Consider the following 57,671-nt stretch of genomic DNA (forward strand, 5'->3'; position numbering starts at 1 on the left):
ACATCGGCTACTTGAACCAGACCTACGGCGCGATGCAGACCCGCAGCGAAGACAACTTCGTCTACAACGTCGACGAGGAGATCTATTCCACCTACCTGCAACTCAACTTCCACACCGAGCGGCTGCGTGGCAACGTCGGCGTGCGGGTGGCGCGCACCGGCCAGCGTGCCGATTCCACCGACAAGGTGACCGCTTACAACGACTACTTCTTCGATGGCGCCGACGGCAATCCGCTGGCCTGCCAGCAGGGCGCCGCCATGCCCGGCGGCGCCCCGGCCGACACCTATTGCGGGACCGAAGGCTACTGGCGTTTGTCCGACAGCGTGCAACGCACCGAGTCGTTCGTGGTCAGCGGGCTGGACCGCAACTACACCGACGTGCTGCCGAGTTTCAACCTGGCCTACGACCTGACCGAGAACCTGCTGCTGCGTGCGGCAGCCGCGAAGGTGATCGCACGTCCCAGCTACAACGACATCGCCGCGCCTGGCAGCCTGGAGTTTTACAGTCCCGAGTACGTGGCCGACCGGCGCCTGACCGGCGGTGCCAGCGAGCAGGGCTGGTACGGCTCGGGCAGCAACAAGAACCTGGAGCCGTACAAGGCCAACCAGTTCGACCTGGGGCTGGAATGGTATTTCCAGCCGGGCTCGGTGGCAGGTGTGGGACTGTTCCGCAAGAACGTGGAGAACTTTGCGGTCGACGTCATCAGCGACGTGAACATGATGGTGGACGGGCAACCGGTCACCGTGCAGAACTACAGCACCCAGGCCGGCGGCCAGGACGCGGTCTCGCAGGGTGTGGAGCTCTACGCGCAGCACACGCTGCCATTCGGTCTTGGTGTGCAGTTCAACTACACCTACAACGACGCCAGCAAGGCGGCGGTGCGGCTGGAGGATGGCACCGAGGTCGGCAAGACCTCCATGCCGGGCAGCGCCAGAAACCAGACCAACCTCACCGTGTTCTACGAGACCGACAGCCTGCTGCTGCGCGCCTCGTACAACCGTCGCGGCGAGCTGGTGCAAGGCCTGGTCAACGGGTTGAACGTCTTTGAGGAGCCGTACTACCAGATCGATCTGAACGCGGCGTACAACATCACCCCGGCGCTCAGCCTCACCGCCTCGGTGCTGAACCTGACCAAGCAGGAGTCCCGCTCGCACCTGGGCGACGACACCCGCGCCCGCTTCTATACCGGCGGATACGCAGGCCGGCTGGCGTACCTGGGGCTGACCTACAAGTTCTAGATGCCAACCTGTCGCGCCCATGCCTGCCGCGCGGCAGACGGTATGGGCGCGACGGTAAAGAAGTGAACTTGGAACCATTATTGAGCCATCGTGGGCAGCGTGGGCGACAGCTATGACAACGCGCTGGCCGAGACGATCAACGGGTTGTACAAGGCCGAGGTGATCTGCCGGCGCTCGTGGCGCAACCGTCAGGACGTGGAACTGGCCACGCTGGATTGGGTTCATTGGTACAACCACAAACGCTTGCTGGGGTCGATCGGGAACATTCCGCCAGCAGAAACCGAAGAGGCTTACTATCGACAACAAGCTGGTTACGCCGAAGTTGCGTGACTCAAATCAAACAGCCTTCCACATTCCCGGGGCGGTTCAAGCTTGTTGTGCAAGAAAATTTTTATATTGAATTGAATGGGCTAAATAATGCATAAGTGTGAAATTTTTTTGGCTGCTGGATCTGACTACATTGATTTCTCACAACATTTCACTACTCGCCACCTGTCACTTGGCTATGAGCATGATGAGCACACCGGACACGTGTTTACAGCCTACAGTCATCACCTAGACCACATTTCGGATCATTACGAATTATCTAACAGAATTTATTCTTTAGAAGTTTTATTAAATGGAGCGCGCAGGATTTCTTTGCGCAGCATAGCAACAATGAGGATAGAGTTTCTAGTTTACAACATGAATGATGTGCGCGGGCAATACGCCATTAGGTCTATTGATGAAAATCCTTTCGCATCTCCCACAATGCCATTAGCTACCACTTCAAATTCAAATCCTACAAGGCACAGTGCGGGTCACTATTTTGACTTGGCCGCCAAAGACGACGCGGTAAGAACGTTACTATTCCTTGCTGGGTTAATATATAAAAGAAGCATCCAGGAGATTATACTTACATGGGGTACTCTTTATAAAATATATGATACCTACAAATGGATGGCTGGAGAATTAGGTGTCGATTTTGAAAGCTACGAAAAAACGCCTGGGGAAATAAGTCGTTTCAGAATTGCGTGCAACAAAATGAGCATTATTGGCCTGAGCGCGCGCCATGGGCTGGAGAAAGCTAGTAAGCCTCCTAAAGACATTCCGATAACAGATCTAGATGAAGCCATATCAATTACCCTGCAGGTCGCTGGCCGTATTTGCAAGGAATATGTAGATGTAAAACACCAGCGGTGAGCAGTATTGAGCGCGCCAGGGACTTTCGTGGGCTACTATATCTTTTTTATGCACATATCGAATGATTCGTTAGATAAATTAATAATCGCTTCTTTTTCGGCACTTTTTGCATTGGTGATTGCCCAAATATCAATTGCATTAAGAAACTACCTCTATACGAACAAGATCATGAAATTGCTTCGGGAGGAATTGAAGGATTTGGAAGTAGAGACAACACGCGTTCTCTACAGTTATGCTCGCGCCCTCCAGCTTTACGCATTAAATGGCATTGAGCCGTCAGCGGTTGTTGGGTTGTCAAATCCTATTTACACAAGTTATTACAAGGATGCCCTTTTAGCATTGAGGCAAAAGCAGAGAATATCACTTCAACTTATTCATGGGCTTGTCGCGGTGCACAACAAAAACCTTGAGCGCTACCAAGATAGAAATGAGGAGGTCATAAAAGATTTTCGTGATAATGGATTGACAGAAAAAACCTCAAAGGCAGCCGAGGAATTGATAACAATGGTGAAGCATGGATATGCTAATTGTGCGATTATAAAGTGGCATATAAGACATCACCTTAATTATAGGAATCCTGACTTATCTGTAGGCACGAATCATCATAAGGAATATTTGAAATTCATGGAATCAGTAAGTGATGAGATTGAAAGAACTATCAATTCGGGCGTCACGATACCGAGGGAAAAATTTGAAAAAGTCTATTCAGAAGAGTGGTTTAAAGGAGGAGGTGGCTGAGATAATTATTCGGGACACTATGCGGATGCGCCTTCTATTTTTGAAATAGCGCTGCCGTAATAGGGTCAGGTGCACTTATCAGGCGACGGCGCTCGGCTCGCGTGGCCTGTATGGAGCTGCGCCAGCGGCGCACACATCCGCGCGAGACCCGCCAGCGTGTATTGACACGCCAGACCGTGTACTTGCAATCTAGGCCCAAGGAGCGTCGAAACTCCTCTAAGAGCGGTACCCACCTCCGTCAAACCGGTGGGTTTTTTGTGCCTGCATCCTGCAGGTACAAGCCGATGCGATGCCTGCGTCGGGAGGGCGGCTAATACAACACCCGCAAGGGGAATACGCCCGCCGGCTCTTAGCGGTTTCGAACCTCCCGACATCCCGTCGCCGTTGGCGGCGGTTCTTGGGTTGTTCCAGGAGGGCGTTGCCATGTCTACCGCACCATCCATGCCGGCATCTGTGCCGGTTGATCTGTTGCCAGCTTCCGCTCACCGCCTGCGGTGGGATATGGGCGATGTGCTGCGCAGGCTCGACGCAAGCACAGGTATTGAGCAGGCGAGTGACCATACTGCGCATCCGCTGAGTCGCCAGCTCGGTGTATTGCCGTACACCTCGCGCCGCCTGTCGGCACGCAGGGCTGTGCCATTGCAGCAGTACGTCGCTGCAACCATCACCCGCCATCACCCGGAGGCGCCATGACACGCCGCCGCCCACCCACGGCATCTGCCAGCGCACGGCCCACCCGCACACGTGCGCGTTCCACACCGCCCAAGCGAGTGCAGTGGGTCGTTGTGGAACCCGACCGCACCAAGCTGCCGCCGATGCTGCCGCCCGACCCGGACGCCTCCCCGCAAGGGCCCGGCACGCTACGCGCACCCCGCCGCGCCCGCCGCCCGCGCCAATGCACCGTCAGCTACACCCATTACCCCGGCGCCCACGACCATGCCGGCGACCAGCACGTGCCCCATGTCCGCCTCAGCGGCCTATGGCTGGAACAACTGGGCTTTGCCATCGGCACCAAGCTGCGCATCACCGCCAGTGAAGGGCAGCTGCTGATGGAGGTGTTACCGCCGGTGGAGGTGCCGGCCAAGGCGCGCAGCGTGCGACGATGATGGTGCGGGTGACAGAGACCTGCGATTGACCTCAGTGCCGCATGCCACTAGCGTCGCAGCCACACCAGCGCACTACGGACGCTTCATGATCGCGCGCCCCCTCTACGCCTTGCTCGCCACCCTGGCTCTGGGAGCTTGCGCCCACGCGGCGGGCGGCGCAGCTCCGGCAACCGTCACGGAGACATCTGCCATGCGTTCCTCATCCGAATCCGCAGCCACTCCCGCTGGCAGTGAACCCAGTAGGCCAATACGAACGGCAGAGGATGCGCTCACCCGCATGCTTGCATTGATTCAAGCAATTCACCGACTGGACGATCTGACACCTGGCTACCTGCAGTCCAAAATGGGGGTTCCGGTGACGCGTGCGGCAGCTGATCCCAAGCGTTATGGCGCCAGTGCTCCGCTTACCAGTGAGTGGGGTTACAGCTTTGGCATGGACCAGACGCCTACTGCGGGGCGTTGGTTCGAGTTCACTTTTATTCCAGCGCAAGCGGGTGCTTCCCCGTCCATGACGGAGATCTGCGGGATCGATTTCGATACGTTTACCAAGAAGCTGGAAAACAACGGGTTTGTACGTCAACGCAACATGGTGGAAGACGGGCGATGGATGAGTGACTTCTTCAGCCGGCCAGGCATGCGCGTGGAGGTGTTTCCACGAGGCGAGGCCGATGCGCCGCAAGAGCGGGTGGAGCACCACTGCGTTGAATGGATCTACATTCGTTAAGCCAAGGCAGATAACGGTTCCAGGTTCACTTCCACGGCAGCCTGGCCGTCGCCCACTTCAAAAGAACGGGGTCAGATTCACTTAAGGAAGTCAACCTGACCCCGAGGTTTGGACCCGTTATTCGACAAATAGCTGCCATTGTTGAATGGCCGGGACTGGTGAAATGCGGAAAGGCTGGTTTCGAAGCAGCTAAAGCGATTCCCGCCGCTTAGCCGTATCACCAAACCGGCGAGAGATTTCTGTATTGCGAGGTGGCGACACCATACAACGTCGCGTATGCGGACAGGAAGCATCCGTCCGAATAGGGTGATAACCTCTGCATGGCTCAAACGCTGATGTTGGAGTAAGGAGTAAAAATGGTCGCCTCAATTAAACGCCGCACTGTTTTGGCTGCGGCATTATCCATGGCGCTGCCGATGCGTAGCTTTGCCAAACCCGGAATTGAAGCTGATAGCGTGTCCTCGGCCCTTCGCCGTCGCGTAGCCGAGGAAAAGCAGGGCACCGGGGCCGTATTGGGGGTGGTACGTGCAGGCGAATTGAAGACCTTCCACTACGGAACGGTTGGCCTAGGTAAACTCCAACAGCCGAATGATCGGTCAGTATTTCAGATCGCCTCGCTAACCAAGATATTCACGGCACTACTACTTGCTGATTGCGTTCAGCGGGGTGAAGTGAATCTCGCCGATCCGCTATCAATGTACATTGCAGTTCCTCCCGCCACCTTCGACGGGAATGAGATCACGCTTCTCGATTTAGCCACTCATACGAGTGGGCTACCACTTCGGCCATTCAGTCGCACCGGCCTCAGTCAAGACAACCCCTACGCCGGCTACACCGAGAGCGATCTTTGTGCTGATTTAGGTCGTGTTCGTCTCACGCGCTTACCGGGGTCGAGTTTTGAATACTCGAATTTTGACTACGCATTATTGGGTTACGCGTTGTCACAGCGCCTTGGCAAAACCTATGCTGACCTCTTGCGGGCTCGCATTCTTGAGCCGCTTCGTATGGACGAGACTACGCTTGCTCCGTCAACGGAGATGCAGCGCCGGGAAATTGGGGGTTACGATGCGGACTTCCACTCGGCTCAACCCTGGGAATTTGGTGCGTTAGCGCCGGCAGGCGGCCTTTTTTCGACGGTAAAGGACCTGTCGAAATTCATGACACTTTGGACAAACAAAGAAAGCGGTCCCCTCTCGCGGGCGGCTTCAATGATGCTGACCGTAGATAGGCCCGGCGATAATACCGATACCAGAATGGGTATCGGCTGGCGGAAGGTCCACCCGGATGGCCAGAGCATAGCTTGGAGCAATGGAAATGGCGGCGGCGTTCGTAGCTTCATGGGCTTCAACGCCGACACGCGCGTCGCCGCAATCGCGTTTATCAACAAAACATCGAGTTTTGGAGTTGACGATATCGCGCTTGGGATGCTTGCGCCAGCTGGCTCGCATGTTCCCCCGTTTTTCTAAAACCCGGGCTGGTTTAAGATGCTTAAATATTAGCTGGATGGGAAATAACGGTTCCAGGTTCACTTCCACGGCAGCCTGACCGTCGCCAAACCGTCGCGCCCATGCCTGCGCGCGCAGCGACATAGATCAACAGCGATGCTGGTAGTGAAACGACAACGGCCGCAGTACGCGGCCGTTGTCATTAGATCAGGCAACCAGGATCGTCTTGACGATTCCCGATTCCCGATTCCCGATTCCCGATTCCCGAATCCCGAATCCCGAATCCCCAACCTCAATGATCGCTGGAACGCAGCCCATCCACATCCAGGATCAGCGCCATGCGGCCGTCGCCGATCAGGGTGGCGCCGGCGTAGCCGGGCAGGCCGCGCAGGGCGCGGGGCAGGGGCTTGATCACCACTTCCTCGCGGCCGCGCACCTGGTCCACCACCAGGCCGAAGCGGGTTTCGCCGGCCTGCAGCAGCACCACGGTCAGTAGCGGCGGTTGTTCGGCAGGCACGCCCAGCCAGCGGCGCAGGTCGATCAGCGGCAGGGTGTGCGAGCGGCGGTCCAGCACGGCGCGGCCGTCGAACCAGCCCAGCGAGGTCTGCGGTGCGTGCAGCACCTCGACCACGCGCGCCAGTGGCAAGGCATAGACCGCTTCGCCGGCCTGCACCAGCAGGGTCGGCAGGATGGCCAGGGTCAGCGGCACGCGGATCATGAAGCGGCTGCCGCGGCCCAGTTCGGACTGGATCTGGATCTGTCCGCTGAGTTCGCGGATGCGCGATTGCACCACGTCCATGCCCACGCCGCGGCCGGAGATGTCGGTGACTTCGGCCTTGGTCGAAAAGCCCGGCATGAAGATCAGGTGCAGGCACTCGTCGGTGCTCAGGCGGGCGGCGGCTTCGGCATCGATCAGGCCCTTGTTGCGGGCGATCTCGCGCAGGCGTTCGGGGTCGATGCCGGCGCCGTCGTCCTGGATCTCGATGCTGACGTAGTCGCCTTCCTGCTGCGCGGACAGGCGCACATGGCCACTGCGCGGCTTGCCGGTGGCTTCGCGCAGGGCCGGCGATTCGATGCCGTGGTCGATCGCGTTGCGCACCAGGTGCACCAGCGGGTCGGCCAGGGCCTCGACCAGGTTGCGGTCCAGTTCCGTCTCGGCGCCGATCAGTTCCAGTTCCACTTCCTTGGACAGCGTGCGCGCGACATCGCGGGCCACCTTGGGGAAGCGTGCGAATACCTTGCTCACCGGTTGCATGCGGGTGCGCATGACCGCGGTCTGCAGGCGCGCGGTGGCGATGTCCAGGGTGCTGACCGCGCGGTCGAGCTCTTCGTCGCGCAGCCGGGTACGCAGGGTCTTGAGACGGTTGCGCGACAGCACCAGTTCGCCGATCAGGTTGACGATGGCGTCCAGGCGCTTGGTGTCCACGCGCACGGTCTGCTCGGCGTCGGCCGCCTTGGCCGCCGCCTTGGGCGCGGCCTTGGCGCCAGGCGCAGCAGCGCCGTGTGCGTCATCGTGTGCGGGTGCTGCGGCAGCGGCCTTGGGCGCGGCCTTGACCGCCGGCGGGCCGCTCTTGGCATCGAACTGCGCAATCAGCGAGGCCGGCGCGTGCGGCACGGTTTCGCCCGAGCCCATCGCATCCAGCATGGCCTGCAGATAATCCAGCGACTGCTGCGCGGCATCGAAGTGATGCGCCTGCAACACCGCCTGGCCGGAGCGCGCCATGCCCAGGGTTTCCTCGGCGGCGTGGCAGAGCTCGACCATCGGCTTGATCGCCAGGAAGCCGGCGCCGCCCTTGAGCGTGTGGAAGCCGCGGAACACCGCGTTGAGCTGGTCGGCTTCGTCCGGTGCCTGTTCCAGCGACACCAGCTGTTCGCCGAGGCGATCCAGGATCTCCTGGGCCTCGACAATGAAATCGGCAGCAATATCGTCTGGAACAGCACTCATGGTTACAGCCCCAATCCGGACAGCAGGTCGTCGGCGTCGTCCTGCGACACCGCGTGACGGTCCAGGCCCTTGACTGCAGGACCGGCAAGACCGCCGTCGTCTTTCTTCGGCTCGGGATTCTTCGGCGGCAGGCCGAGTGCACCGAAGCCCTCGTGCACGCGCCGCACGATCCCGGCCACGCGACGGATGATCTGGCCGCTCAGGTCCTGGTAGCTCTGCGCCAGCGACAGCTCGGTCAGGTTATGGCGCATCTTGTCCATCAGCGCGCCCTGGTCCTGGTTCAGGCCACCGTCGCGCAGCTGGTTGGCCAGCTCGCGGCATTCCTCGACCAGGTCCAGCGTGCGATGGCTGGCCTTCTCGGTCATTTCCACCACGTGGTCCAGGCGCGAGCAGGCATCGTCCAGTTCGCCGGCTTCCTCGGGCACGGTGGGCAACTCGCCCAGCGCCTGCCCGAGTTCGCGCGCGAGCCGGCTCAGGCTCTGCATCATCGGGCGCGTGCGCAGCGCGGCGAGGTGGTCCACCTCGCGCCGCCAGGCGACCTGGTCACCGCTTTCCAGTGCATCGAGCGCGTGCTGCAGGCGCTCGATCAGGGCGGCACGTTCGGCATCGGCTTCCACGGTGGCGTTCATCAGGCGGTCGCCGCCAGACGTTCGAACACCTTGCCCAGCTTCTCTTCCAGCGTCTGTGCGGTGAACGGCTTGATGATGTAGCCGTTCACGCCGCACTGGGCCGCTTCGATGATCTGCTCGCGCTTGGCTTCGGCGGTCACCATCATCACCGGCAGGTGCTTGAGCTTGGCGTCGGCGCGGATGTTGCGCAGCAGGTCGATGCCGGTCATGCCGGGCATGTTCCAGTCGGTGACCACGAAATCGAACGGGCCGGCCCGCAACGCCGCCAATGCGCTGTTGCCGTCTTCGGCCTCTGCGGTATTGGTGAAGCCCAGATCGCCCAACAGATTCTTGACGATACGTCGCATCGTCGAGAAGTCGTCCACGATCAAAATCCGCATGTTCTTGTTCACATCAAGCTCCTAACACTAAAAAATGCGCGAAAAAATCATTCGTCAATTTCGACACCGGCATCGGCCAGTTCGAAGACCTTGAGGCGGCCGCGCAGACGCACCACCGCCTGGCCATGGATCTGGCAGACGCGCGATTCGCTGACACCGAGCACGGCGCCGATTTCTTTCAGGTTCAATTCCTGTTCGTAGTACAGCGATAGCACCAGCTGCTCGCGCTCGGGCAACTGGCCGATGGCCTTGCCCAGCTCGCGGCCGAACTCGCCACGCTCCATCATCTGCTGCGGATTGGGGCCGCCCTTGGCGGTGGTGTCCAGCTCGCCGTGATCCTCGATCCGCGACTCCAGGCTCAGCACCTGACCGCGGGCGGCATCTTCCATCAGACGCAGGTAGTCGGGCAGCGGCATCTCCATCGCGGCGGCCACTTCGGTGGCGGCGGCGGCGCGGCCGGTGTGCTGTTCGATCTTGCGCACGGCGGCGGCGGCGTCGCGTGCGCGGCGGTGCACCGAGCGCGGCACCCAGTCGCCCCGCCGGATCTCGTCGATCATCGAGCCGCGGATGCGGATCGAGGCATAGGTTTCGAACGAGGCGCCCTGTTCGGAGTCGTAACTGCGCGAGGCTTCGATCAGGCCGATCATGCCGGCCTGGATCAGATCGTCCACTTCCACGCTCGCCGGCAGGCGCGCGGCCAGATGGTGGGCGATGCGGCGCACCAGGTCGGCGTGCTGGGTGACGATGTCGTTGGCGTTGTTGCGCTGCACGGCGCGGTACTGCGCGCTGGCCGTGGTTGCGGTAGCGGTGCTCATGCGGCCACTCCCCGTTGGATGATGCGTTCGACGAAGAACTCGACATTGCCGCGCGGCACGGTGGGGGCCTGCCAGCGCGAGGTACGGCGAGCGATTTCTGCAATGGCCTGCGCCGACGGACTGGCGGGGTAGGCCTTGATGACCGGCTGCTGGCGCTGCACCGACAGGCGCAACCAGTCGTCCTGCGGCACGTGGCCGAGGTAGTTCAGCGACACGTCGCCGAGGAATTTTTCGCAGACCCGCGACAGCTTGTCGTACAGCAGGCGGCCCTCGTTGGGGTCGCGCACCATGTTGGCGATGATCTGCAGGCGGTCCACGCCGCGTTCGCGCGAGAGCACCTTGATCAGCGCGTAGGCGTCGGTGATCGAGGCCGGCTCGTCGCAGACCACCACCACGGTGTCCTGGGCGGCCTGGCAGAAGGTCAGCACGCTGTCGGTGATGCCGGCGGCGGTGTCGATGACCATCACGTCCAGGTCGCGCTCCAGTTCGGAGAACACGTTGACCAGGCCGATGTGCTGGGCCGGGGCCAGTTCGGCCATGTGGCGGCGGCCGGACGCGGCCGGGACCACCAGCACGCCGCCGGGGCCTTCGATGATCACTTCGTCCAGCGTGCAGCGGCCGGCGATCAGGTCGGCCAGGGTGTACTTGGGCGACAGGCCCAGCACCACGTCCAGATTGGCCAGGCCCAGGTCGGCGTCCAGCAGCAGGGTGCGCTTGCCCATGTCGGCCAGCGCCACGGCCAGGTTGGCGGAGATGTTGGTTTTACCCACGCCGCCCTTGCCACCGGTCACGGCAATGGTGCGCACCGGGCCCAGGGGCTCGGGACGGGTCGCCGACAGGGGGAAGGCGTTGGTCAGCTTGGCGTATTCACGCGACTGCATGGTTGTGCTCCGGAGTACAGGGCTTATCGGCAGCGCGCCGCAAATCTTCAAGGCGAAGAACGAGACTGGCGGCATTGGCGCGGTGCAGGTCGTCGGGGACCCGCTGTCCGTCAGTCACCCAGGTGATGGGCATTTGGTGATCGACGACGACCGACAGCGCACTACCGAAGCGGCCGGTCTCGTCAAGTTTGGTCAGCACCACGCCCTGGGGCTTGGCGTGGGCGAAGCGGCGCACGACTTCGTCGAGGTCGGAAAAGTGCGCGTTGGCAGGCAGCACCAGCAGCGAAGTGACCTGGTGCGCGGCGCGCAGCCAGTTCAGCTGGGCGGCCAGGGCGCGGTCGCGCTGGCCCATGCCGGCGGTGTCGATCAGCACCAGCTTGTAGTCGCGCAGGCGCTCGAGCAGTTCCAGCAGGCTTTCGGCGCTGTCGGCCTCGTGCACGGCGATGCCGAGCTGACGGCCGTAGCTGTGCAGCTGTTCGCGGCCGCCGACGCGCTGGGTGTCGGTGGTGACCAGGGCCACGTCGCGCGGGGCGTGCTGGGCAGCAAAGCGCTGGGCGAGCTTGGCGATGGTGGTGGTCTTGCCGGCGCCGGTCGGGCCGACCAGGGCGATCACGCCGCCGCGTTCCAGCGGGTCGACCGGGGCCACCGGCAGGCGCTTGGAGAGCAGGCCCAGCATCAGCCCGCGGCCGCGGTGCAATTCGGTATCGGCCGGGATCTGCAGTGCCACGTCGCGGATCAGGCCGGCGTCGAAGCCGTAGTCGTCCATCAGTTCCAGGGCCTGCGCGCGCACCGGCGAACCACGCAGGCGCTCGTCGGTGAGGCGGTTCATTTCGCGCTCGATCATCTGCCGCATCAGCGCCAGCTCGCCACGCAACTGCTTGAGTTCTTCATCGTTCTGCGGCGCCGGGGCGGCGGCAACCGGCACCGCGGCCAGCGCCGGCGGGGCAACCACCAGCGGCGGCAATGCGGCCGGCGGCAGGATCTGCGGCAGCGCGTCCAGGTCGAAGTCGGCGTCGTCGTCCAGCGCGTCCTCGTCCTGGTCGTAGCCGGCCTGCACGGGGGCAGCGGCGGCGGCCATGATCGGGGTCGGGGCCTGCACCGGTGCAGCCTGCACGGCGGCGCGCTGCACCGGCGCGGTGGTCAGGAAATCGGCGAACAGCTGTTCCGGCACGGCCGACAGCGCGTGTTCCTGGCGCGGCGCGGTGGTCACCGCAACGGCGTGGGCCAGGGCCTGGGCGGCGGGCGAGGGGACGGCGGCGCTACGCACCGGTGCGGGCACCTGCGGCTGGCGCGGCACGTTGACCGGCTGGCGCAGCGCCATCGCGGCGATCATGTCTTCGGCGGCGCTGGCAACGCGCTGGCGCTGGCTCGTGCCGGCATCGGCGGCCGGCTTCAGCGGTGCGTGGACCTGTGCGGCTGCTGCTTGCGGGGCCGGGGCCTGCTGTGCCGGGATCGGCGCGGCGGCAACGGCCGGCGTCTCGGAGCGTGCGGTTTCCAGGGCGCGCTGCACGAGTTCTTCGTCGTAGTTGCTGGCAGCGACGATCTCGATGCCTTCAGCGGTGCGGCGATTGGACAGGATCACTGCGTCCGGGCCGTGTTCTTCACGCACCATGCGGAACGCGGTGCGCATGTCCGGGGCAACGAAGCGTTTGATTTTCATGCGAAGTGCCTCCAGGAACGGGACCCGCCGGACGCCGGACGGGTGCGCGATGAATGTCGGTGTGTTGCCAGCGTCATGAGTTGCCTGTCCCGTTCGGTTGTTCCAAGTGCTGCTCTCGCCCCGCAGCGGTGGCGCTGGCTGCGGTCTCGGCAGAGCTAATGCACGCGGCGTGCCAAAACGGGGTGCCGGGGTTCCGGCGCGGGGAGTTGGTGCGTTAGGACGGGGCGGGAGCTGTGTGTCCGGCTGGGTCCGACGGCTTCAAGTCGATGGATTGATTGACTTTTTTCTGGGCCGGCGATGCAGTGGCGTCGTCGTGCGGGCGGATGCGCTGGCGGGCCGAAGGTCGTGCCTGGGCCGCTTGGAATGCCTGGAAACGGCCAGCGCCGTGCAATCGATTGGAGATCCGGACCAGTGGCGGCTTTCCGACGCAGGGTGTGCTGGTCGGTTGCCGGCCTGCTGCCATCGCTGGTCGACGTGGTGGTTAGGTTCGTAGGAGCGCACCTGGGCGCGACGGGCGGTGCCGGTAAAACCTGTCGCGCCCAGGTGCGCTCCTACCTTGGTGGGTGCGCTCCTACGGTGGTGTCGGCGTCCGCGGCGTGTTGTCGGATTGCCTGGCCTATCGTAGGAGCGCACCCGGGCGCGACGGGCTGTGCCGGTAAAGCCTGTCGCGCCCAGGTGCGCTCCTACGGTGGTGTCGGCGTCCGCGGCGTGTTCTCGGGTTGCCTGGCCTGTCGTAGGAGCGCACCCGGGCGCGACGGGATGTGCCGGTAAAGCCAATCGCGCCCAGGTGCGCTCCTACAGTGGTGTCAGCGTCTGTGGTGTGTTGTCGGATTGCCTGGCCTGTCGTAGGAGCGCACCCGGGCGCGACGGGGTGTGCCGGTAACGCCTGTCGCGCCCGGGTGCGCCCCCACGGGGGGCGTTGGTCGGCGGGGCGGTTTCAGCTGATCGTGCCGACCAGCTTCAGGCGCTTGTCTTCGGGCACTTCGCTGTAGGCCAGTACCGACAGGGACGGGACGCTGTGGCGGACCAGGCGGGCCAGGGCGGCGCGGACCTGGCCGGGCACCAGCACCACTGCCGGCTCGTTGCGGGCTTCCTGCTTGCCGACGCAGTCGGCCAGGCTCTGGTGCAGGCGCTCGGCTAGGCCGGGCTCCAGCGCCACGCCGTTGCCGTGGGTGGACTCCTGCAGCACGCGCTCCAGCTGCGGGGCCAGCGTGTAGACCGGCAGCTCGGCCGACATGCCGGCGATTTCCTGCACGATGAAGCGGCCCAGCGAGGTGCGTACCGCGGCGGTGAGGGTGGTCGGGTCCTGGCTGTGCGGGGCGTGCTCGACCAGCGCTTCGACGATCTTGCGCAGCTGGCGCACCGGGATGCGCTCGATCAGCAGGTTCTGCAGCACGCGCACCACCACCGACAGCGGCAGCGCCTTCGGGGTGAGGTCTTCGACCATCTTCGGCGCGGTCTTGGCCAGGGTCGCCAGCAGCTGCTGCACTTCCTCGTGGCCGAGCAGTTCCGGGGCGTGTTCGCGGATCAGGTGCGACAGATGGGTGGCGACCACGGTGGCCGGGTCGACCACGGTGTAGCCCATCGATTCGGCATAGGCGCGTTGGTGCGGCTGGATCCAGGTGGCGTCCAGGCCGAACGCCGGGTCCTTGCCGGGGATGCCGTCGAGCTGGCCGAGCGCGCCGCCCGGGTCCAGCGCCAGTTCGCGATCGGGATAGATTTCCGCAGTGGCCACCGGCACTCCGTGCACCAGCAACCGGTAGGCGTTGGCCGACAGTTCCAGGTTGTCGCGGATATGCACCGGCGGCACCAGGAAGCCGATGTCCTGGGTGAGCTTGCGGCGCACGCCCTTGATGCGCGCCATCAGTTCGCCACCCTGATTCTTGTCAACCAGCGGAATCAGCCGGTAGCCCACTTCCAGGCCCAGCGGGTCGATCGGGCGCAGCTCGTCCCAGCTCAGCTCCGAACTGGCCTGGGCGGCAGTGGCCGCGGCGGCGGCCTTGGGATCGGTGGCGGGGTCGCCGGTCGGCGGGATGACCAGGCTGCGCTTGTACATTTTCCAGGCGATCACGCCCAGGATCAGGCCCAGCGTCAAAAACGCGACGTTGGGCATGCCCGGCACCAGGCCGACCAGGCCCAGGATCGCTGCGGCCACCGCGAGGGCGCGGTGCTGGCCGAACACCTGGCTGATCATGGCGCCGCGCATGTCCTGCGCGCGCGAGGCGCGGGTCACCAGCAAGGCGACCGAGGACGACACCAGCAGGGCCGGCAGCTGCGCCACCAAACCGTCGCCGATCGACAGCAGGGTGTAGGTGGAGGCGGCATCCACAAAGCTCATGCCGTGCTGGAACATGCCCACCGCCATGCCGCCGACCAGGTTGATGAACAGGATCAGGATGGCGGCGATGGCGTCGCCGCGGATGAACTTGTTGGCACCGTCCATCGCACCGTAGAAGTCGGCTTCCTCGCGGACTTCCTCGCGGCGGGCCTTGGCTTCCTCGCGCGTCAGCAAACCGGCGTTGAGGTCGGCGTCGATGGCCATCTGCTTGCCGGGCATGGCGTCCAGGATGAAGCGCGCGGTCACTTCCGACACGCGCCCGGCACCCTTGGTGATGACCACGAAGTTGATGATGGTCAGGATCGCGAACACCACGATACCCACGGCATAGTTGCCGCCGATCACGAACTGGCCGAACGCCTCGATCACCTTGCCGGCTGCGGCATGGCCGTCCTGGCCGTTGATCAGGATCACGCGGCTGGAGGCGACGTTCAGCGCCAGCCGCAGCATCGTGGTCATCAGCAGCACGATCGGGAAAATGGTGAATTCCAGCGGGCGCTGCACGTAGACGACCGCCAGCAGCACCATCAGCGAGATGGCGATGTTGAAGGTGAACAGCGCATCCAGCACCGGCGCGGCCAGCGGCACCATCAGCATGGCCAGCATGGCCATCAGCGCCAGCGGCGCGCCCAGGCCGTTGCGCAGCAACTCCATGATGCGCCGGGCATTCATCGGGGCGGGTTGGGCGCTCATGCGCTGGCTCCCTTGCCGAACTCATCCACGTCCAGCGACGGCAATTCCGGCATCGGGCCGCCGTTCCAGCCACGCAGCTGGTAGACGTAGGACAGCACCTGGGCCACGACCGAATAGAGTCTCACGGGAATTTCCTTGCCGATTTGCGCTTCTCTATACAAGGCGCGTGCCAAAGGCGGGGCGGTGACGATCGCCACGCGGTGCTGTTCGCAGGCTTCGCGGATGCGGAAGGCCATTTCGTCCACGCCCTTGGCCACCACGATCGGGGCGCGCATCTTGCCGCCCTCGTACTTGAGCGCCACCGCGTAGTGGGTCGGATTCATCAGCACCACGTCGGCCTTGGGCACCGCTTCCATCATCTGGCGCTGCGACATCTGCATCTGCATCTGGCGGATGCGGCCCTTGACCTCCGGGCTGCCCTCGCTTTCCTTCATCTCGCGCTTGATCTCTTCGCGGGTCATCTTGAGCTTCCGCAGCCAGTTCCACTTCTGGTACGGCGCGTCGATGGCGGCCAGTAGCACCAGCGCGCCGGCGGTGTAGAACAGCAGGCTCTTGGTGAAGTCCAGGCCGTTGCCCACCGCCTGTTCCAGCGGCTGGTTGACCAGCGAGCGCAGGCCGTGCAGGCCCTTGGAGATGCACAGGCTGGCGGCCAGGCCGACGAACAGCAGCCGCAGCACCGACTTGACCAGCTCGGCCAGGCTGTTGCTGCCCCACATGCGCTTGATCCCGTTCATCGGGTTGAGCTTGTTGAGGTCGGGCATGATCGCCTTGCCGGAAAAGCGCAGCCCGCTCATCAACAGCGGGCCGGCCAGGCCGGCGGCCAGGCAGATGCCGATCAGCGGCAGCATCACCCACAGCAGCTGCAGCAGCAGGTCGCCGAAATGGCCGAACAGCGCCATCGGGTTTTCACGCATCTTCGGGTCCGGGCTGAGCGCGGTCTTCATCCAGACGCTGGCGCCATCGCCGATGCCGCGGGCCAGGGCCATCAGCGCGAACACGCCGGCACCGAACACCGCGGCGGTGGACAACTCGCGCGATTGCGGGATGTTGCCCTGCTCGCGGGCTTCGCGCAGGCGTTTTTCGGTGGGAAGCTCTGTGCGTTCGCCGCCGTCTTCGGACTCGGACATGGAGGTGCCGGTGACTGGTCAGCCCTGTGTCATGCAAGTGGCGTTCCAGTTTGAGAGGCCGGGAATCGGGAATCGGGATTGGGGATTGGGTAGTCGGGACGCAGCGGCTTTGCGGGGGGCTGCTGGCGGGTCGTTGCGTGTGGATGCCGGGGCGCCGGTCGCTTTGACGCCTGCGCTCAGCCGGTCGGGCGAGTTGGGCCGTCGCGTTGGGCGACCACCACCGCGATGAAGTGCTCGGCGTCCATCGGCCGGCCCAGCAGATAGCCTTGCAGCTGGTCGCAGCCCAGCCGCTCCAGCGTGTTGCGTTGGGCGGTGGTCTCCACGCCCTCGGCCACCACCTGCAGGCGCATGGTGTGCGCCAGTGCCACCACCGCGGCGACGATGGCGATGTCTTCCGGGCCGTTGTCCAGGGCCTGCACGAAGCTGCGGTCGATCTTGAGTTCGTGCGCAGGCAGCTTGCGCAGGTACATCAGGTTGGAATAACCGGTGCCGAAGTCGTCGATGGCGATGCGCACGCCCAGCGTATTGAGCTGGCCGAGCGTGCGCAGGCAGGCCTCGGCATCGCGCATGGCCATGCTCTCGGTGATTTCCAGGGTGAGCTGGGCCGGTGGGATCGCGTAGTCGGCTAGGGTGGTGGCCACCTCGTCCAGCAGGCTGGGCGAGGCCAGCTGCGTGGCCGACAGGTTGACCGCCACCCGCCAGTGCCCATGTCCGGCCTCGCGCCAGTCGCGCATCTGCCGGCAGGCCTGCTGCAGCACCCAGCTGCCGAGCGGGCCGATCATGCCGCTGCGTTCGGCCAGCGGGATGAAGCTGTCCGGCGGTACCAGGCCGCGCTCGGGGTGCTGCCAGCGGAGCAGCGCCTCGGCGCCGACCGGGCGGCCATCGTCAGCGCAATACTTGGGCTGGTAATGCAGGACGAACTGGCCCAGTTCCAGCGCACGCGGCAGATCCTGCAGCAGCTGCAGGCGCTCGCGGGTGGTGCCGGTCATCGAGCGCTCGAAAAAGCTGTAACGGTTGCGGCCGGCCTGTTTGGCGTGACTCATCGCCGCATCGGCATGGATCATCAACTGATGCTCGCTGCCGGCATCCTCCGGATACAGCGCAATGCCGACGCTGCTGCTGAGGCGCAATTCCTGGTCGGCGACCAGGAACGGCACCGCCAGCGCCTGCAGCAGATGCGCGGCGATGGCGGCGGCATCCTCGGGGTCGGCGATGGCCGACACCAGCACGAACTCGTCGGCACCCAGCCGCGCCAGGCTGCCGTGGGCGCGCCGGTGCCCACTCATGCGCCCGGCCACCGCCACCAGCAACTGGTCGCCGAACTGGTGGCCGTAGCCGTCGTTGATGGCCTTGAATCCATCCAAGTTGATCAGCATCACCGCAAAGCGTTGCCCGTCACGCTGGGCGCGGTCGATGCTTTGCAGCACGTGCTCGTGCAGCAGCACGCGGTTGGGCAGGCGGGTGAGCGGGTCGTGCAGGGCGGCCAGCACCAGCTCGGCATTGGCCTGCGCCAACGACCGCGCGAGCACGTCGGTGCGTTGCTGGAAGCGCCGCGACAGCACCGAGATCACCAGTGCCAGCGCCAGCAGCGCCAGCGTGACCAGCACCACCACCGCGGCCAGCCAGGGCAGCGGCAGATGCGCACCGGCGGCCGCGCCGCAGATGCTGCCGGGCGCGAACTGCGCGGCCGCCATGCCGGTGTAATGCATGCCCACGATCGCCACGCCCATGATCATCGCCGCGATCAGGCGCAGGCTGTAGCGGCGGCCGTCGTGGCGCAGCCGGAAGGCGATCCACAACGCCGCCGCCGAGGCGCCGATGGCGATGGCAAGGGACAGCCCGAACAGCAGCGGGTCGTAGTTGATGGCCGGGGACATGCGCAGCGCACCCATGCCCATGTAGTGCATCAGCGCGATGCCCAGCCCCATCAGCACCGCGCCCATGCCCAGCCGCGGCCACGGCAGATCGGCCCGCGAGGTCAGCCACAGCGCGAATGCCGATGCCAGAATCGCCGCCAGCATCGAATAGGTCGTCAACGCCAGGTCGTAGCCCAGCGGAATCGGCAGGCGAAACGCCAGCATGCCGACGAAGTGCATCGACCAGATGCCGATCCCCATCGCCACCGCGCCGCCCATCAGCCAGGCCACGGCATCGCCGCCACGGCTGGCAGTCACACGTGCGGCCAGATGCAGTGCGGTATAGGAGGCCAGCACGGCCACCACCAGCGACAGCATCACCATGCCAGGGTTATAGGTTCCGACCACCCATCCACTTCCGGCGCCGAGGGACGCACTTGCTCAAGCACCTAGCGACCCCGGGCGCCACTTCTTGAGCGCCTGCGGGCAGCCGGCGGCGATCGACGCGCATGCGCCGCAGGTCACGCGCAACTGCGCTGGTCGGCCGGGCAGGGGCCGCCGGCGATGGCTGTGATGCGTTGGAGGCGAGGGGGCTGCGCGCGAGGTGACGGTGCGGGCGATGCTGCGGTGCCGTGACCGGCATGCGGGTAGCTGCCAGTGCATGCGTGGATGCTGTGCGTCGAGCTGAAATCCGTACGCAGCGAGCTGCGCCCGACCGGCGACTCTTGGGCTCACGCCACCGACGATTCGGGCTCTTCCGGTTCGATGCGATTGCGGCCATGCCGCTTGGCGCGGTACAGCGCCTCGTCGGCACGCGCCAGCAGCGTGGCGGCGTTGTCGCCGTTCCGGAACCAGGCCACGCCGACCGAACAGGTCACCTGCAGCGGCCGGGCGGCACCCACCTCGTACGGTGCCAGGCTGAGCTTTTCGTGGATGGCGCGCAGCCGGTGCTGGCTATGCTGCGACATGCCCGGCAGCAGCAACAGCAGTTCCTCGCCACCGTAACGGCCCACCTTGTCCGAGTCGCGCAGGCAGGCGGTCAGGCGAGCGCCGACCTTGGCCAGGACCGCATCGCCGACCAGATGCCCGTGTTCGTCGTTGACCAGTTTGAAGTGGTCCAGATCGATCAGCACCACCGCCAGCGGGTGCCCGCCGTGCGCACAGGCCTGCAGTTCTTCGGCCATGGCTTCGAGCACGCCGGAGCGGTTGAGCAGGCCGGTCAGGGCATCGTGGCTGGCCTTCAGGGCCAGCGCTGCGCGCGCGCTTTCCAGATCGCGTTTTTCGTGTTCCAGCTGATAGGTGCGCTCGGCCACCAGTTCGGCCAGCATGCGCTCGCGCGCGACCAGATGGCGGTGCCGCCAGCGCCACAGGCCGGCCAGCAACGCGCTGCCGATCAGCACATACAGCACGATCGCCGGCGGGCTGCGCCACCACAGCGGGGCCACCGCAAACGGCAGGTCGGCGATCGGCGAGGCGGTGCGGCGGTAGCGGTCCAGCACCTGCACCTGCAGCCGGAAATGCCCGGAGGGCAGCGGCGCCTGGTCGATCGACAGGTTGTCGCTCTGGATCCATTCGTTGTGCAGGCCGAGCAGGCGGTAACGCACGGTCAGGCGGCTCGGGTCGTCGTACACCTCCATCGTGGACAGCTCGATATGCAGCGGCTTGTCGCTCCAGCCCAGCAACTGGCCGCGCTGCACCGGCACGCCGCCACGGCTGACGCTGTCGATGCGCACGCTGGGCTGGCGCGCATCGAACAGCCGCGCCGGATCCAGCAGATGGCTCACCCCGCGCGAGGTGCCGATCCAGACCGACCCATCCGGATCCTCGGCGAAGGCGGCTTCGGAGATGTCGTCCCACAGCAGGCCCTGCGACTGCGACAGATGCGCCCAACGCTCGCCGTCGTAGACCTCCACGCCGCGCGCATGGCCCACCCAGACCCGGCCGAGGCTGTCGCCGCGCATCAGGTAGACGCCGACATCGCGCAGCGCCTCGTCGCTGATCGCCTGCAGATCCAGCCGCTCGCCCAGCAACATGCCGTGCCAGAGACCGGGCCGATAGAACGCCAGCCACACCTCGCCGCTATCGCTGATGTGGAACTTGCTGATCCACGGGTCGGAGGTGCCGCCATTGACCAGCACCTCGACCTTGGACCAGCGCGCGCCCTGCAGCCGGAACAAGCCGTTGGCGGTGGACACCCACAGCGTGCCGTCGGCGGTCTGCTGGACATCCGTATAGGCGATGGTGGGCATCTCGGTGACCGCTTCCATCGTGCCGCCTTCCAGCGGGCGCCGGATCACGAACAGCCCGCCCGCGCTGAGCATCCACATCCGCCCCTGGCGATCGATCAGCAGGCGGCGCGCGGTGCGCGGCAGTTTGGCGATCTGCGCACTGCGGCCATCCGGCCAGGTGCGGCGCAGGAAACCGGCCGAATTGAGCGTCCACAGGCTGCCGTCGGCGCTGCGTTGCATGCCCACGATCTGGATCCCGGAGGCCTGCAGGGCCGGAACGAACCGGCCGCCCGGATCGACCTGGCGGCCGGTGCCGTGTTCGTTGCCGACCAGCAGCGCGCCCTGCGCGTCGCGGGCGATCGACCAGGTGGGCGCGGCCGGCATGCCCTGCGAGACGTCCCAGTTCTCTATCCATTCGTAGCCGGCCCAGCGCACCAGGCCTTCGCCATCGACGGTCATCCAGACATCGCCATCGCGGTCCACCAGGATCGCATCGCTGCTGCCGGGCGGCAGCCCGTTGTCGGCGCCGAAACTGCGCCAGCGGCCGTTCTCCCAGCGTGCCAGCCCGTCGTTGCGACGCACCAGCACGCGCCCTTCGCGGTCCAGCACCAACGGTGCCTGCCGCCCGATGGTTCTGCCATCGAGCAAGGGCAGCGGCTGCACGCTGAATTTGCTGGCGCCCGGCGCGCGATAGAGCAGGTTGCCGGTGCCGCGGACCCACAGTGCGCCGTCGTGATCACGCAATACGCTGTACCAGCGATCGTCCGGCACGCCTTGGTCCGGCCCGTACACCTGCACCTTGCGTTGCGCATCGATGGCGCACAGTCGCTTGGCGCAGCCGGCCCACAAGGTGTCGCCTTCCACCGACAGGCTCAGCACCTTGGACAGCTCGGGCACGCGCACCCGGGTGGCGGTGTCCAGCAGCGGCTCGCTATGCCAGTGGCCGTTGCCGCGTGCGCTCAATCGTTCCAGCGTGCCGCCATTGGCCAGCACGGTGCCCCAGGAGGGACTGGCCAGCAGCATGTCTTCCTGCAGGTGTTCGGCCTCGTCGGGGGCCAGCTTGCGGAAGCCGTGCTCGTCGCCGACGAACAGGGCCTGGAAGCCGGCCACCCACAGCCGCCCGTCGGCGGCTTCGGTCATCGAGGTGATCGGTTCGTTGCGCAGGCCATCCAGCATGACCTGCTGGAAGCTGCGCCCGTTGTAGCGATACAGGCCGCTTTCGGTACACACCCACAGCAGCGTGGCGCGGGTCTGCAGCAGGCAGGTGCCGGCCAGCCCGAGCAAGCCCTGGTCGTGGGCGTAACGACGAATGCTCGCGCTCTGCGCGCCGGCCAGATCGGCCAGCGACAGCAAGGCCAGCAGCAGCACCGCCAAGAACGGTGCACGCCGGCCTGACGACCTGCATTGGCGGTACTCAACCCCCACGAGCGTTGCACTCTCCCACGCATCGGCGCGTGTGGTCCGCGCCCCTCGCGCGGGTGTCTCACGCTTGCCATGGGCGGCCCCCATAGCAGGCCGCAGTAAACCGACTAGCGGCTGTTCACGCGTGTTTCTTTAATGCTTAAGCAGGCATGGCGGCGTGAGTGCGCAGCGCGCACGGCCATTGCCGGGCGCGTGTTGTTCCCTGGGCCGGACCCTGTCGCTGCAGGCGCGATCACGCAGATGGCTTGATGCCGGTTTCAAAACAGTTGCGTGCTGCTCGCGCACAAGCACCTGCGTGGCAGCGGACACTCTCTGCAGCGACGTGTCTGCAGGCGCGCCGCCAAGGCCCATTGTGCGCCGGGTCGGTCGGCAGATCGCAGCATTGGCACTGCCTTTCGGCCTGCGTCCGGGCGCAGGCTCAGCCGCTGGCCGCGGCGTCGTAGCGCACATGGTCGTAATCGATGCGGTTGCGTCCATTGCGCTTGGCGCGATAGAGCGCGGCATCGGCGCGCGCCAGCAGCTGTTCCAGGGTTTCGCCCGGCTGGAACCAGGCCACCCCGACCGAACAGGTCACCGGCAACACGCCGCCATCGATCGGGTAGTTACCGCAGATCCCGCGATGCAGTGCCTGCAGGCGATGGGTGGCTTCGGCACTGAGCCCCGGCAGCAGCGCCAGCAATTCCTCGCCGCCGTAGCGACCGATGCGGTCGTCGCCGCGTACCAGCGTATCCAGGCGCCGGCCGACCTCGGCCAGCACCGCGTCCCCGGCCAGGTGGCCGTGCTGGTCGTTGACCAGCTTGAAGTGGTCCAGGTCGATCAGCACCACCGCCAGCGGCCGCGCGCTGGTATCGGCACGCGCCAGCATGCCGCGCAGCGCGTGCAGGATGCCGGCGCGATTGAGCAGCCCGGTCAGCTCGTCGTGGGTGGCCTTGAGCGCCAGTTCGGCGCGGGCCGCCTCCAGCTCGCGCTTGTCCTGTTCCAGCTCGGCAGTGCGCTCGGCCACCAGCTGCTCCAGTTCGCGTTTGCGCCGCAGCAGTTTGCGCGTGCGCCAGCGCAGCAGCGCGATCACCGCGGCAATGCCCAGCAGCACGTAGCCGGCCACTGCCGGCGCGCCGCGCCACCACGGCGGGCGCAGCACGAAACGCAGCCGCGCGACCGGGCTGGCGCTGCGCTGGTAGGCATCCAGCGCCTGGACTTCCAGCGTATAGGTGCCGGGCGGCAACAGTGGGTAGGTGAGGTGACTGAGCGAGGTCTGGGTCCAGCGCGCCTGGTGGCCCTCCACCCGGTAGCGGAAGCTGATGCGGTCCGGGCCGCCTTCGGCGCCGGGTGCGCTGATGTCCACATCCAGCGGCACCTGCGACCAATCGACCTGCGCCCCCGGCGTGATCGCCTGGTTGCCACGCCGCACGCGCAGGATGTCCACGCGCAATGGCGGCGCGTCGAACACGCGCAACGGATCGATCAGATGGGTGGCGCCGCGGCTGCTGCCGAGCCAGATGCTGCCATCCACGTCCTCGAAGAACGCATTGGCCGACATGTCATCCCACAACAGGCCCTCGGTGCGCGTGGCCCGCGACCAATGGCCGTTTTCCAGCATGTCCAGGCCCTGGCTGCTGCCCAGCCACAGCCGGCCCTCGCGGTCGTGGCGCAGGATGAACGGCATCACCCGCGCCACCAGCGGATCGTCCACCGCGCGCAGCGCCAGCACGCCATCGGCCTGCAGGCGGCCATGCCACAGCCCGGTATCGCGCAGCGAGATCCACAGCTCGCCATCGGGAGCAAAATCGATCAGGAAGAAATCCTGGCTGGGCAGCGCGCCACGCACCTGCACGCGCTGCCAGGCGCCGTCTGCCTGCCGCTTGTACAGCCCCTCGCGGGTGCTGGCCCAGAGCCGGCCCTGGGGGTCGAGATCGACATCGCCCACGAACGCGGCCGGCACGCCCGGATCGCGGATGGCCTGGTATGGCGCGCCCGGCGGCATGCGATACAGGCCGCGCGGGGTGGTGATCCACAAGGTGCCGGCCGCGTCGAACAGCAGCTTGTTGATCGGCAGGCCGAGCTGCAGCACGTCGACGGTCCGGCCGCTGCGCGGATCGCGCCGCGCCAATGCGCCGGACGAGCGTGCCACCCAGGCGGCGCCGTCTGTCGGCGAGAGCGCCAGGGAGATCGACTGCAGCAGAGGCTGGCCGTCGTCCAGCGTCCAGGGCTGCATGCGCCCGCTGAGCGGATCCAGCACATTGGAGCCGGCATCGCTGCCGACCAGCAGCTCCCCGCTGGGCAGCCGCTGGATCATCCAGGTCGGCGCTTCCGCCAGGCCCTGGCTTTCGTCCCAGTGTTCGATGTTGCCGTAGCCCAGCCAGCGCTGCACGCCCAGGCCACGGGTACCGATCCACAGCTGGCCGGTGCGCTGCATCAGCAACGGGCCGACCATCGGGCTGATCGGCAGCCCCTGGTCGTGGCCGAAATAGCGCCAGTGATCGCCTTCCCAGCGCACCAGGCCGCGATCGGAGCGGGTCAGCAGGCGGCCCTGTGCATCTTCGGACAGGGTGGTGGCGGCCGAGAGCGTGTCGAAGCTGGTGCCTGCCGGCGCCGCATGGTTGCGGAATACACGCTCTCCCGGCGCGCGCGACAACACCAGGCCACCGCCGCGCAGCCACAGGGTGTTCTGGTGGTCGCGAAAGATCGCCCGCCACTGCCGCTCCGGCACTCCGTCGGCTTCGCCAAGCAACTCGGTGCGTCCGTTCTCGTCGATCCGGCAGACGTGCGGCCCGCAGCTGCTCCATAGCGCCGTGCCATCGGCAAGTAACGCCTTGCCGGCCGGCAGGCTGGTGCCATCGGCCAGCTGCAACGGCAGCGGGTGCACCGACCAGCCGCCCGTGTGGTCCGGCGACAGATGCAGCAAGGCGTTCTCGCTGACCACCACCATGCCGCCGGCATAGGCGGCCAGCACATTGCCGCTGTCGGCGCGGATCGGTTTGCCGTCGCGCTGCAGCTGCACGAACGCACCGCCGTCGCGCACGAACACGCCGTTGGCACTGGCCACCCATAGCCGTCCTGCCGCATCCAGCGCCAGGGCGCGGATGTAGCGCGCATCCAGGCCGCTTTCCTGGCCGACCGGGATGAAGCTCTCGCGCTCGAAGCGGTGCAGGGCCAGCTCGGTGCCCACCCAGACCACGCCCTGGCGGTCTTCAAGCAGGCTGTTGACGGTCATGCCCTGCAGGCCATCGGCCTGGGCGTAGTCGCGGAAACTGTAGGTCTGTGCCTGCAGGTGGCCGCACACCAGCAGCCCGGCAATCCACAGGCAGGCCCAGGCCCACCAGTGGCCGCCTCGTGACGCAATCGGAGCGAACAGCGCAGACAGGTTGGGCATCGGTTCCCGCGGGCTTTGGCGTGGGTGAGTGATGGCGATTGGCGGTATCAATCGTCCTGTGCCGTTGACGGCTGACGGGCGAAAAACTTGAGGCAGTTCACACTTATGGATGTGTCCGCTAGGCGGTCAATTCCCTGGCGGCGTCGAAGGCGGTATCGAACATGCGTTGCACGGGCGGTGCGAATTCGCTGGCGAAGCTGGACAGCAGGAACAGCCCCAGCAACACCGTCAGCGGCAGGCCCAGCTGCATCGGATTCAGCGCCGGCGCGGCCTTGGCCAGCGCGCCGAATGCCAGGTTGACCGCCAGCATCGCCACCATCATCGGCAGTGCCAGGGTGAGCCCGCCGCGCAGGATCTGCAGGAACAGGGTCGGCGCTACTTCGGCGAAGGCGGCGGCGTCGGGAAGCGCGGTGCCGATCGGCAGGGCCTTGTAGCTGTCCACCAACAATGCGATCACCGCTAGGTGTCCGTTTGCCGCGAAGAACAGCAAGCCGAACCCGAGATAGAACCACTGCGCGATCACCCCGGAGGTGACTCCGCGCAGCGGGTCGGACATCTGCGCAAACGACAGGCCGGTGGACTGCGACACCAGCTCGCCGGCCATCGCGCCGGCCTCGAAGATCAGCTTGAGCATGAAGCCCATGCTGGCGCCCACCGCCAGCTCGCGGGCGACGCTAAGCACCGCCTGCGCGGTGAAACCGTCCCAGTCCGGCACCGGCGGCAGCAGCGGCGCCAGCACCATCGACAAGGTCCCGGCCAGCATCACCCGCACCCGTCCCGGCACCGCGCGGGTGCCGATCAACGGCATCGCGGTCAGCAGCGCACCGGTGCGCAGCATGGTCCACATGATCGCCCCGACCATCGCAAACGCGCGCTGGCCGTCGATCACCATCTGGGTGGCAGCATCCATCCGGCCGGGTCCGCTAGCCGATCAGATGCGGTATGCGCTGGAACAGCGCAATGGTGAACTCCACCAGATGCCCCAGCAGCATGCTGCCGGTGGCAAACAGGGTGGCCGTCAATGCCACCGCCTTGGCCACGAAGGCGATGGTCGGCTCGTTCAACTGGGTGGCAGCCTGCACCACGCCGATCACGACACCGACAACCAGCACCGCCAGCAACATCGGGCCGGCAATCCACAGGACGGTGACCAGGCCACCACGCAATTCGGTCAGGGCGATTTCAGGGCTCATGGGTGTGATGATGCAAGTGGGGTGCCAAAGGACGGGATTCGGGATTGGGGAATCGGGAATCGGGAATCGGGAATCGGGAATCGGGAATCGGGAAGCGGGAAGCGGGAAGCGGGAAGCGGGAAGCGGGAATCGGGGGGGAGGTCTGAAGCTGGTGCGACGGTGTAGGGGCTGACCAAGGTGCGGTCTGCAGAAGCTCGCCCCTCTCCAGCGGGAGAGGGCTTGGGGTGAGGGTACGAGGCGAAGCCACGCGTGTTGGGTGGTTCCGCTGGGCGTCGCTCAGCTGTGCGCTTCGGCCGCTATCGGCTGCACTGGCTGGCGCGCTTGCTGTCTGCTCTACGTATGTTGCTCGACTTCGGGACCCCATGCCGAAGCGGCAGGCCGGGTCGACACGCCGGCAGGGCGGCGCGCATGCAGACCTTGCGGCTACGACGCGTTGAAGCTCGCGGCCAATGTGCCCACCACCAGCACCCAGCCATCCACCAGGATGAACAGCAGGATCTTGAACGGCGCCGAGATCAACATCGGCGACAGCATCATCATGCCCATCGACATCAGCACGCTGGCGACCACCAGATCGATGATCACGAACGGGATGAAGATCAGAAAGCCGATCTCGAACGCCGTCTTCAGCTCGCTGGTCACGAACGAGGCCACCAGCACCGGGAACGGCACCGCGTCCGGGCCGGCGTACTTGCCGTCGCCGGCCATGCCCGCGAAGGTCATCAGGTCGGTCTCGCGGATCTGCGCCAGCATGAAGGCGCGCAGCGGCTGGGTGGTCAGCGTCCAGGCGGTCTGGAAATCGATCTGGTTGTTGAGGTACGGCGATAGGCCCGCGCCCCACATCTTCTGCCACACCGGCATCATCACCAGCGCGGTCAGGAACATCGACAGTCCCAGCAGTACCTGGTTGGACGGGGTCTGGCCGGTGCCCAGCGCCTGGCGCAGCAGGCCCAGCACGATGGTGATGCGGGTGAAGGCGGTCAGCACCAGCAGCATCGACGGCAGCAGGGTGATCGCCGTCATCAGCAGCAAGGTCTGCAGCGGCAGGCTCACTGGCTGGTCGCCGATGCGGCCGACGCTGACATTGGGCAACGACGGCAGCTGATTGGCGCCGGCCGGAGCGGCCGCAGGCGCGGCGGCGGGAGCGGCGGCCTGGGCCATGGCCGGCAATGCGGCAGGCGTGGCAGCGGCCAGCAGTGGGCAGCTCATCACCAGCAGGATCAGCACCAGGCGGAGGCTGCGCCCCCAGCGATTCCAACGACTCAACATGTCACGGGTCCTTGCGCAGCTTCTGTGCCAGCAGCTGGGCGAAATTGGGAAGTTGCTTGAAGTTGGGCAGGGTGGGGGCGGGCGCGGACGGCAGCGGTTCGGACAGGGTGTGCAAGGTGTTGATGCCGCCGGCGGTGACGCCGAGCAACAACTGCTGGCCGTTGACCTCCACCACCACCACGCGTTCCTTGGCACCCACCGCCAGGCTGGTCACCACCCGCAGGCCCTCGGTATTGCGGAAACCACTGCCGGGCATGCGCTTGAGCAACCAGCCCAGGCCGACGATCAGCGCCAGCACCAGCAGCAATGCAAACACCGCGCCAAACAGGCTGGGCGAGGACGGCGCCTGCGCGCCGACCTGGGTGGCCTTGGCCGCGACCGGCGCGGCAGTGGCCAGCAGGCCGATCACCGCAGCCTCCGGATCCGTTCGCTGGGGCTGACCACGTCGGTCAGGCGGATGCCGAAGCGGTCGTTGATGACCACCACTTCACCATGCGCGATCAAGGTGCCGTTGACGTACACGTCCAGCGGCTCGCCGGCGCCGCGCTCCAGTTCCACCACCGAGCCCTGATTGAGCTGCAGCAGGTTGCGGATGGGGATGCGCGCGCGGCCCACTTCCAGCGACAGCGTCACCGGCACGTCCAGGATGACGTCCAGGTTGAGGTCGGTGGCATTCTGGTCGTGCTCGGCCTGCAGGCTGTCGAAGGTGGCAGGCGCGGCGTCGAGGATGTCGGAGTTGATCATTTGCTGGAGTCCTGGGAGGGAACGGCGCGTGGGGCTTGCACGCCGGGCGGGCGTACGGCGGTGATCTTGACGGCGTTGTTGCCATTGGAAACGCCGAATTCGCCGGTGAATAACGGGATGTCTTCCACGCACAGCGGCACCTGTGCTGGCAGGTCGATCGGCAGGATGTCGCCGATCTTCAGGCCGGTGAGCTGGCGCAGGCTCATGCGCTTGCTGGCCAGCACGCTGGACAGGGTCACCTCGGCGGTGTCCAGCTGCTCGCGCAGCATCACGTTCCAGGAGTCGTCGCGGTCGTTGCGGTCGCTCTGGATGCCGGCATCGAGCAGTTCGCGGATCGGCTCCAGCATCGAATACGGCAGGGTGATGTGGATCTCGCCGCCGCCGCCTTCCAGTTCGACATGGAAGCGGCACACCACCACGTACTCGCGCGGGGTGACGATGTTGGCGAAGTGCGGGTTGATCTCCGAGTTGATGTACTCGAAGTCCACTTCCATCACTGGCGCCCAGGCTTCCTTCAGGTCGGCGAAGGTCTGCTTGAGCATCAGCTGCACCACGCGCATTTCGGTGGCGGTGAATTCGCGACCTTCGATACGGGTGTGGTAACGGCCGTCGCCACCGAAGAAGTTGTCCACCACGGTGAACACCAGCGTGGGTTCGAACACGATCAGGCCGGTGCCGCGCAGCGGCTTGAAGCGGATCAGGTTGAGGTTGGTGGGCACGTACAGCGAGTGCATGTACTCGTTGAACTTGACCAGGTCGATGCCGCGCACCGACAGGTCGGCCGAGCGCCGGATCAGGTTGAACAGGCCGATGCGCCACAGCCGCGCGAAGCGCTCGTTGACCATCTCCAGGGTCGGCATGCGGCCACGGATGATGCGGTCCTGGCTGGACAGGTCGTACTGGCGCGCCTCGCCGGGCAGCGGCTCCGGCTCGGTATTGACCGCACCCGAATCCACGCCATGCAGCAGGGCATCGATTTCGTCCTGGGAAAGCAGATCGCTGACGCTCATGGGGCAGGCCTTACTGGGTGACGAAACTGGTGAACAGCAGTTCTTCGACGCACTTCTTGCCGGTCTCGCTGGTCATCACCTTCTGCGCTTCGGCCAGGGCGGCCTTCTGCAGCTTCTGCTTGCCGACCAAGTCGGCCACATCGGTGGCCTTGACCTGCGACAGCAGCATCAGCAGATGCGCGCGGATGGCCGGGGCGTTTTCGGTGATCAGCTTGAGGTCTTCCGGGTCGCGGGTGACCAGCTGCACTTCGACCTGCAGGTACTGCGGGCCATCACCGGGGTCGGCCAGGTTGACCACGATCGCCGGATCCATCGGGAAGTACTGCGCCGGCTTGGGCACCTCGGCCACCTTGGGCGCGGCGTGCTTGCCGTCTTTCTCCTCGCCCTTGTGGCCGAAGAAAAACCAGGCGCCGCCGCCGGCAGCGGCCAGCACCACGACCCCGACGGCGATCAGCAGAAGTTTCTTGCCGCCCTTCTTCTTGTCGCCCTTGTCGTCTTTGTCTTCGGTCTTCTTGGGTTTTTCCGCGGCTGCCACAGTCTGCTCCAGGGGGAATGCTCACCCAGTGGATGCAATTGGCATGCCAATCCGGCGACGGTTTCCTGGCGCGCGTGCAGCTTCAACGGCAAAACCCCCGCAGGCCTTGCGCTGCGAGGGTCGCGGGGTGGTGCCGGAGCTTGCCGGCACCCAGATTTGAGCCGCGCCGGGGCGTGCCCGGCGCGGGCGCTCAGGCGTAGGCGTCCAGCAATCCACGCTGGCGTAACACCACCGACGGAATTCCGACGGGCGGGCTGTCGTCCAGGCTGAGGCCATTGCCGTCGTTGCCGCCGCCGTTGCGGTTGCCGGACTGGTTCTGCTGTTGCTGGCCGACATCGGCCTGGCCGAGCTGGAAGCCGTTCTGGCCGAGCATTTCGCGCAGGCGCGGCAGGCTCTGCTCCAGCGCCTGGCGCACGTCGGCATTGGCGGAGCTGAAGCTGGCGTTGACCTTGTCGCCCTCCAGATGCAGCCGCACCTCGACCGGGCCCATCTCGTTCGGGGTCACCTTGATATGGGCATGGCCGATCTTCTGGTCGGCCAGCCAGCTCATGCGCGCGCCGATGGCGTCGTCGAAGGTGTCGCTGCCCATTTCCGGGGTCGGGGTGGGCGAGGCGCTGAACACTGGCGCCGGGTCCTGCAGGCGGCCGAGCGCGGCCGCCGTGGTGGTCGGCAGCACGAACGCCGGGGCGTCCGGCGCGGCCGGGCCGGCGCTGTCGTCGGTGGCCGGGTCCAGCGCCTTGGTCGCCATGCTCATCATTGCGGCCGCCTGGGCGTCGCCGCTCAAGGCGGTGACGGAGGTGGGCTTGGCGCCTGCGGCAGCAGCCGGTGCCAGTGCGCCCAACGAGGGCAGGGCGGTGCCGGCGGTCGCGGGTGCGGTGGGTGCGGCCGCGTCGGTCGGCAGCGCGGTTGCAGCCGGCGTGGCGCCGGCGGCAGCGGTCACGCCGGCAGCCAGTGCCGCAGCCGCGGCCGCCAGCACATCGCCGCCCGGCAATGCCTGCGCCAGCAGGCCCATGCCGAAGCCGCCCAGGCCCGGCGGTGGCCAGCCGGTGTCGGTGGCGGTGGCTGCGTCGGCCGGCACGTCTTCGCCGTTGCTCGCGGTCTTGCTGCCCTTGCCGGTCTTGGCGGTGGCGGCAGCGCTGCTACCGTCGGCGGCAGACGACTCCTTAGCGGCGCCGGACTTGGCGGCCTTGGCATCGCCGTCCTGCGCGCGCGGGCGTGCGGTGGCGTCGCCCGGCGCGTCGTCGCCGTGGTCGTCGTCGCTGCGCTGCTTGTCGGGCTGGCTGGACTTGGGCGCGGCCTGCTTGGCCGGCACGCGCTCGGGCGCCTGCGGCGGGGCCTGGTTCGGCGTGTTGGCCGGGTTGAGCATGCGCGCGAACTGGTCCTGGCCGGCGTCCGGCTCGGACGAGGGATCGCTGTAGCTGGATTTCTTGCCGGTGCCGGCGAGTGCGCCGAGGCCGGCGGCAAAAGCGGACAAGGGGTTCATGCGGATTCTCCGTGGGTGTCTTCGCTGCGGGCCAGGCGCGAACGACGCGCGCCGAGGTCGTCCATCTCACGCTGGTCGCGGCGTTCAATCACCTTGTTCTCCTGCGCGCGGTAGCTGGCCGCCAGTTGCTCCAGCACCTGCTTCTCGCGGCTGGCCAGCAGCAGCCGGGTGCGCTCTGCTTCCACCTTGTTGCGGTTGTTTTCCACGGTCTGCGCCTGTTGCAGCACGGCGCTGTCGAGCCGGTCCAGGAAGGCGCGGCGGTTGGTCAGCGCGGCGGCGCTGGTGCCGGCCATGTGGCTATTGGCATATTCCTCGGCATAGCGGCGCAGCTCTTCCAGGCGCGACTGGTGGGTGTCCAGCGCGCGCTGACGCTCGGCCAGGTCGCGCGCGACCTTGTCTTCCTGTTCCTGGGCCCGGCGCAGCAGGGGGTCGATCCGTTTGGACTGCATCATGGATTAGTTCTCGGGTTCGACCAGCCGCTGCAACGCGGACAGGCTATCGGGCAGGTCGGCGGCCCGGTGGACGTCCTGGCCGAGGAATTCGACGATCTCCGGCCAGCGCGCCAATGCTTCGTCGGTGGCCGGGTCGCTGCCGCGCTGGTAGGCGCCGATGGCGATCAGGTCGCGGTTGGCGGTGTAGGCCGACAGCAGACGCTTGAGCTTGCGGATGCGCAGGCGCCAGGTGTCGTCGGCGATGTCCTGCACCACGCGGCTGACCGAGGATTCGACGTCGATGGCCGGGTACAGACCGCTGTCGGCAACCCGGCGCGACAGCAGGATGTGGCCGTCCAAGATGGCGCGCGCGGCGTCGGCGATCGGATCCTGCGGGTCGTCGCCTTCGGTCAGCACGGTGTAGAAGGCGGTGATCGAGCCGCGCCCCTTGGCGCCGTTGCCGGCGCGTTCGACCAGCGCCGGCAATTTGGCGAACACCGACGGCGGATAGCCGCGGGTGGTCGGCGGCTCGCCGACCGACAGGCCGATCTCGCGCTGCGCCTGGGCGAAGCGGGTCAGCGAATCCATCAGCAGCAGCACGTTCAGGCCCTGGTCGCGGAACCATTCGGCAATGGCGGTGGCGCGGTAGGCGCCGTGCAGACGCGCCAACGGCGGGCGGTCGGCCGGGGCGGCCACCACCACGGCGCGGCGCAGGCCTTCCTCGCCCAGCGTGGTTTCGACGAAGTCGCGCACTTCGCGGCCACGTTCGCCGATCAGCCCGACCACGATCACGTCGGCCGAGGTGAAGCGGGTCATCATGCCGAGCAGTGTCGATTTACCGACGCCGGAGCCGGCGAACAGGCCCACACGCTGGCCGCGGCCGATCGGCAGCAGCGCGTTGATCGCGCGCACGCCGACATCCAGCGAGGTGGTGATGGGCTCGCGCGCCAGCGGGTTGATCGACACGCCGGCCATGCTAACGCTGCCTTCGCCGCGGATCGGGCCCTTGCCGTCGAGCGGGGTGCCGTCGCTGTCGATGACGCGGCCGAGCAGGCCTTCGCCCACTTCCACGCCGCCGCGGCGCCGCGAGGGCACCACGCGGGCGTTGGGCAGCAGGCCATGCAGCTCGGCGCTGGGCATCAGGTAGGTGCGTTCGCCGGCAAAGCCGACCACTTCGGCATCGACCCAGCCACCGTCGACTTCGACCTTGCAGGTGGCGCCCATCGGCGCTTCGCAGCCGGTGGCTTCCAGGGTCAGGCCGACCGCGCGGCGCAGGATGCCTTCGCGGATCAGGGTGCGGCCGGCGCTCGGTTCCAGCCCGAGTCCGCTCAGGCGAGTGGCCAGGCGCAGGTTGCGTGCATCCAGCCAATCGGCCGGGGTGGCACCCAGCAGGGCGCTCACAGGCCCGCTCCGGATTTGCGCATGACTGTCTCCAGCGCGGCCCGCAGGCGCGCGTCCAAGGTGCCGTCCACGCGCACGCTTTCGGCGTGCACGCGCAGGTCGCCGCGGCTCAGGCTCAGGTCCGGGGCCACGCGTGTGGTGCTGCTGGGCGCCAGATGCGGCAGCAGCGCGGTGATGTCATCGGGATGCAGGCGCACTTCCACCTCGCGGCCGGCGCCGCCGACCGCATCGACGGCCTCCTGCACCAGCTCGGCCAGCAACTGCGGGTCGGCCTGATAGGCACGTCCGACCAGCGAGCCGGCGATGCGCACGGCCAGCTCGCCGAGCGCGCCGACCACTTCGTTCTCCAGTCGCGCCAGCGGGCGGGTGAAGTTGTCCAGGATGCCGTCGATCTGCGCGGTCAGGCGGCGCACTTCGGACTGGCCCTGGGCAAAGCCCTCGGCATGGCCGCGCGCGAAGCCTTCTTGCTGGGCGGCGTCCTCGATCGCCTGGATCTCTTCCAGGGTCGGCGGACGCAGCACCGGCTCGAGCACGGCCGGCTCGTCGTATTCCGGCGCCGGCGGGGCCGGCTCCAGGTGCAGGTCGGGGGCCAGCCAGCGGGTAACGATGTCGTTCATACCATCGCCTCCGCACCGGCGCCGCCGAGGCTGATGGCGCCTTCGTCAGCCAGGCGGCGGACGATGGTGAGGATTTCCTTCTGCGCCGCTTCCACGTCGGCCAGGCGTACCGGGCCGCGCGCTTCCATGTCCTCGAGCAGGATCTCGGCGGCGCGCTGGGACATGTTGCGGGTGATCTTCTCGCGCACCTTGACGTCGGCACCGCGCAGGGCCAGGCCCAGGCGCTCGCCGGAGACCTCGCGCAGCAGCGTCTGCAGGCCGCGGTCGTCCAGGTCCACCAGGTTGTCGAACACGAACATCAGGTCCTGGATCTTGCCGGCCAGGTCGGCGTCGATCTTGCCGATCTCGCCCAGCACGCCCTGGTCGGCGCCGGTGTCCAGGAAGTTGAGGATGTTGGCGGCCACCTTGATGCCGCCCACGTTGGACGACTTGAGGTTCTGGTTGCCGGAAAACTGGCGCTCCATGATGTCGTTGAGCTCGCTCAGCGCATTGGGCGGGATGCCGTCCAGGGTGGCGATGCGCAGCAGCACGTCGGCGCGGGTGCGCTCGGGCAGCAGCTTCAGGGCCTCGGCGGCCTGGTCGCTGTCCAGATGTGCCATGACGATGGCGATGATCTGCGGGTGCTCGTTGCGCACCAGGTCGGCCACCGCGCGCGGGTCCATCCACTTCAGGGTGTCCAGGCCGGTGGTGTTGCGGCCGAGCAGGATGCGGTCGATCAGGCCACCGGCCTTGTCGGCGCCCAGCGCCTGGATCAGCACGTTGCGGATGTAGTCGTCGGCGCCCACGCCCAGCGAGGTCTTGCCGGCCAGTTCGCCGTTGAACTCGTCCATCACCTTCTCGACCTGATCGCGCGAGATGCCGGTCATGGTGGCCATGGCGATGCCGATCTTCTGCACCTCCTTGGGGTCCATGTGCTTGAGCACTTCGGCGGCGTCGCTTTCCCCAAGCGACAGCAACAGCACGGCGGCGCGCTGTACGCCGGTCATCGGTGGTGTATCAGGCTTCACTGGCGACCCATCCCTTCACGACTTGTGCGACACGTTTTGAATCGGCTTTGACTGCTTCGCGTGCAAGACGCATGCGTTCTTCGTAGGCGTCCGGCAGCGCGATCGGGTTCTTGCGGTCCTGACCAAGCTGGGCGGTGTCCTCTTCCAGACGCGGCATCAGGTCGTCATCGTCGACCATCCGCACGTCGGCGCTCTGCGGAGTGCCATCGTTGCCGCCCTTGGCCTGCTTTTCCTTGATCGCGGTCACGCCGGTGAGCTGGCGCAGGGTGGGGCGCACCACGCCGAACAGCAGCGCCAGCACCACTACCGCACCGACCAGCAGGCGCAGACCGTTCTGCACGCGCGGGTCTTCCCACCACTTCGGACCTTCCTCGCCGGCCACCGCTTCGCGCACGAACGGGGCGTTCATCACCGACACCGTGTCGCCACGGGCCGCGTCGAAGCCCACTGCCTGCTTGACCAGGCCCTCGATGCGGGTGAGCTCGGCGGCCGTCAGCGGCTGCTCGACCATCTTGCCCTTGGCACCGGGGCGCGGGACGTTGTCCAGCAGCACCGCCACCGACACCCGCTTGATGCGGCCGGCCGGCTGGCGGGTGTGTTGCAAGGTCCGGTCCAATTCGTAATTGCGGGTGGCGCTCTTGGAACTTTCGGTCGGCGCGGCCGGTGCGGTGGCCTGGCCATTGGCAGCGGCCGGGGTGCCCGGTGCGCCGGCAGTGGCGTTTGCGGCCGGCGCCGGCGGCTGGCCGGGGCTGTTGCTGGTGGCGCCCGGGGGGCCCTGCGGGCCGGTGGCGCTGGTGCTGGTGTCGCTGACCTGTTCGCTGCGCAGCTTGGCCGGTTCGCCGTTGTAGAGCTCGCGGGCTTCCTCGACCACCGAGAAGTCCATGTCCACGCTGACTTCCGGGTTGACCCGGCCCGGGCCGGTCATCGGCTCGAGCAGCTCGCGGATACGCTGGTTGTAGGAGCTTTCCTGGCGACGCACCTGTTCGAACTGGGCGGCATGCTGGGCGGCGTCGCTGTTGGGATCGGCGATGGAGAGCATGCGGCCGCTCTGGTCGACCACGGTGACGCGCTCGGGGGTCATGTCCGGGATGCTGGAAGCGACCAGGTTGACGATGGCATCGACCTGGTTGCGCTCCAGGCCCTGGCCGCCGCGCAGCTCCAGCACCACCGAGGCGCTGGCCACGTCACGCTGGCGGGTGAAGGCGCTGGGCTTGGGAATGGCCAGATGCACACGCGCCTCGCGCACCGGGCGCAGGGTGCCGATGGTGCGCGACAACTCAGTTTCCAGGGCGTGCTGGTAGCGGGCGTTTTCGACGAACTGGCTGACGCCGAAGCCGGGGTCCTTTTCCATCAGCTCGAAGCCGCCGCCGGTTTCCTTGCCGGTCAGGCCAGAGCCGGCCAGTTTCAGGCGGGCGTCGTACAGACGGTCCTGCGGCACCGAGATGGCGCCGGTGTCCTGGTCGATCTTGAACGGGATCTGCGCGGTGCGCAGCAGGTCGGCCGCTTCGGCATTGCCCTTGTCGTCCAGGCCGGTGTACAGCGACTGGTAACCGGGCTTCTGCGACCAGAAGAACACTGCCAGACCGGCCGCCACCGCCACGGCGATCATCGCCATCATGGTCAGCTTGCGGGTGATCTGCAGGCTGCGGACACGGTCGAACCATTGCCCCGCCTTTTCGGCGTTCTGGTTCATGTTTTCTTTGGTGATCGCGAGAGCCATGTGTCGTCAACCCTTACAGCGGCATGTTCATGACGTCCTGATAAGCCTGGACGAGACGGTTGCGGACTTCCACGGTGGCGCGGAAGGCCACCTGGGACTGCTGGGAGGCGACCATGACCCGTGCCAGATCGGCATTGGGGTCGCCCATTTCAAAAGCCTTGGCCAAGGCGCCGGACTTCTGCTGGGCCTCGTTGACGCCGCCGATGGCGCCGCGCAAGGTCTCGCTGAAGCTCGGTGCCTGTGTGGCCGGTGTTCCCTGCGTGCCGGCCAGCCCCTGGATCTGATTGCCGCGCGCCGCATCGCCCACCGCGCCCATCGGGCCTTGGCCCATCTGCGTCTGGTAGCTGCGGATCTGCGAGAGGATGGAGGTAACGGAGTCGCTCATGGGTGCGGTCAGCCAGGGAGGCATCCACACCAATGCAAGCGGCGTGCCGAAACCGCGCCGGGATTCCGGCGCCGGGGGCGGGGAGGGGGGCTTCAGTCAGCGCGGATGGGTCCGGCGCTGGGGCATGGCCCGGGAGTATTGGGTGCAGAGCGTCGGATCTGCGGCTTGGCTGCAAGGCCCTTGCCCGCCCACTATCGCAGGACACGCCGCAAGTACGTCCGTGTAGGCCCTTACGCGGCATCCATGCCGCGTCAGGTCCCGCGACGGTGGGCGGGCAAGGACCCATCGAGAGGGTCGGGGTGTGGTTGCAAGTAGGGCATTGCGTGCATCGTCCCGATCACCTTGTGTCCGAATTTCCCCATCGCGAGCTGCGTAACGGGCGTGCTTCCAACCAGCAATCGATGGACCTCTCGGCGTCTCAATGCCTCGCAATAAGCGTGTTTTTTTACCTAACCACCGACCAACTTTCTGGTGCGGTGTCCTCGCCGATTGCGGGACCCTTGGCGGCATGGATGCCGCCAAGGAGCCTCCACGGACGGATTCACGGCGTGTCCCGCGAGCGGTGAGGGCACCGCGCCCTCGACCGACTCAGCTTTTGAAGGGGCCAAACGACGCTACGACTCCACATCAGTGTCGCTGCAAGCCGATTGAATCGTGCCGGCTTTGCTTGGCCTGATGACACCATGCCCCCGGAGGCGGCGCCCGCACGGCGCCCTTGATCCACTAATCCGGCAACCACGCCTCACGCCAGCGATCAAGATTGCTTCCGGTGAGCATCCAGTCGCGGCGCACCACGTCACGCAAGGCCGCGCCCTTTGCCGCCGAAGCGGCCGGGTCGGCCAGATGCTCGCGGATCGCGCCGATCCAGTCGCGGTAGCGGTTTTTCACCAGGGTCACCGGCAGGTTGCCCTGGTAGCAGCGCACATCGCTGGCGATCACCGGGTAGCCGCAGGCGCCGTATTCAAGCAGGCGCAGATTGCTCTTGCACTCGTTGAACAGGTTCTGCTCCACCGGCGCCAGCGCCAGATCCAGATCCAGCGCCGCCAGTGCGGCCGGGTAATGATCGATCGGCACGCCAGGCTGGAACTGATGGATGTGCTGGCGCAACGCGAACGGGTACATCCCCATGAACACCCATTCGACTTCGTCGGCTAGCTCGCGCACCACATCGGCGATCAGTTCGAGGTCGCCGGTGTGACTGACGCCGCCGGCCCAGCCGATGCGCGGCTTGCCGCCCTGGCGTTGCTTGCGTTCGCTGCCTGCGGGCAGGTGCTCCCACCAATGCGGCGGCAGGCGGTTTTCGGCCACGCGGATGTCGCCATGCAATCCGGCGAACGCCTCGGCCAGGGCGGGGGTGGACACCACGAAGCGGTCCACCATGCCCAGCCCGCGCCGCACGGTCTTGAGGATGTCCTTGGGCATGTGCTCGCGATGCGCGTTCTTCAGCGGCAGGTTTGGCAGGTAGTCGTCCAGCTCATAGACCTTGAACGCACGCGACAGCGCCTGCATGCGCCGCATCGCTTCCAGTCGCGGCTCGCCGACCTGGCGTTGCAGGATCACCACGTCGGGATCCTGGCGCGCCAGCTCGCTGATCTCCAGATAGCCGTTGAACAGCACGCCTTCGACCATGCCGGCTTCGCGCAGGGCGCGCAGCGGCTGGATTACCCGGTAGTGGCCGCAGCCTTCGATATCGGCGGGCAGGGCGATCATCGTCGGCAGCGGTCGCCACGACTGCAGCGGCCGCCAACTGGCGCGCGGGTCGGCCAGTTGGAAGCCGGCGCCGGGATCCAGCGAGAAGCCCGGGTTGTAGGCCGGGTCGTTGGCCATCACCGGCAGCCAACGCGCATACATCGCTTCTTCGTCGAGTGCAGTGGCGGGCGTCGCGTCGGGCGGGTCGATCAACAGCTGCGCGCGCGCGGCGTAGACATTGAGATAGCCGGCCTGCTGCAGGCGCAGACATAGATCGACATCGCTCCATTGCGCCAATGCCGGTTCCTGCGCAAAGCCGCCGGCGTCCAGGAACAGCTGGCGCGGCAGCATCAGGCATTCGCCACTGAGCGCGCTGTAGTTCTGATCCAATTGCAGGCGCTGCAGATAACCCGATTCGTCGAACGCCGCACCTGCGAAGGCGCGTGCTGCTGGTGCCCCCAGGCCCAGCAGCAGGCCGGCGTGATGCACGGTGCCGTCGCCGCGCAGTAGCTTGCCGGCCACCGCGCCGACCTCCGGGCGCAGCGCGTGGTTGAGCAGCTGCGCCAGCCAATCGGCCTTGATCGCTGCCGCGCCGGCCGCCAACCACAGCAACACCTCCCCACGTGCCTGCTCGGCCGCCGCATTGCAGGCCGCTTCGCGCGAGGGCACACCGTCGAAGCGCAGCACGCGGATTTGCTGCAGGCCGAGGTTGTCGATGCCCACCAGCCAGTCGCGCAACGCCGGCTCGGCGCTGTCGCCGCGATCCAGCAACAGCAGCTCGTAGTGCGGGTAGCCGGTATTGGCGAGCACGCTTTCCAGGCAGCGCTGCACCTGCGCCAGGCGTCCATCCACCAGCACCAGAATACTGACCAATGGCTGCTGTGCATGCCGGTAATCCACCGCGTGCCGGCCGGGGCCGTTGCTGCTCACCACCGCGTCCACGTACCCGCGCGCGGCAAGATGGCGGCTGATGGCGCGCTGCTCGTCTTGGTCGCCATGCCGCGTGGTGGCCGATGCCACCAGCAAGGGTTCGGCGATGTGCTGGATGCAGGCCAGGCCGTAACGCTCGACCAGCCCAAGCTGGTAATCCAGTTCGAAGGCGTCGCTCGTTTCGGTTGCAAAGCCGCCATCGGCCACTAGCGTCTGGTGCCGGAACAGCCAATGCCGCGACATCGTCGACGGTGAACTGAGCAACATGTCCAGATACAGCGCCGGCCGCATCGCCAGCCCCAGCTGACCGCCGTCCAGTGCGACTACTTCATCGGCGTAGACGGCCTGACACGTGTCCGGCAGCGCGAGCATCTCCAGCGCCAGCATCAGCAGGCCACTGGCAGTAAAGACGCTGCCGCCTTCGACCAGCAGGACCCAGTCGATGGACTGCTGTGCGGCGATGGCTTGGTTGAGTGTCGCTGCCAGGCCTTGCGGGCCGATCAACACGCCGCGCTCGCCGTGGTTGGCAGCTTGCTCCGGCGAGCTGCTGATCACCCAAGTCTGCTGGTTCCGGTAACACGCCACCGCCGCCAGGCTGGCCTGGGTTGCGGCCACCGCCGCCGCATCGCCGTCGCTGTCGACCACCATCACTGCGATCCGCGGGCCGCCCGCATGCGCCTGCAAACGTGCATCGATCAAGGCGCGCTGCACGGCGCTGGGATGACGCACCCCCAACCAGGTGGCCGGCGACACGCGCTCGGCCATTCCTGCGCTCTGCATCAACGCGTTGACCAGGTCCACCGACTTGAACACCCGCGCCTTGTGCGGGCTGAGCGGGGCGACGCGTACCTGGCGGTTGTCGCCGCCCTCGCGTCGCCAGCCAAGTTGGCGAATGCCCTGTCGCAGGTCGTCGTGGCCTTGATCGCCGATACCGGGCTGGTCGCGACCGGCCTGACTGAACTGCGCGCTGGACACGCGGAACTGCGTGAGCGGGCTGGACAGCAAGGCCAGGTTGCCGTGACGCAGCAGTTTGACGTAGATCGCCAGGTCGCCAACCCAATGGATGGCCTTGCCGTTCAACATCATCAGCTCGCCACCCAGCGCCACCAGGTCGTCGCGCCGTGCAAGCACGCAACTCGGCTCGCCGATGAAGTTGATGGCATGGTCGGCCAGGAACGACACCAGCTCCGGCCCATCAATCAGCACATCCTCGCCAAACGGAAAGCTGGTGGCCAGGATGTCGGGCAACGGCGCACCGTCGTCGTCGATCCGCAGCCGGCGCGAGGACGCCATCGCCGTGCCGGGGTTGCGCTCCATTGCGCCGACCAACTGCGCGACGCAGTCCGGCTGCAGCACGTCGTCGTCGTGCAGGAACTTGACGTACTCGCCCTGCGCCAGGCCGATCCCCTTGACCGTGCTGCCGAGTTCGCCGAGGCGCGGGGTATTGCGGTGGTAGCGGATCGGAAATGGGGCGTCAGCCAGCCTCGACGCCAGCATGGCCTCGATGGCGCCATCGGCGTTGTCGTCGCAGATCACCAGCTCCAGCGCCGTGTAAGTCTGCGCCAGCACACTGTCCAGCGCCTGCGCGAAATAGCGTGGCTTGTAGGTCGGCATGACGATGCTGACCAGGGCGTTGGACGTCATCGGCGATCGATTGTCTTGAACAGTCAAAGGTGCATCCACGGCGCAGCAAGGGGGGGGAGGGAAGAGGGCCTCACAGTGCACCGGAAGACGGCGAACCTGGGCGCGCTCAGCCTAGCCGAAGATGCAACAAGCGTGCCGTGGTGCGTAAAGTGGGACGAGCCGGTTGGGGCGTGCCGCCGCACCCGGGACTGCGAGGGAGGTCGCAGCTAGGCGGCGTCCTTGCGGTACACCACCTCGATCCAGTCGGTGCGCAGGCTCCTGGGGTTCTTGGACAGCTTGGCGATGTCCCATAGCGAAAAGCTAGCTGCCTGCATCAAGTTGACCACGTCGACGAAGCTGGTGCTCTTGCCGTAGAAGTCGTACAGCCCGATTTCGATCACTGCGCAGTCAGTGTGCTGCAGGATCGCTTTCGCGCCTTCCAGTACCTGACGCTCGAAGCCCTGCACATCGATCTTGAGGATATGCACATGGGAAATCCCCAGTTCCGCGCACGCGTTGTCTAAGGTGGTCTTGCGGACTGCAATCTGCTCGTTCGACGCCTGGCGCGCATACCCAAGAGAATCGTTGGAATCCGCATTGATCGGCAGCAATCCACCCAGGTGCGAGATGCCTTGCCGGTAGTACGGACTGATCTCTTCCTTCTCTCCCAGCGCCAAGCACACGGCTTTGCTGCCGAACTGCGCGGCTACTTCTTCCAGCGCGGCGAAATTCTGCGGATCCGGCTCGAACGAATAAAGCTGGCAGTCCGGATAGATCGATTTGAAATACCGGATCGACTCGCCGCGATGCGCGCCAACATCCAGCACGACCGGCGCATCCGTCATCAGCAACTGGTCGAAGAACCGACGAGGCGAGTACGCCTGAGCATGTTCCTCGTTTCTGAGATCAGACGCGCCACAGATTGGCGAGTGCATACCGGGCTGTGCGTTGGCTGTCTTGTCCTGCTTCATGGGGAGTTCTGCTCACCATGCTGTAGCGCACGCAGCGCCGCTTCCACCCGGACCACATCCGCTGGCGTATCGACTGCAATCGATTGGTTGCTCATCTGCACCATGCGCACTTCGAAGCCCAGTTCCAGAAAGCGCAGGATCTCGATGTCCTCGATCTCTTCCAACGTGGTCTTGCAAGACACCGAAGCGAACGCCTGCAATGCCTGTTTGGGGAACGCGTACGCACACACCTGCCGCCAGGCACGCCGGAACTCGCCTTGCTTGGTGACCGGGATCGCCGCGCGCGACATGTACAGCAGACGCCCATCCGGGCGAACGACCACCTTGGGCACGCTCGGATTACGGAACTCGTCGATGTTGGCGACAGGGCAGTAACCGTTGATGACATCATTCGGTGAAGCTGCCGCAGCGTCGATCAGCAGACGCACGTCCCGCGGATTGAATAGCGGATCGTCACCTTGCACATTGATATAGGTGTCCACATCGAGCTGCTGCGCGACCTCGGCAACACGATCGGTGCCGGTCAGGCAGTCGCTGGAGGTCATCAAGGTGCGGATGCCGGCCTGCTCGCAGGTACGTTGAATCACATCGCAATCGGTGGCGACGAGAATGTGCTCAGCTGGCACCGCCTTGGCGCATTGCTGATAGGTGTGCACGATCATGGGCACGCCGCCCAACTCGATCAGCGGTTTTCCGGGCAGGCGCGAAGAGTCGCGCCGTGCGGGGATGATGATGGCGTAAGTCATGGAAGCCTCCTGGCAACCGATATATTGGCCGTTCGGAGCGGTCAGCCCGCTCGTCCTTGCCAGAAGTCGGTCGAATTGAGCGCCAGCCGGCTGACTGCTTCCGCAGCCTCCAGCGCCGCCTCGGGATCTGTGAACAGGCGGTTCCAGCTGTCCATCGAGAAGGAATAGCTGGTGTCGCGCACCACGTTGAACAAGGGCACAAACTTCAGCGAACTCCAACTCATATGCGGTTCCAAGGCAAGCAGCCGCGACTGCGCAAAGCGATAACCGTCGGCCAAGGTGTCTGTAGGGAATCCGAGACGGCGTGCATAGTCCCGCCACAACGAAGACTCGAAGGTGTACTGGCTGAGCTCCTGGAAATGTCGTTCCGGTGCGAGTTCAAGTGTCGGCGACAATTCATCGTCCGCATAACTGGCTGGCCGCGTGTCTTCCAGGGTCGACCATAACGCCACCACGTCATCGGTCCTGCCCAACATGGCTTTTTCCGAAAAGTGGAACGGCATGTGTTGCCAGGAAGCCGCCAACGACACAGCAATCTTTCCCTGGTTGCGCTTGGCGCGAAAGTACGTATCGATGACCTTATGGACCGAGCCTGTAAGCACATTATCGCTGCGGCAGCGCACGGCGACTGGTATTCCCTGCTCGGCCAGGTGCTCGGCCCCCAACCGCGCCGACCTGAGTACGGCGTTGCGGTAATGCAGGCCAAGGTTCTCCGGCTGCGGCACCAGGATCAGTTTGTCCAGCCAGGGACGGCAGCGATCAAGGAGCTCCTCGGACTGCTGGTCCCATGTCACCATGCACTGATAGACATCAGGAAAATGCAGCCGATTCCAGGCCAGCACCAGTGGTGTGAAGTCGAACGCAAGACCCTGGACGAAAATTCCCGCCTCCGGCGAGATCAGCCGACGCGAGATGCGTAGGTCCGGCAACAGGCCGGCAAGCTTCTGCAGCTCCTGCAGCGTCACGATGCTGCTCTGGTCGTAATCGACTGCGCGCACCGTGCGGAAGTGGCCATGCGCCGCTGCGATCTGATTCATCACCTCCGGGTAGTGATTAGAGAAGATGACAATCAGCACGTCGTCGGTGGATTCGTCATTCAGCGCAGAGGGCGGCCTGACCTGGATGCCGTGGACCGTCGCGCCCTGATTTTCCTGCCGCGGACAGATGGTGTACGCCAGGTTCAACCGTTCGGCGATGGCCGGATAGAAATCGCGGAAGAACTGTCCGGCTCCCCAGCCGACAAGCTTGGTACACGCCGGATCCAGTCCAGGGTACTTGATGCTGGCTCGCTCGATCGAACCGATTGCTAACGCCATTTGGCTTGGTTCCTATTCAAGGCTGCATGTCGTATCCGCTGTGGGTACATGGACAATTCCGTATGACGACTTTCGTACAAAAAGAGCAGCTGTTCTCGACATTCAATTCCGTCTTGCAGCCATTACGCATTAGGAAAGAGGCTGCTTTGTGTATTGGAACAGGTCGGATTGCTTGAGGCGGATGACCTAATAGAAGTAAAGGCAGGTATCCCATCGGTCCTCGGTATGGTGGCGCAGGCCGATACGATAATCGTCGCGGATGTTTTCAATCGCGTCGACCAGATCGAGCAAGTCCGAGGAGCGGTGATACGCGGAAATCGCTAACGTTGGACGTCCCGTTGCGATGTGCGCACTGGCACCACGCAAGGCCCCCAGCTCCGCTCCTTCAATGTCCATTTTTATGAGTGTCGGTGTGCGATCGAGCAGGTCGTCCAGGCGGCGTACCGACACGTTATGGCAGTGTGCCTGCCCAGACGGCACCGGCACCAGTTGGCCGCCATGTCCGCCTTCATGCAGGAACGGCAGTTCGCCATCTGCTTCTCCCAAAGCGCACGCAATTAACTCAATTTTGCAATCATCGCCGGACAGGGGAGAACGGGTCTGGATGAATTCACGGAGTGTGCTGCCATTGATTTGGTCGGGCTCGATCATCCAGATTTTTTCAAATCGTTCATCCACGCTATCCAGGAAGGCGCGGCTTGATTCGGCGATCGACGCACCGCAGTCGGCAAAGCATTCCTTCAAACCAGGCACGAACAGACCTGATCGAAAATACAGACTCGAATATGGCTTGGCTGCGTGGAGGAGCCATTCCGGATTGCAGCTCAAATGCGCCAGCAGCACACTGAACAGCGTGAAGCGAGAGTATGGATCGCCGAGGCGCGTAGCCAGGGCATCGAAGCGCGGCAAGTTGCGGACGATGTAACTGCCCCAGTCGTCTACCCGGTGATCGCTGCATGCCGTAATGCCTAGCCAACGGATGGCCTGCTCGTAGTTGAGTAGAGGAATGCTGTTTGCAAGCGTGAGGTGTTTGAAGTAACGACGCGAGTAGTCAAAGCGACACGTGTTAACACAGACAATCTGGCGGGTGCGTGCCCACTGGATCAGAGTCGCGGACGTAATGAAAGGGATGCCGTGGAAGGTCTGGCCGCTATCGACCTTGTAGTCGTCCACGACGCCGACGATGTCGACGCGTGATGCTGCCTCTCGTACGAATACGCTCCCGAACAGCTTGCTGCCGAGCAGGACCACCTGCACCCTCTTTCCTTTCTCTTCCAACACCCGACGCGCCTCTTTCGGCACGCAAAAGTTCGGCTCGCGCGCATACGAGTCTGCGCAGGCAACAAGGCATTCACGCAGGATGCGGTCGTCCCCGTCGGGATTGATGCTCATCCGTTGGTACTCATCCAGCGTCATGACATGTTCTCGGGAAAGGCAAAGTTTGTTGGGCTGTTTGAATGATTAGGTCAATCACAAAATGCGTGCTCCCTGGGGCATCAGCGCATCGTAGAAGGAACGGTCCGGGAGGGTGATGGGCAACACGCCGGGCAGCAGCCACTCGCAATGACGGCCGATTTTCGTGCCAGCGCCTACGATGCTGCCGCTGCCCAGGGTACTGCCTTGCCCGATGTCCACAGCTCGCCCAATCGAGACGCCTGCATGTACCGTTGTGCAGGCGCCCAGGCGGACATCGGACTCGATCACGACCTGGCGATCGAGCCAACAACCGACGCCAATGCGCGTGCCAGGAGCAACGTTGCACCCGGGTCCGATGTAGACATTGCCTGCCAAACGCACATCGTCGTCGACGAATGCCGTTGGCGAAATCAGGTTCGCCAATCGATAGCCGGCAAGCCGCAGCTGCGCGACCAGCTTGTGGCGTGCGTAGTTCACCGCCCGTGCGTCCAGCGCGACAAAAACTTCGCTGTCTGCCGTCGGGAAGCGCGCGAAGATGTCGTCCAGCTCGAAGTTGTGACGGTCGGCCGATTCCAGTTCTATCACGGTGTGCACCAATCCGCATGCGTTTGCCGCGCGTACCGCCTGCGTTAGCGCATCCTCCTGGCCCAGCAGGATGAGTGAGGTCAATGCGTTTCCTCCAGCACCGCGTCGCGGTACCAACGATGCTGGCGCACCAGTTGAATCTCGTAATCGCCGTGCGTGATGTGGCCGGAGTGCGGTCCGAAACCGGCCTGCATGCGTTCCAACAAGACAGTATCCTCCGCGATGACAGTACGCTCGCCGCGGATCAGATCGCTCAACAGGGCCGTGAAGTCGGTGCGCTCGTGCTTGCGCTGCGCCGTCATTACCCACAGGTGGTAGTCGGTTTCCGATGACGAAACCGGATCGTATTGCTGAAGCAGGAAATAGTCGCCACGCACACTGCAGAAGTTGACGTTAGGGTAGACGAACCAGTTGTAGTAGGCCTCATCCTCGCCGTAGCGGTCGCATAGCGAACGAAACCAGCTACTTTGCGCTGTGATATGCGCCTTGACCGGGAAGCTGAGCTCGCTCAATGCGGGAACGGCCTTGGACTGCAGTAATTGTTTCACCGGCGAAGCAGCGTCGGACCCAGACTCCTGGGTGCGTGCCGCCTTGTCCGTACTCGTCATCAACGGGCCGAAGGTCTTGGGGTGAACGAAAGGGACGTGGTTATAGTCCTTGACGTTTTCCATGTTCAACTTCCAGTTGTAGCGCACCCGATGGCAGCTATAGATGATCTGCGAGTCCAGATGCGAGGACGCCAGGCGCAGCTGCTCCAGGTACTCGGGTGAAAACTGTTCGGTCAGCGGCAAGGGTTGTTCGGAGAGATTGACGAACAACAGCTGGCCGACCTGCTCTACGTGCAGTTTACGCAGACAGATGGCGTCCTTCTCTTCGGCGGTGAATTGGTACAGGCCTGGGTTGGGCAGGCCACGCAGCTCGCCCTCCGGTCCGAACGACCATGCGTGATACGGGCACACCAACGGCCGCTTGCCATGGCTGTCGATCTGGATCGCCGATTGACGATGCGGGCACTGATTGATAAAGGCGCGAATTCCGGCATCGGTGCGCTGCACCAGCACTGGCACACCAGCAACCTGGCGCGCGAAGAACTGATTACGTTTGGCCACTAATGATGAAAAACCGACAAACGTCCACAATCGGCCGAACAGCCGCGCCTGCTCCAGCTCGAAGGTATGCGGGCTGGTGTAGTGTTTGACGTCAAGTGCGTGGCGTCTCATGTCCTGCCTCCTGGAGTGCATATTTGCGCGCTACCTACTGAAGATGACGCGCGCAGGATTGCCAGCCACGGTGCTGTTGGAGGGAACATCTTTTACCACCACGCTGCCGGCGCCGATGATGGCGCCGTCGCCGATTGTGATGCCGGGAATGATGGTGGCATGCGGGTGAATTGTCACCTCGTTGCCGATGACCACGCCGCCACCAATGAAGACGAAGCTGCCGATCTGTACGTAGTCTCCTATGCTGACTTCGTGCGCGATGATCGAGGTGGAGAGCACAGTGACGAACTCACCGAGCCGGCTGCCCGAGCCGATCGACACGCGCGAATCGAAAACGCCGCCGCGCCCGATGTAACCGGCAGATGCCTCGCGCGAAGGAGGTGGGTGGAACACGATGAAGTCCGCGCCCTTTTCGATCAGCGCCTGAGCGTAGCGGCGTCGCTCCACCGGGTTGCCGATCGCGCAGATGAAAATATCGCCCTCGACGGGTTGATAGGTGACAGGGTCGCCGACGATCGGCCACCGCGATGTACCCTGCAGATGCGCGCGGTCGTCCAGAAAACCCTTGATGTCCCATTCGACGCCGAAAGCCGGATCCTCATGGTATGCCAGCGATGCGATATCTCTTCCGTAGCCACCTGCGCCAACGATCAGCAGGTGATAAGGGGGTGCGGGCGTAGCGGATGTCATGCGAATTCCACGCCTCCGTCCATGCTGAAGGCTTGTCCGGTGACCTTGCTGCTGGCATCGGAGAGGAAGTACAGGCACGCCAATGCAACGTCTTCCGGCTGCCCGATGCCCAGCGGATAGCGCTTGCGACTTTCCTCGAACCAGGCCTTGTCCTCGTTGATCAATGAGGTCTCGACCAGGCCAGGGCACAACGCGTTGGCGCGGATTTTCCGGCGTGCCAACTCCAGCGCCAACGGTCGCAAGGTACCGAGCAATGCGGCCTTCGAGCCTGCATACGGACCAACGCCGACCGTACCAGTCAACGCGGCGATGGACGACAGGAAAATCACCGAGCCACCGGGGCGCAGCGATTGCCGCGCCAGCAGGTGCCGGGTCAGCATGACCGGCGCCAGATAATTGATGTCCATGACCTCGCGCAGGAATTTTTCGCTTACCAGCTTCATCGGCGACAACCCGCGAATGCCGGCGCTGTGCACCACACCGTCGACGGGCCCGCAGTCAGCAGCGAGTTGTTGCACGACAGCCGCATCGCTCAGGTCGCCAGCAAACAGGCGATGGCCATCGCCGTGCAGCGATGCCAGCGTGGTTTGCAGACGTTCCGCATCGCGCCCGGTGACGATCAGGCGTGCCCCCGCGGCGGCGCATGCACGTGCGACCGCTTCACCGATGCCTTTGGATGCGCCGGTCACCAATACGGTCTTGCCGTGCAGGCCATATAGGTCGCGCAGCAACGCGGAAACAGGATCTTCTGCTGCCATGGTAGTGTCAATGCTCATAGGCGGATGGGCAGGGAAATCCCGCCATCGATGGTCAAGGCGCTGCGGGTAATCCAGCGGCTGGCCCCCGACAGCAGATACACCGCGCCTTTGGCGATGTCGTCCGGGTCGATGCGCCCCAGCGGCGTCAGTCCGATCTTGTCGTCCAGGTCTGCTGCGGCGCCCAATTTCTTCAGCATGGGCGTGTCCACGTAGCCTGGCGCGATACAGTTGGCGCGGATGCCGTGTTTGGCCTGTTCGAGCGCCAGTGTGCGGACCGCAGCTTCCAGCGCTGCCTTGGATGCTGCGTAGCCGGCGGCGGCCTGAGGCGCCGCGCGTGCGGACAATGCCGAGATATAGACCAGCGATGCGCCTTCGCTCAGGCGGCGCTTGACCAGCAACTGCTGCGTCAGCGCGATCGGTGCCAGATAGTTCACCGACAGCATTTGTTGCAGATGCTTTTCTGCGGCCATGCGGAACGGCACCAGCGCCGCGATGCCTGCGCAGGAAACCAGCCCGTGATACCGTTCTGCAGCGTTGATCAGACGTGTACGGGTGTCTTCTTCGGTCAGATCGCCGGCCACCACCGCATGCCCATTGCCCTGCAACGCGACCGCAACCGCATCCAGTCGCGCAATATCGCGGCCGGTGAGCACCACCTTCGCGCCCAGACGCGCGCACAACGTGGCGACTGCAGCGCCAATGCCCGACGACGCGCCGGTCACTAGAACGGTCTTGTTTTGCAGCCCGAACGCATCAGTGGTTGCTGCAGGTGTGGCCGTCATGACTCGATCAAATCAGGAAACACCGCGCCCTCGATATCCACCAGGCAGGTGCCCCACGACAGCCCGATGCCGAAGCCGCATAGCAGCACGCGCTTGCGGCCCGATTCCAGTTCCTTGTTGATGCGCGCGGTCATGGTCACTGGCAGCGAGGCGCCGCTGGTGTTGCCGAAGTCGCGCAGTGTCGAAGGCACCTTTTCCACCGGCAGGCCGAGCTTTTTGCGAATGGTCTCGTTGATCATGCGGTTGGCCTGGTGAAACACGAAGTAATCGATGTCTTCCTTGGCCACGCCAGTGTACTCAAGCAGTTTCTGCACGGCAGGTGGAATGCGCTGGGTAGAGAAGCTCAGCACCGCAACGCCATCCAGGATCAGGTCCACGCCACGCTTCCAGGCACCATCCGCCTCATCGCGATACGGCACCAAGTGCTGGATGCCGACCGGTTCGCGGTGGCCGCCTACCGGTAGGATGATCGCCCTGTAGCCGCTGCCGTCGCTGTTGAGGTCGAAATACATCGGCGGGGCGTCGGCACTGAATTCCAGCGCGGTGGCCGTGCCGGAATCGGAAAAGATCGGGTCTTCCAGATTGGCGCTGCGGTCACCGACCAGCAGCAGGCCTTTCTTGACGCCGCCGGCGGCGATCATCGAGCCGAGCAGGTTGATGCCGAACGGGTAGGCCGAGCAGCCCAGGTTGACGTCGAAAGCGACCGTGGCATGCGATAGCCCCAGCCGGTCCTGCAGGATGATCGCGGTGGCCGGGATCGGGTAATCCGGCGATTGGGTCACCACGATCAATGCATCGATCTCCTCACGCTTCCACTGCAGACGCTCCAGCAGCACTTCGGTCGCATCGAAGGCCAGGTCGGAAAAGCACTGCCAATCCGAGGCCATGCGGCGTGTCTCGATGCCGATGTTGCGCACCAGGCGCTCGCGTTCGGAGCGGATCTGCGGGCGGCAGTCGGTGAGATTGGACACGACCCGCTTCGGCACGCAGGTCGCCATGCCGGCAAAGCGGACGTTGTGCAGCGTGGAGGTCGGCATGTTACGCCTCGGTCAGTTTGTAGAGATCGCCCACGGTGGTTGCGGCGGTGAGATCTTCGCCGGTAATGGTCTTGCCGTACTCCATGTCGAACATGACGATCACACCCAACGCGGCCAGCGAATCCCACTCCGGCAATTCCAGCAGCACGGTGTCCAGCGTGACCTCCACCGGCTCCTGGAAGTCGGTGGCGGAGAGGAAGTTCTCGATAAATGTTGCCTGGGTCATGCGAGCTCGCCTGGTTGCCTGTTGAAGAGATGGGAGTCTGAAATGCAGCTGCAGTGTGTTGCGATCATGTTGCCTGTGCGCCGGCGATCAGATCGGCAATGGTATCGACCTGGTCGCGGGTCAGGCCAGGAAAGATCGGCAGGCACAATACCTGTGCGGCCACCGAGCGCGCGACCGGTAGCCATGCCGGCGCCGAGGAGGGCAGGGCGCGATACATCGGGAAATCGCTGATCAACGGATAGAAGTACCGCCGCACCAGGATGCCGTGCTCGCGCATCACTTGGTACAGCGCATCGCGCGACAGCGGGTAGTCGTCCTGCACCAGGATCGGAAAGTACGCGTAGTTGGCATTGGCGTGATCGGGCCGTGCCACGCAGCGCACGCCGCGAACATCGCTCAATCGTTGCCGATACTGCGCATCGATGGCGCTGCGCTGGGCGATGGCGTGATCGATGTGCTTGAGCTGCAGCAAGCCGAAGGCTGCGCTGATCTCGTTCATCTTGCCGTTGATGCCCGGCGCCACCACCGTGGTCTCATCGACGAAGCCGAAATTCTTCAGATGCCCGATGCGCTGATAGGTTCTTTCGTCCGGGCAGACGATGGCGCCACCTTCGAAGGTGTTGAACACTTTGGTGGCATGGAAGCTCAACACGCTCAGGTCGCCATGGCGCAGGATCGAGCCGCCGTCATCGCGCACGCCGAAGGCATGCGCCGCGTCGTAGATCACCTTGAGGTTGTAGATGTCGGCGATGCGCGTGATCGCAGCGGTATCGCAGGCGGTGCCGTAGCAGTGCACCGGCATGATGGCGGTAGTCTGCGGGGTGATGGCCGCTTCGATCTTGGACGGATCCATGTTGAGCGTCACCGGGTCGATATCCACAAACACCGGGGTGATGCTTTTCCACAGCAGCGAATGCGCAGTGGCCACGAACGAGTAGGGCGTGGTGATGACCTCCCCGGTGATGCGCAGCGCCTGCAGCGCGGTGATCAACGCGGTGGTGCCGTTGGTAAGCAAGGCCAGGTGCGGCACACCCAGGTACTCGCACAACGCGCGTTCGAACGCGTGATGCATGTCACCGCCATTGCTGAGAATGCGGCTGGACCAGATCTGCTCCAGATAGGGCAGAAATTCTTCCAGCGGCGGCAGCAGCGGACTGGTGACAGGGATGGGCATCAATGCCTCGGCAGGTGCTGGTGAATGTCGGGATTCCGCCGCAGCCGGCGGCTGCGGACGGGGCAATCCTGGTGAAGCAAGCGCTATGCCAGCGAGCCGGGCGGCGAGGCCGGCCCGCTCAGTTCGCCAGCTCGGTCTGCTCGCGATCGATGCCGTACTTGCGCAGCTTTTCCACCAGCGTGGTGCGGCGCAGGCCGAGCAGTTGCGCCGCATGCGCCACCACGCCCTGGGTGCGTTCCAGCGCCTCGTTGATCAGTGCCAGCTCGATGTTGGCCATGTGGCCACGCAGATCGATGCCATCGTCGGGCAGGCTGGAGCTGGTCGCCGGCTCGGCATCGGCTGGCGTGGATGGCAGGGTCACCACATTGCCCGACAGCGCGATGTCTTCGACGGGGGCGGCAACCAGCGCCGGTTCGGGCGCAAGCTCGACCGGCACGGCCGCGGCAAAATCACCGCGGTAGCGCGCCGGCAGGTCCTGCACGCGCACCAGTCCGCCCGGATGCAGCACCGCCAGGCGCTCGACCAGGTTGGTCAGCTCGCGCACATTGCCCGGCCAGTCGTAGCTGCGCAGCGCCTGCAGGGCTTCGTCGGCAAAGCGCACTTCGCCGCGTCCGGTGCGTGCCAGCTGCCCGGCGATGGTCTGCACCAGCATGGCCAGGTCGTCGACACGTTCGCGCAGCGCCGGCATCTCGATCGGGAACACGTTGAGGCGATAGAACAGGTCCTCGCGGAACTGGCCGTCGCTGATGCGGGTTTCCAGGTTGCGGTGGGTCGCGGCGATCACGCGCACGTTGCAACGGATGGTCTGGCCACCACCGACGCGCTCGAAGCTGCGCTCCTGCAGCACGCGCAGCAGCTTGACCTGCATCGGCAGGCTCATGTCGCCGATCTCGTCCAGCAGCAGGGTGCCGCCCTCGGCCATTTCGAAGCGGCCCTTGCGGGTGCTCAGCGCGCCGGTAAAAGCGCCTTTTTCGTGACCGAACAGCTCGCTTTCCAGCAGATCCGGCGGGATCGCGCCGCAGTTGATCGCCACGAACGGCCCGTCGCGCCGTGGCGAATGCTGGTGGATGGCGCGCGCGACGACCTCCTTGCCGGTGCCCGATTCGCCCAGCACCAGCACCGTGGTGTCGAAGGCAGCCACCTGGTCGATCAAGCGGCGCAAGCGGGTCACCGCCTCGCTGTTGCCGGTCGGGCCGGTGTCCTGCTGCACGCCGGCCTGGTGCTCGGCGTCCAGGCGCTTGAGGCTGGCACGGCGCAGCAGGGCTTCCAGCTGCGTATGCCGCAGCGGCGTGTCCAGCGTCCAGACATTGGCTTCGTGCAGGCCATGGGCCTGCGCAAACGCGCTCGGGCTGCCTTCCATCAGCAGCACCGGTGGCGGCAGCTTGGCATCGGCCAGCCAGTCGAAGAACTTGTCGGCCTGTGCAGCGTCCTGCGCCGAGCCCACCATCACCGCCATCCATTCGTCGTGGCGATGGCGGCCGGGATTGATGTCGGCGCCGTCGGTGACCCAGCGGGGATTGAAGTCCATGAACTCGAGCAGCGAGACCGTGCGCTCGGCGCGCACGGCATCGCTGTCGATCAACAGAATGCGGGACTCACTCATTCCTGGCTCCTTCCGTCAGGCCCTCCAGGATTGGCATGACTTCCTGGATATAGGACAGCTTGCTAACAAAATTGTCAGCACCCGCGCGAAGAGCATGTTCACGATGCTCTGCATCGTCGAAGTGGCTCGCGATGACAATATACGGCGGATCGTCCTGCGTCTTGATCAGACGCGTTGCCTGCAGCCCGCCCATCTCCGGCATGGCCAGGTCCATCAGCACGACATTGGGGCGCAGCGACTCAGAGCGCTCGATCGCTTCCAGTCCATTGGCGGCACTGCCCACGATATCGAGCCACTCCACTTTGCGAAAATGACGCATCGCAGCGTTGATGAAGCCCTCGTGGTCGTCGACCAGCAGCACGGTGAGTTTGCTCATAGTAATCCTTATCCTGCCCGGGCAAGCAGCGGTTTGTTGATGCGGCGGCGCTCGCGTGCCGGGGCGATGTCGAGTTGTTCGCGGTACTTGGCCACAGTGCGACGGGCAATATTAACGCCCTGGCGCGACAACAGCCCGGCGATGGCTTCGTCGGCCAGCGGCCGCCCGGCTGGCTCGCTTTCGATCAGTCGCCGCACCATCGCCTTGACCGCCTGGCCTGAAACGCTGGCGCCTTCCAGACGTACGGCAAAGAAGTGCTTGAGCTCGAAGGTGCCGCGCGGGGTCTGGATGTATTTGCCGGTGGTGATGCGCGAAATCGTCGATTCGTGCATGCCGATCTCATCGGCAATTTCCTTCAGCGTCAGCGGTGCCATCGCTTCTTCGCCGCGCACCAGGAAGGTGGCCTGGCGTTCGACGATGGCGCGCGTGGCGCGCAGCAGGGTCTCGTAGCGCATCGACAGGCCGCGGGTCAGCCAGCGCGCTTCCTGCAGCATGTCGCGCAGCGGCTGGGCGGCGTCGCCGGCCTCGGCCAGTGCGCGCTCATGCACGGGGTTGATGCTCACCCGATGCGTGGTGGCCGGGTTCAAGGCCACCCGCCAGCTGCCATCGGCATGCCAGGCGAGCACGTCCGGAATCACACTGGCGTTGCTTTCCTGCAGCAGGTCATCGCCGGGGCGCGGCTGCAGCGACAGGATCAGCCGTACCGCTTCGCGCACATCGTCCACCTCGGCATCGTGTGCGCGCGCCAGCACCGGATAGTCGTGGCTCGCCAACAGGTCCAGGTCACCGGCAAGGATGCGCGCGGCCAGATGGCGCGCCGGCACGCGGCCGGGCAGGGCGCCCAGCTGGGCCTGCAGGCACTCGCGCAGGTCGCAGGCGGCCAGGCCGGCCGGGTCGCCGTGCAGCAGGCGCTGACGGACCGCTTCCACTGCCTGCCCGGTCATACCAAGACGGGTCGCGCCGAGCTGCTGCAGCGTCGCCAGGGCCTCGCTCAGGTAGCCGGCGTCGTCGGTCTGCTCCAGCCAGAACGCGGCGGCCCCCAATGCGGCCTCGTCCAGGTCCAGCGCCAGATCGCGCAGGATGCGCACGTGCGGGTCGGTGGATTCGCCAGCTGCCACGCGCTGCATGCGGTCGTCGTCGTCGCCGTTCCAGCTGCTGCTCTGCACGTCCCACATCGTGCTTTCCGGCAGTTCGTCGAAGGCGGCGACATCGGAAGCGCCATCGTCGCTGGTCGCGACGGCGTCGCTGTCGGCCAGTTCTTCCAGTTCCAGCAGCGGATTGGTTTCCAGCGCGCGACGGATTTCCAGTTCCAACTGCATGCCGTCCAATTGCAACAGACGGATCGACTGCAGCAACTGCGGGGTCAGGTGCAGTTGCTGGCCAAGCTGGGCGGAAATGGTCGTCTTCATCGAAGCGCTTCCGGAAGGCGCCGCACGTGGCAGCGATGGAACGCATCTTGCAGGACAAGGCGACGGGTTTCTAATCAGGGAATCGCGTGAGGCAATTCGTGATTTTCCTGACAGGGCGTGGGGAATTCCCTGACGTTCAATACGGACTCAAGCGTGCCCGCCGGAATCCCGTCACTGTTTTCGTCGCTGGCGGCCGTTTCCGGTCGGCGCAGCGGTTTGCTCAGACCAGTTCGTTGTGATGCTTGGCGGCCAGCAACACCAGGTCGTTGGCACGCCGGCAACCGAGCGATTCCATCATGCGCGCGCGATGGGTCTCCACCGTCTTGACGCTGATGCCGAGGTCGGCGGCGATTTCCTTGTTGCTCTGGCCGCGGCCGATCTCGCGCAGGATCTCGCGCTGGCGCGGCGACAAGGCGGCGATACCGACCGGTTTTTCGCGGCCCAGCATCGGCGCGATCATCTTGGACGAAATCTGCGGGCTCAGGAACACCTGGCCGGCCGCCGCTGCACGCAATGCCAATTCCAGCTCAAGCGGCGCGGCATCCTTGACCACGAAGCCGACCGCACCGCGATCGAGTGCATCGCGCACGTGCACCGGGTCGTCGTGCATCGACATCATCACCACATGCGTGCGCGGCGCCGCGCGCAACACATCGGTCATGGCATCCAGGCCGCTGCGGCCGGGCAGGGACAGATCCATCAACACCAGATCAGGCCGGTGCAGGGATGTCATGTCCAGGGCTTGCTGTGCATTGCTGGCCTCACCCACGACATCGATGCCGGCGAAGGTTTGCAGCAGCCTGGACAGGCCGGCACGGACAAGGGTGTGATCGTCGACGATGATGACTCGCACGGCGCAGAAGAGACCTTTTTTCAGTAAAGGGCACCTTAGCCGACCCGGCGCCCCGCGCCAACAGGCGCTATCAGCGCTGGCGGCGGGCGTCGGCGATCTGACGGCGATGCAAACGGAACAGATGACGTTCCAGCGCCTCCTGCAAGCCTGGGGAAAGCGGCGCAAACCGCAGCCATAGCCAGTGATCGTGGCCATCGCTTGCGCTTGCCAGGACCTCGGCAGGAAACTGTACCAGTTCAGGAAGCCAGTCGGAGGGTTGCAGGCAAACGCTGCCCAGGGTGCCCGGCGGGTGGCTGCTTGCGCAGCTCAGGCGGATTCCGCGCACCGACCAGTGCACGTTCGCCTGGATCAATCCGGTGTCGCCCTGTTGCACCAGGCGGCCGATCAGGGCCAGCATCAGGTCGAGCTTGGCGTCCATGCGCTGCACCAGCAGCGGCAGCTCGCCACGGTCTTCGCTGGTGTCTTCGCTGCGCAGGTCTTCCACCTGGCCCAGGCTGCGCAGCAGTGTTTCTGCGGCGCTGTGCGAGCCGGCGTCGCTGCCGGCACGGAAGCCGGCTGGCAGGCGCACTTCGCAGCTGAGCGTGTCGGCGAACAGCGCGGCATCGGCCGATGGCGCGAGTGTGCCGAGCGCGGGCATCAGATCCGTCCGATCCGTGCGTAGGCGCGGCTGGCCGTAGAGGACGTGCGCTGCGCGC

Annotated in this window: 51 protein-coding genes and 1 pseudogene (2 of these 52 running past the window's edge); 8 read left to right on the top strand and 44 right to left on the bottom strand. The window is 65.2% G+C overall.

What is annotated here, in order from left to right; translation table 11 throughout:
- The 8 genes and pseudogenes from ABQY64_RS09775 to ABQY64_RS09810 all read left to right on the top strand — a co-directional run.
- Nucleotides 1–1,238, top strand: partial view of a TonB-dependent receptor gene (locus ABQY64_RS09775; protein ID WP_349780727.1) — the end only. Its footprint begins 1,918 nt before the window's first position; the window shows 1,238 of its 3,156 coding nt (coding positions 1,919–3,156); its start codon lies beyond the left edge, outside the window; the stop codon is at nt 1,236–1,238.
- 90 nt (nt 1,239–1,328) lie between these two features.
- Nucleotides 1,329–1,568, top strand: a pseudogene (locus tag ABQY64_RS09780) (integrase core domain-containing protein); the annotation flags it as partial.
- 87 nt (nt 1,569–1,655) lie between these two features.
- Nucleotides 1,656–2,420 (top strand): hypothetical protein, encoded by a 765-nt coding sequence (locus ABQY64_RS09785; RefSeq protein ID WP_349780720.1) that lies wholly within the window; start codon nt 1,656–1,658, stop codon nt 2,418–2,420.
- A gap of 27 nt (nt 2,421–2,447) precedes the next feature.
- Nucleotides 2,448–3,158 (top strand): hypothetical protein, encoded by a 711-nt coding sequence (locus tag ABQY64_RS09790; protein ID WP_349780721.1) that lies wholly within the window; start codon nt 2,448–2,450, stop codon nt 3,156–3,158.
- Nucleotides 3,159–3,581: 423 nt separating this feature from the next.
- Nucleotides 3,582–3,851 carry a hypothetical protein gene (locus tag ABQY64_RS09795; protein WP_349780722.1) on the top strand — a complete coding sequence of 90 codons (270 nt, stop codon included), beginning with the start codon at nt 3,582–3,584 and terminating at the stop codon, nt 3,849–3,851.
- On the top strand, nt 3,848–4,264 hold the full coding sequence (locus ABQY64_RS09800) for a SymE family type I addiction module toxin (RefSeq protein ID WP_349780723.1): 417 nt from the start codon (nt 3,848–3,850) through the stop codon (nt 4,262–4,264). The genes ABQY64_RS09795 and ABQY64_RS09800 overlap by 4 nt, the downstream gene beginning before the upstream one ends.
- A gap of 85 nt (nt 4,265–4,349) precedes the next feature.
- Nucleotides 4,350–4,988, top strand: a complete 639-nt coding sequence (locus tag ABQY64_RS09805) for a hypothetical protein (protein WP_349780724.1) — start codon at nt 4,350–4,352, stop codon at nt 4,986–4,988.
- A gap of 356 nt (nt 4,989–5,344) precedes the next feature.
- The gene (locus ABQY64_RS09810) at nt 5,345–6,454 is read left to right on the top strand and encodes a serine hydrolase domain-containing protein (RefSeq protein WP_349780725.1); all 1,110 of its coding nucleotides are present in this window, start codon (nt 5,345–5,347) and stop codon (nt 6,452–6,454) included.
- Between the two features lie 271 nt (nt 6,455–6,725).
- Here ABQY64_RS09810 and ABQY64_RS09815 read toward each other — a convergent pair whose 3' ends face one another.
- From ABQY64_RS09815 to ABQY64_RS10030, 44 genes are all read right to left on the bottom strand, one after another.
- The gene (locus ABQY64_RS09815; protein ID WP_016904945.1) at nt 6,726–8,378 is read right to left on the bottom strand and encodes a chemotaxis protein CheA; all 1,653 of its coding nucleotides are present in this window, start codon (nt 8,376–8,378) and stop codon (nt 6,726–6,728) included.
- 2 nt (nt 8,379–8,380) lie between these two features.
- Nucleotides 8,381–9,007: a protein phosphatase CheZ gene (locus ABQY64_RS09820; protein WP_016904946.1), complete on the bottom strand. Its 627-nt coding sequence runs from the start codon at nt 9,005–9,007 to the stop codon at nt 8,381–8,383.
- Nucleotides 9,007–9,399 carry a chemotaxis response regulator CheY gene (gene cheY, locus ABQY64_RS09825; RefSeq protein ID WP_002813536.1) on the bottom strand — a complete coding sequence of 131 codons (393 nt, stop codon included), beginning with the start codon at nt 9,397–9,399 and terminating at the stop codon, nt 9,007–9,009. Before cheY ends, ABQY64_RS09820 begins: the two co-directional genes overlap by 1 nt.
- 35 nt (nt 9,400–9,434) lie before the next feature.
- Nucleotides 9,435–10,202 (bottom strand): RNA polymerase sigma factor FliA, encoded by a 768-nt coding sequence (locus ABQY64_RS09830; RefSeq protein ID WP_024937674.1) that lies wholly within the window; start codon nt 10,200–10,202, stop codon nt 9,435–9,437.
- The gene (locus tag ABQY64_RS09835) at nt 10,199–11,083 is read right to left on the bottom strand and encodes a MinD/ParA family protein (protein WP_010374294.1); all 885 of its coding nucleotides are present in this window, start codon (nt 11,081–11,083) and stop codon (nt 10,199–10,201) included. Before ABQY64_RS09835 ends, ABQY64_RS09830 begins: the two co-directional genes overlap by 4 nt.
- Nucleotides 11,070–12,743 (bottom strand): flagellar biosynthesis protein FlhF, encoded by a 1,674-nt coding sequence (gene flhF, locus ABQY64_RS09840; RefSeq protein WP_349780726.1) that lies wholly within the window; start codon nt 12,741–12,743, stop codon nt 11,070–11,072. Before flhF ends, ABQY64_RS09835 begins: the two co-directional genes overlap by 14 nt.
- A 937-nt stretch (nt 12,744–13,680) precedes the next feature.
- On the bottom strand, nt 13,681–15,753 hold the full coding sequence (gene flhA / locus ABQY64_RS09845; protein WP_024937671.1) for a flagellar biosynthesis protein FlhA: 2,073 nt from the start codon (nt 15,751–15,753) through the stop codon (nt 13,681–13,683).
- A gap of 17 nt (nt 15,754–15,770) precedes the next feature.
- Entirely contained in the window at nt 15,771–16,901 is a 1,131-nt protein-coding gene (gene flhB / locus ABQY64_RS09850) for a flagellar biosynthesis protein FlhB (protein WP_024937670.1), read from the bottom strand.
- A gap of 176 nt (nt 16,902–17,077) precedes the next feature.
- Nucleotides 17,078–19,165, bottom strand: coding sequence for an EAL domain-containing protein (locus tag ABQY64_RS09855; protein ID WP_349780460.1), 2,088 nt, complete (start codon nt 19,163–19,165; stop codon nt 17,078–17,080).
- A gap of 323 nt (nt 19,166–19,488) precedes the next feature.
- Nucleotides 19,489–22,410 carry a diguanylate cyclase domain-containing protein gene (locus tag ABQY64_RS09860; protein WP_349780461.1) on the bottom strand — a complete coding sequence of 974 codons (2,922 nt, stop codon included), beginning with the start codon at nt 22,408–22,410 and terminating at the stop codon, nt 19,489–19,491.
- Nucleotides 22,411–22,825: 415 nt separating this feature from the next.
- Nucleotides 22,826–25,777, bottom strand: coding sequence for a diguanylate cyclase (locus tag ABQY64_RS09865; protein ID WP_349780462.1), 2,952 nt, complete (start codon nt 25,775–25,777; stop codon nt 22,826–22,828).
- A 118-nt stretch (nt 25,778–25,895) separates the two neighbouring features.
- A complete protein-coding gene (fliR, locus tag ABQY64_RS09870; protein ID WP_016904238.1) occupies nt 25,896–26,687 on the bottom strand; it encodes a flagellar biosynthetic protein FliR in 792 nt (263 codons plus the stop codon).
- Between the two features lie 13 nt (nt 26,688–26,700).
- Nucleotides 26,701–26,970, bottom strand: a complete 270-nt coding sequence (locus tag ABQY64_RS09875) for a flagellar biosynthetic protein FliQ (RefSeq protein WP_005917968.1) — start codon at nt 26,968–26,970, stop codon at nt 26,701–26,703.
- Nucleotides 26,971–27,393: 423 nt separating this feature from the next.
- The gene (gene fliP, locus ABQY64_RS09880; protein ID WP_039521458.1) at nt 27,394–28,239 is read right to left on the bottom strand and encodes a flagellar type III secretion system pore protein FliP; all 846 of its coding nucleotides are present in this window, start codon (nt 28,237–28,239) and stop codon (nt 27,394–27,396) included.
- A 1-nt stretch (nt 28,240) separates the two neighbouring features.
- Nucleotides 28,241–28,648, bottom strand: coding sequence for a flagellar biosynthetic protein FliO (gene fliO / locus ABQY64_RS09885; protein ID WP_115043510.1), 408 nt, complete (start codon nt 28,646–28,648; stop codon nt 28,241–28,243).
- Nucleotides 28,645–28,983, bottom strand: a complete 339-nt coding sequence (gene fliN / locus ABQY64_RS09890) for a flagellar motor switch protein FliN (RefSeq protein ID WP_016904992.1) — start codon at nt 28,981–28,983, stop codon at nt 28,645–28,647. The genes fliO and fliN overlap by 4 nt, the downstream gene beginning before the upstream one ends.
- Nucleotides 28,980–29,993, bottom strand: coding sequence for a flagellar motor switch protein FliM (gene fliM / locus ABQY64_RS09895; RefSeq protein ID WP_016904991.1), 1,014 nt, complete (start codon nt 29,991–29,993; stop codon nt 28,980–28,982). Before fliM ends, fliN begins: the two co-directional genes overlap by 4 nt.
- Before the next feature lie 10 nt (nt 29,994–30,003).
- Nucleotides 30,004–30,528, bottom strand: coding sequence for a flagellar basal body-associated protein FliL (gene fliL / locus ABQY64_RS09900; RefSeq protein ID WP_016904990.1), 525 nt, complete (start codon nt 30,526–30,528; stop codon nt 30,004–30,006).
- A gap of 190 nt (nt 30,529–30,718) precedes the next feature.
- Entirely contained in the window at nt 30,719–32,011 is a 1,293-nt protein-coding gene (locus ABQY64_RS09905; protein ID WP_349780463.1) for a flagellar hook-length control protein FliK, read from the bottom strand.
- A complete protein-coding gene (gene fliJ, locus ABQY64_RS09910) occupies nt 32,008–32,463 on the bottom strand; it encodes a flagellar export protein FliJ (protein WP_016904675.1) in 456 nt (151 codons plus the stop codon). Before fliJ ends, ABQY64_RS09905 begins: the two co-directional genes overlap by 4 nt.
- A gap of 3 nt (nt 32,464–32,466) precedes the next feature.
- Nucleotides 32,467–33,843, bottom strand: coding sequence for a flagellar protein export ATPase FliI (gene fliI, locus ABQY64_RS09915; RefSeq protein WP_016904676.1), 1,377 nt, complete (start codon nt 33,841–33,843; stop codon nt 32,467–32,469).
- Nucleotides 33,840–34,460: a FliH/SctL family protein gene (locus tag ABQY64_RS09920; protein ID WP_016904677.1), complete on the bottom strand. Its 621-nt coding sequence runs from the start codon at nt 34,458–34,460 to the stop codon at nt 33,840–33,842. The genes fliI and ABQY64_RS09920 overlap by 4 nt, the downstream gene beginning before the upstream one ends.
- Entirely contained in the window at nt 34,457–35,446 is a 990-nt protein-coding gene (gene fliG / locus ABQY64_RS09925; protein WP_016904678.1) for a flagellar motor switch protein FliG, read from the bottom strand. Before fliG ends, ABQY64_RS09920 begins: the two co-directional genes overlap by 4 nt.
- A gap of 10 nt (nt 35,447–35,456) precedes the next feature.
- The gene (gene fliF / locus ABQY64_RS09930; protein WP_104570068.1) at nt 35,457–37,187 is read right to left on the bottom strand and encodes a flagellar basal-body MS-ring/collar protein FliF; all 1,731 of its coding nucleotides are present in this window, start codon (nt 37,185–37,187) and stop codon (nt 35,457–35,459) included.
- A 13-nt stretch (nt 37,188–37,200) separates the two neighbouring features.
- Nucleotides 37,201–37,572, bottom strand: a complete 372-nt coding sequence (gene fliE, locus ABQY64_RS09935; protein WP_164737138.1) for a flagellar hook-basal body complex protein FliE — start codon at nt 37,570–37,572, stop codon at nt 37,201–37,203.
- 723 nt (nt 37,573–38,295) lie between these two features.
- The gene (locus tag ABQY64_RS09940) at nt 38,296–41,805 is read right to left on the bottom strand and encodes a glycosyltransferase (RefSeq protein WP_349780518.1); all 3,510 of its coding nucleotides are present in this window, start codon (nt 41,803–41,805) and stop codon (nt 38,296–38,298) included.
- Nucleotides 41,806–42,041: 236 nt separating this feature from the next.
- Complete coding sequence (locus ABQY64_RS09945; protein WP_349780464.1) at nt 42,042–42,785, bottom strand: FkbM family methyltransferase; 744 nt, start codon at nt 42,783–42,785, stop codon at nt 42,042–42,044.
- Nucleotides 42,782–43,531, bottom strand: a complete 750-nt coding sequence (locus tag ABQY64_RS09950) for a 3-deoxy-manno-octulosonate cytidylyltransferase (protein WP_349780465.1) — start codon at nt 43,529–43,531, stop codon at nt 42,782–42,784. Before ABQY64_RS09950 ends, ABQY64_RS09945 begins: the two co-directional genes overlap by 4 nt.
- A gap of 41 nt (nt 43,532–43,572) precedes the next feature.
- Nucleotides 43,573–44,847, bottom strand: coding sequence for a hypothetical protein (locus tag ABQY64_RS09955; protein ID WP_349780466.1), 1,275 nt, complete (start codon nt 44,845–44,847; stop codon nt 43,573–43,575).
- Between the two features lie 186 nt (nt 44,848–45,033).
- Nucleotides 45,034–46,263, bottom strand: a complete 1,230-nt coding sequence (locus ABQY64_RS09960) for an FkbM family methyltransferase (RefSeq protein WP_349780467.1) — start codon at nt 46,261–46,263, stop codon at nt 45,034–45,036.
- 54 nt (nt 46,264–46,317) lie between these two features.
- Nucleotides 46,318–46,932 carry an acetyltransferase gene (locus tag ABQY64_RS09965; RefSeq protein WP_104600550.1) on the bottom strand — a complete coding sequence of 205 codons (615 nt, stop codon included), beginning with the start codon at nt 46,930–46,932 and terminating at the stop codon, nt 46,318–46,320.
- A complete protein-coding gene (locus ABQY64_RS09970; protein WP_104600549.1) occupies nt 46,929–48,068 on the bottom strand; it encodes an aromatic ring-hydroxylating dioxygenase subunit alpha in 1,140 nt (379 codons plus the stop codon). Before ABQY64_RS09970 ends, ABQY64_RS09965 begins: the two co-directional genes overlap by 4 nt.
- Nucleotides 48,069–48,098: 30 nt before the next feature.
- Nucleotides 48,099–48,758 carry an acetyltransferase gene (locus ABQY64_RS09975; protein WP_011347279.1) on the bottom strand — a complete coding sequence of 220 codons (660 nt, stop codon included), beginning with the start codon at nt 48,756–48,758 and terminating at the stop codon, nt 48,099–48,101.
- The gene (locus ABQY64_RS09980; protein ID WP_104577458.1) at nt 48,755–49,534 is read right to left on the bottom strand and encodes an SDR family NAD(P)-dependent oxidoreductase; all 780 of its coding nucleotides are present in this window, start codon (nt 49,532–49,534) and stop codon (nt 48,755–48,757) included. The genes ABQY64_RS09975 and ABQY64_RS09980 overlap by 4 nt, the downstream gene beginning before the upstream one ends.
- A complete protein-coding gene (locus tag ABQY64_RS09985) occupies nt 49,531–50,298 on the bottom strand; it encodes an SDR family NAD(P)-dependent oxidoreductase (RefSeq protein WP_104600548.1) in 768 nt (255 codons plus the stop codon). Before ABQY64_RS09985 ends, ABQY64_RS09980 begins: the two co-directional genes overlap by 4 nt.
- Nucleotides 50,295–51,335 (bottom strand): ketoacyl-ACP synthase III, encoded by a 1,041-nt coding sequence (locus tag ABQY64_RS09990; protein WP_039527396.1) that lies wholly within the window; start codon nt 51,333–51,335, stop codon nt 50,295–50,297. The genes ABQY64_RS09985 and ABQY64_RS09990 overlap by 4 nt, the downstream gene beginning before the upstream one ends.
- 1 nt (nt 51,336) lies before the next feature.
- Nucleotides 51,337–51,561: an acyl carrier protein gene (locus tag ABQY64_RS09995; protein WP_024939600.1), complete on the bottom strand. Its 225-nt coding sequence runs from the start codon at nt 51,559–51,561 to the stop codon at nt 51,337–51,339.
- Nucleotides 51,562–51,625: 64 nt separating this feature from the next.
- Nucleotides 51,626–52,735 carry a DegT/DnrJ/EryC1/StrS family aminotransferase gene (locus ABQY64_RS10000; RefSeq protein WP_349780468.1) on the bottom strand — a complete coding sequence of 370 codons (1,110 nt, stop codon included), beginning with the start codon at nt 52,733–52,735 and terminating at the stop codon, nt 51,626–51,628.
- Between the two features lie 118 nt (nt 52,736–52,853).
- Nucleotides 52,854–54,338, bottom strand: coding sequence for a sigma-54 dependent transcriptional regulator (locus ABQY64_RS10005; RefSeq protein WP_039521487.1), 1,485 nt, complete (start codon nt 54,336–54,338; stop codon nt 52,854–52,856).
- Nucleotides 54,331–54,714, bottom strand: coding sequence for a response regulator transcription factor (locus tag ABQY64_RS10010; protein ID WP_016904817.1), 384 nt, complete (start codon nt 54,712–54,714; stop codon nt 54,331–54,333). The genes ABQY64_RS10005 and ABQY64_RS10010 overlap by 8 nt, the downstream gene beginning before the upstream one ends.
- Nucleotides 54,715–54,722: 8 nt before the next feature.
- The gene (gene rpoN, locus ABQY64_RS10015) at nt 54,723–56,123 is read right to left on the bottom strand and encodes an RNA polymerase factor sigma-54 (protein WP_349780469.1); all 1,401 of its coding nucleotides are present in this window, start codon (nt 56,121–56,123) and stop codon (nt 54,723–54,725) included.
- A 220-nt stretch (nt 56,124–56,343) separates the two neighbouring features.
- On the bottom strand, nt 56,344–56,976 hold the full coding sequence (locus ABQY64_RS10020) for a response regulator transcription factor (protein WP_003482986.1): 633 nt from the start codon (nt 56,974–56,976) through the stop codon (nt 56,344–56,346).
- A gap of 70 nt (nt 56,977–57,046) precedes the next feature.
- A complete protein-coding gene (locus ABQY64_RS10025) occupies nt 57,047–57,613 on the bottom strand; it encodes a PilZ domain-containing protein (protein WP_349780470.1) in 567 nt (188 codons plus the stop codon).
- Nucleotides 57,613–57,671 carry the 3' end of a hypothetical protein gene (locus ABQY64_RS10030; protein ID WP_039521493.1) on the bottom strand. 235 nt of this gene lie beyond the right edge of the window, so the window shows 59 of its 294 coding nt (coding positions 236–294); its start codon lies off the right edge, out of view; it ends in the stop codon at nt 57,613–57,615. The genes ABQY64_RS10025 and ABQY64_RS10030 overlap by 1 nt, the downstream gene beginning before the upstream one ends.

The sequence above is a fragment of the Xanthomonas sp. WHRI 7065 genome (genome assembly GCF_040203115.2).
Taxonomy (GTDB): domain Bacteria; phylum Pseudomonadota; class Gammaproteobacteria; order Xanthomonadales; family Xanthomonadaceae; genus Xanthomonas; species Xanthomonas arboricola.

What these genes read in the sequence shown, in the direction of transcription:
- ABQY64_RS09945 (WP_349780464.1), bottom strand. Translation starts at nt 42,785, where the DNA reads ATGAAGCAGGACAAGACAGCCAACGCACAGCCCGGTATGCACTCGCCA.
- ABQY64_RS09980 (WP_104577458.1), bottom strand. Translation starts at nt 49,534, where the DNA reads ATGAGCATTGACACTACCATGGCAGCAGAAGATCCTGTTTCCGCGTTG.
- rpoN (WP_349780469.1), bottom strand. Translation starts at nt 56,123, where the DNA reads ATGAAGACGACCATTTCCGCCCAGCTTGGCCAGCAACTGCACCTGACC.
- ABQY64_RS09785 (WP_349780720.1), top strand. Translation starts at nt 1,656, where the DNA reads ATGCATAAGTGTGAAATTTTTTTGGCTGCTGGATCTGACTACATTGAT.
- fliE (WP_164737138.1), bottom strand. Translation starts at nt 37,572, where the DNA reads ATGAGCGACTCCGTTACCTCCATCCTCTCGCAGATCCGCAGCTACCAG.
- ABQY64_RS09865 (WP_349780462.1), bottom strand. Translation starts at nt 25,777, where the DNA reads ATGCCCAACCTGTCTGCGCTGTTCGCTCCGATTGCGTCACGAGGCGGC.
- fliM (WP_016904991.1), bottom strand. Translation starts at nt 29,993, where the DNA reads ATGAGCGTCAGCGATCTGCTTTCCCAGGACGAAATCGATGCCCTGCTG.
- ABQY64_RS09835 (WP_010374294.1), bottom strand. Translation starts at nt 11,083, where the DNA reads ATGCAGTCGCGTGAATACGCCAAGCTGACCAACGCCTTCCCCCTGTCG.
- ABQY64_RS09990 (WP_039527396.1), bottom strand. Translation starts at nt 51,335, where the DNA reads ATGCCGACCTCCACGCTGCACAACGTCCGCTTTGCCGGCATGGCGACC.
- fliG (WP_016904678.1), bottom strand. Translation starts at nt 35,446, where the DNA reads ATGACCGGCGTACAGCGCGCCGCCGTGCTGTTGCTGTCGCTTGGGGAA.
- ABQY64_RS09830 (WP_024937674.1), bottom strand. Translation starts at nt 10,202, where the DNA reads ATGAGCACCGCTACCGCAACCACGGCCAGCGCGCAGTACCGCGCCGTG.
- fliP (WP_039521458.1), bottom strand. Translation starts at nt 28,239, where the DNA reads ATGTTGAGTCGTTGGAATCGCTGGGGGCGCAGCCTCCGCCTGGTGCTG.
- fliN (WP_016904992.1), bottom strand. Translation starts at nt 28,983, where the DNA reads ATGATCAACTCCGACATCCTCGACGCCGCGCCTGCCACCTTCGACAGC.
- fliJ (WP_016904675.1), bottom strand. Translation starts at nt 32,463, where the DNA reads ATGATGCAGTCCAAACGGATCGACCCCCTGCTGCGCCGGGCCCAGGAA.
- ABQY64_RS09875 (WP_005917968.1), bottom strand. Translation starts at nt 26,970, where the DNA reads ATGAGCCCTGAAATCGCCCTGACCGAATTGCGTGGTGGCCTGGTCACC.
- ABQY64_RS09920 (WP_016904677.1), bottom strand. Translation starts at nt 34,460, where the DNA reads ATGAACGACATCGTTACCCGCTGGCTGGCCCCCGACCTGCACCTGGAG.
- ABQY64_RS09960 (WP_349780467.1), bottom strand. Translation starts at nt 46,263, where the DNA reads ATGACGCTGGATGAGTACCAACGGATGAGCATCAATCCCGACGGGGAC.
- ABQY64_RS09940 (WP_349780518.1), bottom strand. Translation starts at nt 41,805, where the DNA reads ATGCCGACCTACAAGCCACGCTATTTCGCGCAGGCGCTGGACAGTGTG.
- ABQY64_RS10005 (WP_039521487.1), bottom strand. Translation starts at nt 54,338, where the DNA reads ATGAGTGAGTCCCGCATTCTGTTGATCGACAGCGATGCCGTGCGCGCC.
- ABQY64_RS09905 (WP_349780463.1), bottom strand. Translation starts at nt 32,011, where the DNA reads ATGAACCCCTTGTCCGCTTTTGCCGCCGGCCTCGGCGCACTCGCCGGC.
- ABQY64_RS09820 (WP_016904946.1), bottom strand. Translation starts at nt 9,007, where the DNA reads ATGAACGCCACCGTGGAAGCCGATGCCGAACGTGCCGCCCTGATCGAG.
- ABQY64_RS09795 (WP_349780722.1), top strand. Translation starts at nt 3,582, where the DNA reads ATGTCTACCGCACCATCCATGCCGGCATCTGTGCCGGTTGATCTGTTG.
- ABQY64_RS10010 (WP_016904817.1), bottom strand. Translation starts at nt 54,714, where the DNA reads ATGAGCAAACTCACCGTGCTGCTGGTCGACGACCACGAGGGCTTCATC.
- ABQY64_RS09800 (WP_349780723.1), top strand. Translation starts at nt 3,848, where the DNA reads ATGACACGCCGCCGCCCACCCACGGCATCTGCCAGCGCACGGCCCACC.
- ABQY64_RS09970 (WP_104600549.1), bottom strand. Translation starts at nt 48,068, where the DNA reads ATGAGACGCCACGCACTTGACGTCAAACACTACACCAGCCCGCATACC.
- ABQY64_RS09995 (WP_024939600.1), bottom strand. Translation starts at nt 51,561, where the DNA reads ATGACCCAGGCAACATTTATCGAGAACTTCCTCTCCGCCACCGACTTC.
- ABQY64_RS09815 (WP_016904945.1), bottom strand. Translation starts at nt 8,378, where the DNA reads ATGAGTGCTGTTCCAGACGATATTGCTGCCGATTTCATTGTCGAGGCC.
- ABQY64_RS10025 (WP_349780470.1), bottom strand. Translation starts at nt 57,613, where the DNA reads ATGCCCGCGCTCGGCACACTCGCGCCATCGGCCGATGCCGCGCTGTTC.
- ABQY64_RS09950 (WP_349780465.1), bottom strand. Translation starts at nt 43,531, where the DNA reads ATGACTTACGCCATCATCATCCCCGCACGGCGCGACTCTTCGCGCCTG.
- ABQY64_RS09810 (WP_349780725.1), top strand. Translation starts at nt 5,345, where the DNA reads ATGGTCGCCTCAATTAAACGCCGCACTGTTTTGGCTGCGGCATTATCC.
- ABQY64_RS09805 (WP_349780724.1), top strand. Translation starts at nt 4,350, where the DNA reads ATGATCGCGCGCCCCCTCTACGCCTTGCTCGCCACCCTGGCTCTGGGA.
- flhF (WP_349780726.1), bottom strand. Translation starts at nt 12,743, where the DNA reads ATGAAAATCAAACGCTTCGTTGCCCCGGACATGCGCACCGCGTTCCGC.
- ABQY64_RS10000 (WP_349780468.1), bottom strand. Translation starts at nt 52,735, where the DNA reads ATGCCCATCCCTGTCACCAGTCCGCTGCTGCCGCCGCTGGAAGAATTT.
- ABQY64_RS09975 (WP_011347279.1), bottom strand. Translation starts at nt 48,758, where the DNA reads ATGACATCCGCTACGCCCGCACCCCCTTATCACCTGCTGATCGTTGGC.
- fliF (WP_104570068.1), bottom strand. Translation starts at nt 37,187, where the DNA reads ATGGCTCTCGCGATCACCAAAGAAAACATGAACCAGAACGCCGAAAAG.
- ABQY64_RS09955 (WP_349780466.1), bottom strand. Translation starts at nt 44,847, where the DNA reads ATGGCGTTAGCAATCGGTTCGATCGAGCGAGCCAGCATCAAGTACCCT.
- flhA (WP_024937671.1), bottom strand. Translation starts at nt 15,753, where the DNA reads ATGAATGCCCGGCGCATCATGGAGTTGCTGCGCAACGGCCTGGGCGCG.
- flhB (WP_024937670.1), bottom strand. Translation starts at nt 16,901, where the DNA reads ATGTCCGAGTCCGAAGACGGCGGCGAACGCACAGAGCTTCCCACCGAA.
- fliR (WP_016904238.1), bottom strand. Translation starts at nt 26,687, where the DNA reads ATGGATGCTGCCACCCAGATGGTGATCGACGGCCAGCGCGCGTTTGCG.
- ABQY64_RS09985 (WP_104600548.1), bottom strand. Translation starts at nt 50,298, where the DNA reads ATGACGGCCACACCTGCAGCAACCACTGATGCGTTCGGGCTGCAAAAC.